Below are 53,635 nucleotides of genomic sequence, written 5' to 3'. Positions count from 1 at the left end.
GCGAGCTGCACCAGGGCGACCAGGTCGGCGCGCGTGAGCCGGGCCAGCAGCGAGCGCGCCGTCGGCAGCGCCACCAGCGCCGAAACCAGCCCGTACATGGTGTAGCGCCCGGCGCTGAGCACCAGCGGCGAGATATCGGCCAGCAGCCTGGGCACCAGGAACACCATGCCCCACAGGGCGCCGGCCAGAACGCCGTACAGGACTCCGCGCTGCATCATCACTTCCTTCCTTGTCTTGCCGAACCGGCTGAAAAATCAGAACGAGGCGCATCGTAGCTGCCGGGCAGGGCCTCTGTCTTGTCGAATCCTGCATACCAGGGCGGGCCGGGCGGCCAAAATCGTATGCAGATACATCAATACCCTTAGGCGACGGCGGGTTTTTCGGGCCTCGTTTCGGCCCTTTGCGGCCGACTGTTTCGGTGCCGAACCTGCGAAATGTCCTGGATTTTCGTATCCGAACATCGTGGCCCGGCGGCGAAATCCGGACGAACGCGCGGCGAAGCCGAAAGCGAACGCCCGGCCGGAAAGGCGCTAAGCCGTTGTTCGTGTTGTGAAAATTCGCCGCGTATCGCGTATAATTCGGCTTTGCGCCCATAGGATCTGCCATGCGTCTTATCCAAAAAGCACTCACGTTCGATGACGTGCTCCTCGTCCCGGCGTTCTCCGACGTCCTGCCGCGCGACACCAGCCTCAAGACCCAACTCACCCGCAACATCGCCCTGAACATGCCGCTCGTGTCCGCCGCCATGGACACGGTGACGGAAGGCCGTCTCGCCATCGCGATGGCGCAGCAGGGCGGCGTGGGCATCGTCCACAAGAACCTCACGCCCGCCGAGCAGGCGCGCGAAGTCGCCAAGGTCAAGCGTTTCGAGTCCGGCGTGGTGCGCGACCCGATCACCGTGCCGCCGTCGATGAAGGTTCGCGACGTGATCGCGCTGTCGCGCCAGCATGGCATTTCCGGTTTCCCGGTGGTGGAAGGCGCGCAACTGGTGGGCATCGTCACCAACCGCGACCTGCGTTTCGAAAGCCGTCTCGACGAGCCGGTCAAGTCGATCATGACGCCGCGCGAGCGCCTGGTCACCGTCAAGGAAGGCACGCCGCTGGCCGAGGCCAAGGCGCTGATGCACAGCCACCGCCTGGAGCGCGTGCTGGTCGTCAACGATACCTTCGAGCTGCGCGGCCTGATGACGGTGAAGGACATCACCAAGCAGACCGAGCACCCGGATGCCTGCAAGGACGAGCACGGCAAGCTGCGCGTGGGCGCGGCCGTCGGCGTCGGCGCCGACAACGAAGAGCGCGTCGAGCTGCTGGTGCAGGCCGGCGTCGACGTGATCGTGGTCGACACGGCGCACGGCCACAGCAAGGGCGTGCTCGAGCGCGTGCGCTGGGTCAAGCAGAACTTCCCGCAGGTCGAGGTGATCGGCGGCAATATCGCTACCGCCGCCGCCGCCAAGGCGCTGGTCGAGTACGGCGCGGACGCGGTCAAGGTCGGCATCGGCCCGGGTTCGATCTGCACCACGCGGATCGTGGCCGGCGTGGGCGTGCCGCAGATCAGCGCGATCGCCAATGTCTCGGAAGCGCTGCGCGGCTCGGGCGTGCCTTGCATCGCCGACGGCGGCGTGCGCTTCTCGGGCGACGTGTCGAAGGCCCTGGCCGCCGGCGCGAATGCCGTGATGATGGGCAGCATGCTGGCCGGCACCGAGGAAGCGCCGGGCGACGTGTTCCTGTACCAGGGCCGCCAGTACAAGTCGTATCGCGGCATGGGCTCGGTCGGCGCGATGAAGGACGGCGCCGCCGATCGCTACTTCCAGGACAACTCCGCGAACATCGACAAGCTGGTGCCGGAAGGCATCGAAGGCCGTGTCGCCTACAAGGGTTCGGTCAACGCGATCCTGTTCCAGCTGGTGGGCGGCGTGCGCGCCAGCATGGGCTATTGCGGTTGCCGCACCATCGCCGAGCTGCACGACAAGGCCGAGTTCGTCCAGATCACGGCGGCCGGCATGCGCGAATCGCACGTCCATGACGTGCAGATCACCAAGGAAGCCCCCAACTACCACGTGGACTGATCGCCGATGAAGCCATTGCTGCGCGTCGTACTCGTCATCGATGCCCTGCTGCTGCTCGCAGGTGGCCTGCTGTTCGTGCTGACGCCCTGGAAGGGGCTGTACGACGCGCTGCAACTGGTGCCGGTCGATCCGGCGATGGTCGGCCAGGCGTTCGGCATCGCGCTGCTCGGGCTGGCCTGGCTGTCCTTCCACGCGTCCGTCAACGGCGGCATGACCTCCGGCGTCGCGCGCGCCGTCGGCCATGTGAACTGGCTGATCGGCGTGCTGATGGTGGTCTGGCTGATCGGCCTGCACCGGCCCGAGCTGACCGCCTTCGGGCAGCTCGTGTCGGTGGTCACCGCGGTGGTGCTGTTCGTGATCGGGCTGGGCGGCGTGAGGCTGTCCTCGGCGGTGCGTCGGCGCGAGCGGGTGCAAGTGGTCGAAGCCAAGGCTTCGGCGGTGCAGCCCGCGCCGGTGGTGGTGCCGCCGCAGCCGCATCCGGCGCCGCTCGAACCCGCCGCCACGCGCGTGGAGCCGGGCATCGGCGCCAAGCCGGTGGTCCAGTCCGGCAGCATCGACGCGGCGCCTTCGTATGCGCCGCCGGCCGCGCCTGGCGCCGCCACGGATTCACGCCTGCAAGGCTCGTCCGGCAGCTCGACGAGCCGCGGCGATCCGCCGGTTCACGGTTGATCTCGCGGCGCGGCGCGGCGGCGTTCGCCGGGCCATTCGGGCCATCCGGGCACATTGCCCGGCCCGTCCCTGATTCAGATGCAGCGCTTCGCGCGCTGTTTTTCTTACCTGTTTGTTTTTCATCCCGTCCGCAGCCATGCACGACAAAATCCTGATTCTCGACTTCGGTTCGCAAGTCACCCAACTGATCGCGCGGCGCGTTCGCGAAGCCCACGTCTACTGCGAAATCCATCCGAACGACGTCACTGACGAATTCGTACGCTCGTTCGCGCCGAAGGCCGTGATCCTGTCCGGCAGCCATGCCAGCACCTACGAGGATCAGCAACTGCGCGCGCCGCAGGCGGTCTGGGATCTCGGCGTGCCGGTGCTCGGCATCTGCTACGGGATGCAGACCATGGCGGTCCAGCTCGGCGGCAAGGTCGAGTGGAGCGACCACCGCGAATTCGGTTACGCGGAAGTGCGCGCGCACGGCCATACGCGCCTGCTGAACGGCATCGAGGACTTCGCCACGGCCGAAGGCCACGGCATGCTGAAGGTCTGGATGAGCCATGGCGACAAGGTCGGCGAACTGCCGCCGGGCTTCAAGCTGATGGCCTCGACGCCGAGCTGCCCGATCGCGGCGATGGCCGACGAGGAGCGCGGTTATTACGCCGTGCAGTTCCACCCGGAAGTCACGCACACCGTGAAGGGCCGCCAGATCCTCGAACGCTTCGTGCTCGAGATCGCCGGCGCGCAGCCCGACTGGGTGATGCGCGATCACATCGAGGAAGCCGTCGCGCTGATCCGCGAGCAGGTGGGCGACGAGGAAGTGATCCTCGGCCTGTCGGGCGGCGTCGATTCGAGCGTGGCCGCGGCGCTGATCCATCGTGCGATCGGCGACCAACTGACCTGCGTGTTCGTCGACCACGGCCTGCTGCGCCTGAACGAAGGGCAGATGGTGCTCGACATGTTCCAGGGGCGCCTGCATGCGAAGGTGGTGCACGTCGATGCCTCGGAGCAGTTTCTCGGCCACCTGGCCGGCGTGACCGATCCGGAAGCGAAGCGCAAGATCATCGGCCGCGAGTTCGTCGAGGTGTTCCAGGCCGAGGCGAAGAAGCTGTCGAACGCGAAGTGGCTGGCGCAGGGCACGATCTATCCGGACGTGATCGAATCGGGCGGCGCGAAGACCAAGAAGGCGACCACCATCAAGAGCCACCACAACGTGGGCGGCCTGCCGGAGACGCTGGGGCTGAAGCTGCTGGAGCCGCTGCGCGACCTGTTCAAGGACGAGGTGCGCGAGCTGGGCGTGGCGCTGGGGCTGCCGCCGGAGATGGTCTATCGCCATCCGTTCCCGGGCCCGGGCCTGGGCGTGCGGATCCTGGGCGAGGTGAAGCGCGAGTACGCGGAGCTGCTGCGTCGCGCCGATGCGATCTTCATCGAGGAACTGCGTTCGACGATCGCCAACGAGCAGGACGTGGCGGCGGGGATCTGCGAGGCTTCGCAGGTGGGCAAGTCCTGGTACGACCTCACGAGCCAGGCGTTCGCGGTGTTCCTGCCGGTGAAGTCGGTGGGGGTGATGGGTGATGGGCGTACCTACGATTACGTTGCCGCGCTGCGCGCGGTGCAGACCACCGACTTCATGACGGCGCATTGGGCGCATCTGCCTTATGCGCTGCTGGGGCGGGCTTCGAATCGCATCATCAATGAAGTGCGCGGGATCAATCGCGTGGTGTATGACGTGTCGGGGAAGCCGCCGGCGACGATTGAGTGGGAGTGAGCCCCAAGCTGAGACTGGCATCGTTCCATCACTAAAAAGTAGTGGAAGACATAAAAGCCCGCATCGATGCGGGCTTTTTATTTTTATACGGCATGACTAACCATTTGTAGCCGCCGGAAGTTTCCATCCAAGTGGGCGACTCCCTCGCATGCTAGTCTGACCACCTCACGCGTCAATCCAGCCGATGCGCTCCCAACCCCATGACCTCCAGCCCGCGCTCCGCGACTCATTCGAACGCATATCCGATCCATATAGGATGTGCCGGATGGGCGCTGTCATCGCGGCTAGCCGAGCTATTTCCCACGCAAGGCAGCCATCTGGAGCGTTACGCCCGAGTCTTCTCCTCGGTGGAGATCAACTCCTCGTTCTATCGTCCTCATCAGCCGAAGACCTATGCGCGGTGGGCCGCGAGCGTACCCGACGAATTCCGGTTTTCGGTCAAGCTGCCGCGCAGCATCTCGCACGAACTGAGATTGCGCGACACCGACGCCGCCGTGCGCGAATTCCTGGCTCAGGTCGAGCCCCTGAAGGAAAAATTGGGCTGCCTGTTGCTCCAACTGCCGCCCAGTCTGGCCTTGGACGAGGCTGCGGCCCAAGGCTTTTTCTCGCTGCTGCGAAGCCGCACGGCAACCCCCATCGTTTGCGAACCACGCCATGCGAGCTGGTTTAGCGAGGCGGGCGCGGCGATCATGAAACGTGCCGGGATCGGCTGCGTGCGGGCGGACCCACCGCCCGTCGCCGATATCGAGCCAAGGGGCGATTCACGCACCCTGTACATCCGTTTGCACGGTTCGCCGGAAATTTATTATTCGGCATACGACGAGCCCTTCCTCGACGCGGTGGCGGCTCGGGCGGTCGAGGCCAGCCGCTCCGGCTCCGAGGTCTGGTGCATTTTCGACAATACCGCGCGCGGCGAGGCCATTCCCAATGCGTTGACGCTGACGGAGAAATTAGCGAAGGCAAACCGCTAAGCGGAATCGTTCCGGGCGCGACCATGGAGCGGCGCATCGGCATCCGCCATTTCGCGCGCAAGAACGAGTGCCCGGGTCATGTCGTCGAGCACCTTGTCGCGCGAGTTGTCATCCTGCTGGCGTAATGCGAACGACGGGTGATAGGTGGCGATGGCCCATCCACCATCAATCTCGAAAGGCGCATTCACATAATCGCGAAGCTTGGTTTTCCTGCGCAACAGCGCGGTGAGCGCCGTGGCACCGAGCGCCACGATCACGGCAGGTCGAACCGTGTCCAGTTCATGCTCGAGCCAGTGATGGCAGGCTTCGATTTCACGTTGCATCGGCGTTTTGTGCAAACGGCGCTTGCCGCGCGGCTCCCACTTGAAATGCTTCACTGCATTGGTCAGATAAACCTGATCGCGCAACAGGCCCGCGCGCTCGATGGCAAGGTCGAGCAGTTGCCCCGCCGGCCCGACGAACGGTTGTCCGCTCAGGTCTTCCTGATCTCCCGGTTGCTCGCCGATCAACATGATTCGAGCGCTGCTCGGCCCCGCGCTGCCTACCGCCTGCGTGGCGTTACGCCACAAGTCGCAACGTCGGCAAGCATCCAGCGAAGAGGCTTGCTCTCGAACCGGTTGCGCCACCTCGGCTTCGACAGCAATCGCCTTGCCGTTCAGCGTGCCGATACCGCTGGCTTGAGCGAGCCGCCGCGCGCCGCTCCTGGCCTCGCTGATCATGCCGGGAATCAAACGGGCCTCGGGCAAGCCCTTCCAGAAACGTACCGGCATATGCTGCTTCAGCGCGTTTTCATTCAGTCGCGCCGGGTTGAACGTGCTCCGGTAATACGCGATCCACAATGCCTCGGCTTCATCCTCGGTGTCATGACGATGATCGCCCGGCAACGCGCGACGCGCGTCCAGATGCAACTGGCTGCCGTCCCAGAAGGCCGCGCCGCGAGGGGTGGTGATGAGCCATGAGGATCGGCCCATGCGCTGCGCGAAATGTTCCGCCGCCCACTCGAGCACGTCGTGCTCGGGTTCGTACCATGCGAGGTATTCGGGAACGGCCTGGGCATCCGGCTGCTTGCGAAATCGCACATAGGCGATCATGTCGTGCTGCGCGCGGCGCACGCTCTTGGCCATGCGGTAAAGCCGTGAGCCGTCGATATCGGCGGGCGATGCCGCCGAGCGATCGCCGTGATACCAGCGCCACAGCACCTTGTACAAGAACGCCCAGCGCTGGGGGTCGCGAAACGATGCGGCGTCTCTCAGCAGCGCCGCGAACGCCTTCGACACCTGAACCTCGGCCAGGCGGGGCGAAGCCGCGGCCGTGCCTGGCGATGCCGGCGCGTAGTCGATCGAGGCTTGCTGCTGCGGCATCTCGATAGCCTCCGCGAGACGCCAGTGGATCGACGCCGGCGGAAGGTCTTCCGCGAGCGCCGCGAGCGAGGCCGCGCGCCACGCGGCAAAGCGATCCTCGATCACGATGGTGCGCATCGGCCGTCCTCACAACAGCGCGAGTTGCACCGGCGGTGGCGCGAGTACGCGGCGCAGCGCCTCGGACGACGCATCATGCAGGGCGGCGCGATAATCCTGCGTCACCACGAACGGCCGGATCTTCTCCATCGGACAGCGCAGCCGCACCAGATCCTCGTAACGGACGCGACGCGTGCGCCGCAACTCCACGATGCGTTTTGCGTTACGCATGCCGATGCCGGGCACGCGCGCGATCGCGCGAAGCGGCGCGCGGTTGAGGTCGACAGGAAAATGTTCGCGATGAGCGAGCGCCCAGGCGAGCTTCGGATCGATGTCAAGCGCCAGGTCCGCGCTGCTCCCGAACAGCTCGTCCGCATGGAAGCCGTAGCCGCGCAGCAGAAAGTCGGCTTGATAAAGCCGATGTTCGCGCAGCAGAGGCGGCGCCTGCGCGGGCAAGGCGGACGGGCTGTCTGGAATGGGACTGAAGGCCGAGTAGTAAACGCGCTTGAGCTTGAACGAGCCGTAGAGCGATTCGGCCGTCTGCAGGATGGTGCGATCGTTCGTCTGGTCGGCCCCGACGATCATTTGCGTGCTTTGCCCGGCCGGCGTGAACGGCGGCGCTTTGGTCTCGGCCTGCGCCTCTTCCTGCGCAAGCCGGATCGATCCCATCGCCAGCTTGATGGTTCGCACGTTCTTTTCCGGCGCGAGGCGCGCGAGACTGCCGTCTGTCGGCAATTCGATATTCACGCTCAGACGATCCGCATAGCGACCGGCTTTCGCGATGAGTTCCGGGTCCGCGTCGGGAATGGTCTTGAGATGCAGATAACCGCGGAACTGGTGGTCCTCCCGCAGCGACTGCGCCACGCGCACCAATTGTTCCATCGTGTAGTTGGACGAGCGGATGATGCCCGAACTCAGGAACAGGCCGTCGATATAGTTGCGCCGGTAAAAATCGAGCGTGAGATCGACGACTTCCTCGGGCGTGAAGCGCGCGCGCGGCACGTTGCTGGAGCGGCGGTTCACACAGTACTGGCAGTCGTACAGGCAAAAGTTGGTGAGCAGGATCTTGAGGAGCGACACACAGCGCCCGTCCGGCGTGAAGCTGTGACAGATGCCCGCTCCGGTGCTGGCACCGAGCCCGGAAATACCGCGCGAGCCGCGCTTGGGCGCGCCGCTGCTGGCGCAGGAGGCGTCGTACTTCGCCGCGTCGGCCAACACCTCGAGCTTCTTTTGCAGTTCCACGTCGCCACCGATACTGTATATGCGTACAGTATTCTACGTGGGTGGATGATGAGCGCAAGCGGAAAATGAAAGAGCTTTTGGGGCGGAACCATTGCCGTCGCGCAGCGCAAACAGGACGGGGAAATGTGGCTGCATGACCGCAAACCTCGTATGACTTTCCGGCCTGCACAGCCGGAAAACGCGCCCTCTTGATTTCACGATTCCCCACACGATGCGTCCCTGCAACGGTCCCGCCGATTCCCGGCGCGGCCCTCGCACGTCCATTTCCGGGAGAACACCATGCGACACCCACTGCAGCAAGCCGACCAGGACACGCCAGCCCAGCAAACGCACATCGGGGAGGCCTGACCCATGACCACCGAAGCCCTCGACCCCTTGCTGCGCCAGTTCGCCGAGAAGCGCCTGGGCCGCCCCCTTCAGCCGGGCGAAGAACACGCGCTGCTGGAGCTGCTGCCGAGCCGCCAGGGCAAGCCGGCAGCACCCGCCACCACACCCGCCACACAAGCCCCCACCGCCCACCCACCCTTGCAGCAACTGAAAACCCGCAAGGAAGCCCGCGAGCAGATCAAGCACTTCCTTCAACTGAACCAGCAGAAAGCCTACGAGAAGATGCAGGGCATCCTGCAGACGATCGACACGCAGAACGAGACGACGCTCGGCATGCTGGCCTCGGAACAGCAAAAGGTCTCCGGCGTGCTCGACGAGCACGAGCCGCCGGGCGATGCCCAGGCATCCGCCACGGGCGAGATCCAGGACAGCACCCGCCAGGCACTGGCGATGATCGGCGAACAACTGACGGGCCTGATCCGCCAGGAAATCGAATCGTGCTTCCGGCAATACGTCGATCCGCTCGCCAGACGGCTCGACGCGATAGGCGAGCTGCTGCAGGACATCGCCGCCATCCCATCCGAACCCGCCACGCCGGAAGCCGCCGCAACCATTCCGATTCACGACACCCCCGGCCCGGCGTCCATGGAGTAGCACACGGGCCACGCGGCTGACCTCAACCGCTCCCGCGGTGCGATTCCTCAACTACGCGACTCAAGGAGCAAAAAATGGCTGATACGTGTCAAGTGTGCCAGGTCAATCCTGCGATCACCGATGCCGTCACGCAGGTCAACGTCAAGGTGGTCGGCGAAGCGCCGGCCATGGCGATGGGCTCGCTGTACCAGGCCCAGAGCCATTCGCTGAGCATCCTGTTCGAGAACGCGGTGCAGCAGCAATCGCAGGCCGCGATCCAGTCGCAAACCTCGACCAACGTGGGGACGATGCAGCTCTACACGATCGGGCCGGAAAGCGCGGGCGCGGCCGCCACGGAAATCGGCGCGAACGGGATCATCTCCGTGCTGGCCGACGTGATCGCGATCGGCAAGGCGGTGGGCGGCCCGTAAGGCGTCGTCGCGGGGCCGTGGCCGGGCGGCGGCGAAAGCGGCGCGAGCCGCCGTCGCCTCCGCCGCGCCGCGGATTGGCAGCATGGCCGCCGGCGCCTGAACGGCGGGGCCGCGCGGTGTTCCGGAGCAAGCGACAGGACGGGCAGGGCCGATTCGATGCGGCGCCTGTTCGCGAACCAGGAGAAATACGATGGCAGCAAACGATGCAGGGACGGGCACCAACGACCCGAAGGACGCATGCAACTGCAAGGCGTGCTCGGTCAATTCCGCGATCACCGACGCGGTCACGCAGACCAACGTCAAGGTGGTGGGCGAAGCGCCCGCGATGGCCACGGGCTCGCTGTACCAGGCCCAGAGCCATTCGCTCAGCGTGTTGTTCGAGAACGCCGTGCAGCAGCAGTCGCAATCCGCGGTGCAACTGCCGACCTCGACGAACGTGGGCATCATGCAGCTCTACACGCTGGGGCCGGCGAGCGCCGGCGCCGCGGCGACCGAAATCGGCTCGAACGGCGTGCTTTCCGTCCTGGCTGATGTGCTGGCGCTCGGCAAGGCGCTGGCCTGACGCGTGATGCGGCGTCGGCGCCGGGCGGCGGCTCGAGCTTCGCTGCTTGCCGCCCGGCGCGCGACGCCGCCTCGACGTCCACGCCGCATCGACGAGGCCGCGCACCGCGTGTCGTGGCCCGATCCACTCATGCCTTCGCCGTGACCGCGCCACCGCGGCGAGCAATCCAGGAGCAACACTATGACGGAGCAGGTTTCCCCCGCGATCACCGATGCAGTCACGCAAGCCAACGTCAAGGTAGTGGGCGAGGCGCCCGCCGTGGCCTTGGGCACGCTGATGCAGTCCAACAGCCATGCCTCGGCGATCCTGCTTCACAACGCGGTCCAGATGCAGGCCAACCAGGCCGCCTCCAACATGGCCGCCACGACGGTCGGCATCATGCAGCTGTACGCCAACTCCCCGGTCGCGGCGGCCAACGCGGCGCGCGCGGCCGACAACAATTTCGTCTCGCAACTGTCCGCGATCGCCCAGCTGATGAACGCCATCGGCCACTGGCGCGGCTGAGCCTCCTCACGCGTCGCGCCAGGCGGCGCGCGCCATCCTTGCCTGCCGCGGCACGGCACGCCCTGCGTGCTTGCCGAGGCCTCAATTGGCGTCGGCGATATTGCGCAGCCGTTCCGGCTTCTCGATCGTCACGCCGTGCTCGTGAAGCCGGATCAGGCCGTCGCGCTGCATCTTCTGCAGGCTGCTGTTCAGCCGCGGCCGGCTCACGTTGAGCATCGCGGCCAGGATGCTCTGGCTTTCCGGCAGCGCCACCTCGAGATCCTTTCCCTGCACGCGATTCAGCAGATGGCGCGCGAGCCTCGCCTCGAGCCGGTACAGGCACGCCGATTCGGTGAAATCGCTCAGTTGCTGGATGTGCCGGCACAGCTGCTCGTAGATGCGCTCCATGAAATCCGCGTTGGCGCGCAAGGGCGCGAAGTGCTGGCGATGCAGCAGCGAAATGCGGCAGTCGTGGCTCAATTGGGCGGTGAAGCTGCGCCGATGGGCGCGCAGCAGCGTGCTCTCGCCGAGCAATTCGCCCGGCAGGGTGTGGCCGAGGATGACCTCGCGTCCGCCGGGTTCGTGCAAGGTCTTGTAGACGCGGCCGCGGTGCACGAAGGCAATGAAATTCTCCGGATCTCCCTTGAAGAACAACAGGCGATGGCCGCGCTCGGGCCAGGGCGCGAGATGCCGCTCGATATGCGCGAGCAGGCTTTCCGGGAGATTCGCGAGTATCGGAATATTACGCAGTATTTCAGCGTCGGCAAGGACAGGCATGTTTTCCGTGCGAGGTAGTTTGACGATGCGCCCACCTAGCGGAAAACGCTGCCTTTGGCATTGCGTGAATAACGAAATAATGAAAGGCGCGGAATGATCGGCAAGCAATCCGGATAGGGCGGCCTTCGGCGGCAAGGATGCTTGCTGGATCGACTCGGGAGCAGCGTGCCGGCGCACGAACAGATCGCGGCGGTAGTCGTTCTTGTTCATCGCAAATGCCGTTGTTCAAGCCCGGCGGCGCGCCTGAAACAAGGGTTCGGTCCATGCCGGGGAATTAGAAATTTGCGTTCATAATAATCAGGAAAATTTACTGAGCTGATTATCCAAATTCGGTGTTACGCAGGTAACAGCGCCATTCGCGGCATCGAATCGATTCTGTGTTTTCCATAAAAAAGGAACGCACGGGATGACACACTCAAATCAACACGCGGCCCCCACGCCAGCGTCACCGGCGCAACAACTCGATCAGACCTGGCGCGAAATGCAGGGGAAATTGCGGCGCCGCGCGCGAATGCTGTGCAAGGGCGATATTCATCGTGCCGACGAACTGCTGTCCGATACCGCGCTCAAGGTCCACATCTACCTGCAGCGCTCTCCCGATCGCGTCCGCAACCTGGCCGGCTTCCTGTTCCTGGCGATGAACCACGCCTTCCTCTCCGGCGCCCGTCATCGCCAGCGCGAAAACGGCCTGCTCGAATTCGATCCGGGCTGGGACGACGACCACATCGTCGAGTTGGCCGGCCACGCGCCGTCGGTGGAGCAGCAGTTGTTGTTGCGGCAGCAACTGTCGCGCCTCGAACAGGTGCTGGCCGCGCTTCCCCGGCAACAGCAGGTGCTGTTCACGCTGAAGTTCGAGGAGGAGCAGCCCTATCCGCACATCGCGGCGATGCTCGGGATCAACGAGCCGCTGGCCAGGAAACGCGTCGAGCTGCTGCGCAAGAAATTGCGCGCGGACCTCGCCTGAATGCGTTCACGAACGCGCTCACGCAGCGTTCCTAAGCGCATACGCGGCGTCGATGGCCTGCCGGCCCGCCGTTCCTTCAATCGCATGCCGGAGCCGAGATCCGAGGAGGCCTCGTGGCAGACAAAGTCAATGAGCAGGTCACCGACGCGCTGACGCAGAACAATGTGAGCGTCGTGGCGGTTTCTCCAGCCCAGGCGCTGGGCACGCTTTACCAGATGTTCAGCCAGGCCGTCGGCATCTCGGCGCAGAACATGACGCAGCAGCAGGCGGCACTCAACCAGATTTCGAATGCCGTCGTGTCGAAGGCGGTGGCGATGATCCTGTCGGTCGAAGCCTCGCCGAAGGGCGGATCGGGCGGGCTGACGGGCGGCGCATCGAGTGGCGGGGCGGGCGGCGGATCGGGCGGCGCGTCCCATGTCACGACGAGCGGGCCGCAGATGGAGTCCACGCATTGAAACGTGCCGATTCTCGGGATACCTGAACCATGAACATGAAAGGCTTTTTGGGTGGACGCGGCGACGGCGCATTGCAGACGCCGCGCGATGTTGCGGATGCAGCGGCAGCGGGCGCAACGCCGCCGCCCGCCGCCGAGCCGCAGGTCGCGCCTTCGACGGGCGTCGCGCGTACCTGGCCGGTGAACCGGCTGCGCCGGCTCACCGATGCGCTGAAGGCACCGAACCGGATCGCCGATGCGCCCGGGGCGGGCGGCTCGGCGCTGCAGACCGTGCAGGCGATCAACGCGGAGGCGGCATCCTACGCGACCACGCAGATCGCCGTCGGCCCGAACATGATGATCACGCAGGCGGGCGGCATGGTCGCGCAGGCCGCGGCCAATTACTTCGAGGCATCGACCTCGCTGGCGATCGCGGGCAAGAGCGTGCTGATGAAGGATCTGGCGCAGAAGACCGTCGACGAGAACGTGCCCGGGATGGCGATGGATGCGATGGGCCTGCTGTTGACGGACCTGTTCGTCGCCACCGCGGCGCTCGTCGCGGGCGCCGCCGAGGCGATCGAAGGGGAGGCCGCTAGTATCGCGCTCGACAAGATCGACGAGAGCCTGCAGAAGTACCAGGCGCTGCTGGACAAGAAGGGCACGTAGGGCGCGCCGTCCTCGGCATCCTCGGTTCGCCGAATCCCGACCACGAAGCGGGAATGGCTTTTTTTGAGGGTTATAAGTCCTTTGAGCCATCTTCCACGGATTCCATAATCTGCTCACGAAATCAGGCCGGAGCCGGCGCAACGATGCGCCGGACTTCAGCCCGATCCATGGCGAAGCAGATAGAGGAACACGAAGATGAGACTCAGCAACAAGACGGCGCTGATCACCGGCGGAACCAGCGGCATTGGCCTCGCGACGGCCAGGCTCTTCATTGCGCAAGGCGCGCGCGTGGCGGTCACGGGCCGTGACGAAGCCGTATTCGAGCGGGTGAGGGCCGAGCTCGGCGAACATGCACTGGTCCTGAAGGGCGACGTCCGCTCGATCGAGGACATGCGCGCGATCGCGGCCGAGGTGCAGGAGCGGTTCGGCGGCCTCGATATCGTGTTCGCCAACGCGGGCTGGGCCTTTCCCTCCGCGATCGGCGACATCGACGAAAGGCTCTATGACGAGATCATGGACATCAACGTCAAGGGCGTGGTGTTCACGCTGCAAGCCGTGCTGTCTTTATTGCGCGAAGGTTCGTCAGTCATCCTCAATACCTCCTTTGTCGCTCAGACCGGCAAGCACGGCATCTCGCTGACCGCCGCGGCGAAAGCCGCCGTGCGATCGCTGGCCCGCAGCTGGTCCTACGAGTTCCTCGATCGCAGGATCCGTTTCAACGCGATCGCGCCTGGCGCGATCGACACGCCGCTGATCGGCAGGTGGGGCAGGCCGCACGAGTGGGTTCGCGACCGCAAGGCCGAGTTGGCGCAAGCCATCCCGGTCGGCCACATGGGCCGGGCCGAGGACATCGCCCACGCGGCGCTCTACCTCGCCAGCGACGAATCCGCTTACGTCGTCGGCACCGAGTTGGTGGTCGACGGCGGCGCCTCGCAGCTTTGACTCCCGGCTGCGCGATTTCCCTCTTCATCAAACGCCCGCCCGGCTGTCCGCGTGGCGGTGCTTCAATCCGGCCCGAGCCGGCTGCGCTCGCAAACGGGCCGCGGTACAAGGAGAAATGATCGTGACCGATCGCAACGACAAGTATATCGCCGACGAGACACTCGACCGGGCAGGCCACGCCCGGCGCGAGCTCCTCAGGTTCGGCGGCGCCGCCACGCTCGGCGCCGTCCTGGGTGGGGGCGTCCTGCTCGGCCACGCCAGCCCCGCTCGGGCCGAAGCAGCGAGCCAGGGCGAACTCGCGCCGAACGAGCCGCTCGATATCCTGATCGTGAACTACGACGGCGGGACCCTGCTCGATTTCGCCGGCCCCAGCGAGATCTTCCACCGGCTGCCGAACACCAAGGTCCGTTATGCCAGCCTGAACGGGGGCAACGTGACGCTCGAATTCGGCGTCGTGTATGGCAACACCGAGCGACTGGCCGATATCGAAAGCACGGACCTGATCCTGGTGCCGGGCGGATCGGATCTGTCGGTGCCGATGGGCCCGGAATATCAAGCCCAGATCCGTCGCCTGGCCGAGGGCGCCAAGTACGTGACCTCGGTCTGCAACGGGTCGCTGGTGCTGGCCGCCACCGGCGTTCTCAAGGGCAAGCGCAGCGCCTGCCACTGGGCCTTCGTCAACAAGCTGGCCGAATACGGCGCGATCCCCGTTCCCGATCGCTTCGTCGAGGACGACCATGGCCGCTTCATGAGCGGCGGCGGCGTGACCGCGGGCATCGATTTCGCGCTGCGCGTTGCCGAGAAGCTGCGTGGACGACAGGCCGCCGAATTCACGCAGCTCGTCATCGAATACGATCCCGCGCCGCCGTTCCATTCCGGCCATCCCAGGGACGCGCGGCCGGAAGTGGTCGCGATGGTCGACAAGCGGCTGCCCGGTGCCTCCAAGGGCCTCGCGCGCATCCCGGGCGTTCGCTGAGCTGCCGCCTGCGCGCCGTCTTTCCCGATCCACACCTTGTTCGGAAATCATTCGATGCAACCGATTCGTTTTTATGCCGCCGTCCTGGCGGCCTGTCTTCCCGTTCTCGCGTTCGCCTCGCCGGCAGCCGACGGCAGCCCGCAGCCCGAAATCCAGGCGGCCATCAAGGCCGAGAACGCACGTTGGGCGCAAGCCTTCGCGCGGGGCGATTACGAGGCGATCGGCCGGCTCTACACGAGCGACGGCACGCTCCTGCCGCCCGGCGGCGACAAGGTCACGGGTGCCAGCGCGATCACCGACTACTTCAACAAGGGCTACGCCGGAACGAAGCCGGGCACCGTGTCGTTCAGCCACTACGAGTTCTATGGCGACGAGCGGATCGTGACCGAAGTGTCGGACGCGGAGGTTCGCGATCACGAGGGAAGGCTCAAGATCCGCGGCAAGCAGATCCTCGTCTTCCTGAAGCAGGACGGCGCCTGGAAACTGCATCGCGACATGTGGAACGACTACCCGCGCTGATCGTCCCCCGATCAGCGCTTGCCGAGCAATCGGCTCTCGCGCCGGATCGATTGCGGAGGATGCCCGTGCAGCTTGACGAAGGCCCGGCGCATTCGCTCCGGATCGACGAAGCCCACCGCCAGCGCGATCTGCTCGATCGGCTCGCTGCCGTCCTGCAGGCGCAATCGCGCCGCTTCCACGCGCAGGCGTTCCACCGCCTTGGCGGGCGTCTCGCCCGTCTCGCGACGGAATGCCCGCGCGAATTGGCGAGGACTCAATCTTGCTGCATCCGCGAGCCGCTCGACCGGCAGCGCCTCCGCCAGATGCTCCCTGGCGAAGTTCAGGGCGATGCGGATGCGATCCGATTCCGGCTCCATCCGCGACATGGCCGAGAACTGGGATTGCCCGCCCGGCCGGCGATAGGGAACCACCAGCAGCCTCGACACCGTGCGCGCGACGTCCGCGCCCATGTCCTGCTCGATCATCGCCAGGGCCAGGTCGATGCCGGAGGCGATGCCCGCCGAGGTCCAGATGCGCCCGTCCGCGATGTAGATGCTGTCGCTCTCGACCCTGACGCGAGGAAAGCGGGATTGCAGCTGGGCGGCATACCGCCAGTGCGTGGTCGCTCTCAGCTCGTTGAGCAGATCGGTTTCCGCCAGCAGGAAGGCGCCCGTGCACACGCTCGCCACCCGCGAGGCCCTCGCGCTCAATTTCCTGGCGGCGGCGATGTTGTCCGCCTCCTCCATCGGGGCGATATCGCCGCCAACGAAGATCACGGTGTCGAACGCGCGCCTGCCGATCGGCCGGGTCTCGATCGGCAGGCCGGTGTTGCCGTGAACCGGCCCGCCCGCCTGCGAAAGCACGTGAAGCTCGTAGGGGCTGTGGCCGGCGGCCGTGGCGACCTGGTTGAAGCTCGACAGCGGCCCGGCGAGATCGAGCGCATCATAACCGCGACAAACGTAGAACCCGATTCGATGCATGATGAGGTGGCCGGCTGAAAACTCTGGTGAAGTCGCATTCTAAGGAGAAAAGAAGTGATCTCCGCATCTGTCCTGAAATGAGGGAAATACGTCTCTTGCGCCGTTTGGGGGTGGCCCGATGCGAAGCGCCGAAACCGATACGCCCCAACTGGCCCTGCCGGGATTCGATACCGGACCATGGATTCCGAAACATCGCCTGTTCTTTGCCGTGATGCCCGATCCCGGCACGGCCGAGCGCATCGCGCGCCGCGGCAGCCGGCTGGCGGCCGAGGCGGGCATCGGCGGCAAGCCGCATGAGGCGGCGCGCCTGCACGTCACGCTGCAGCTCCTGGGCGATTACCTGCATGTCCCGGAGGTCGAGCTTGCCCGCGCGTGCATCGCGGCGGCCAGCGTCGAGATGCCGGTCTTCGAACTGGGCTTCGATCAGGTCCTCAGCTTCAAGGGGCGGCCCGGGCACTGGCCGCTGGTGTTGATGCCGGGTGCCGGCCTGGCAGCCTTGGCCGAGCTTCAGCGCCGGCTCGCGGGCTCGCTCAGGGGAGCCGGCCTGCGGATGTCGATGCGGCGCTTCACCCCCCATCTCACCTTGATGTATGGCACCGGCAGGCTCGATCGACGCGCCATCGAGCCGATCGCCTGGACCGTGGGTGAATTCCTGCTGATCCACAGCTGGCTCGGCCAGCATCGCTACGATGTCCTTCGGCGCTGGCAACTGGCGGGCGAGCCGCCGTGGCGTGCCGGAACTCAAACATAATAGGCATCCCCATTCGCCAACGAATCCGCCATGGACTGGAACGACCTGCGATATTTCCTCTCGGTGGCCCGCAGCGGCAGCCTCACCCAGGCCGCGGGCGAGCTGAAGGCCAGCCAGTCCACCGTCAGCCGCCGGATCGGCGAGCTGGAGGCCAGCCTGGGCATGAGCCTGTTCGCGAGAAGCCAGACCGGTTATGTCCTGACCGACGAAGGCCGCGAAGTGCTCAGGCATGCCGAACAGGTCGAGGACAGCATCCTGGCCCTGGAGCGCGGCGCGGCCGGCATCGAGAAATCGCCGGTCGGCACGGTTCGGCTGGCGACCTCGGAGAACCTCGCCACCGATCTCGTGATCCCGGCCATGCCGGCCTTTCGCGAGCGATTCCCCGGTATCTGCCTGGAGATCATCACCAGCACCGTCGCGGCGGAACTGGGCCGCCGCGAGGCCGATATCGCGTTGCGCGTGGTGCGGCCGACGCGGGGCAACCTGAAGGTCCGGCGGATCGGCCACATGCGGTACTCGGTCTATGGCAGCAGGGATTACCTCGCGCGACATCCGGCGGTGGACGGCGAGCCCCTGGGCGGCCGGCACTTCATCGCCTGGGACGACAACCACGCGCATCTGCCGGCCGCCGCCTGGCTCGCACGAGAGCATCCGGAGGCGAAGGTCGCGCTGGTGACGAGCAGTCTGCCCACCCAGATCGCTGCCGTGCGGGCCGGCCTCGGCCTGGCGGTGATCCCCGATTTCCTCGCCGTCGACGAGGCTTTCGAGCGGGTCGTGCCCGCCGAACGGATGTTCAGCAACGAGCTGTGGCTGGTGACGCACGCGGACCTGGTTGCCTCGGCGCGCGTGCGCGCGGTCGCCGATTTCCTCGCCGACCAGGTGGTGAGGACGAGCCCCGAACTTGCCGGCGACGCTTGATCGACGCGTCGATCCTGCTGCTTGCCAGGCGACGTTTCTTCGCGCGGCATCGATCGGCCTCGGCGCCGGGGCCGGCGCGTCATCGCAGCGCGAGGCGCGCGAGGCTCGCGATGCCGCCCACCACGGCAAAACCGGCGCCGAGCAGCAGCGCCACGAGCGTGCCATGGGCTCCCGCCAGGCCGAAACTCAGCGCAACCAGCGAGGCGCCGCTGGCCTGGCCGATCAGCCTCGCCATCGCGACGATGCCGCTGGCGCCGCTCGACCGATCCGCCGGCGCGGCGGACATGATCGCCTTCTGGTTCGGTGACTGGAACAGGCCGAAGCCGAGGCCGACGACGATCATGCCGCCGAGCAGGGCCGCCAGCGGCGCCGCGTGGGGCAGGGCGGCGAGCAGCAGCATGCCGAGCGCCAGGCACAGCAGGCCCAGTGCGCCGAGGATGCCGGGCGCGAAGCGGTCCGAGAGCCGCCCGGCCAGCGGCGCCATCAAGGCCACCACCACCGACCACGGCGTCATCACATAGCCGGTCTGCTGGGCGCTCATGCCCATCGCGTGCTCGAGATGGAACGGCAGGGCGACGAAGGCCAGGCCCTGGGCCGCGAACGCGCAGAAGCTGGTCAGCACCGAGAGCGTGAACAAGGGCCGTTTCAGCAGGTCCAGCGGCAGCATGGGCGCGAGCTTGTCGCGTTCGTGAGCCGTCAAGGCCGCCAGCGCCACCACGAACAGCAGCAGCGCGCCGAGCGTGTGGGTCCAGGGCTCGCCCTGTGCCGTCGCGGCGAGCCCGTAGATCAGGGCCGCGAAGGCGATCGTGGTCAACGTCGCGGCCTTCGCGTCGAAGCCGGCGGCGCTCGCCGGCGAGCGCGGCAGGCTGGACAGCGAGAAGGCGATGGCGACCAGGCCGATCGGCAGGTTGACGGCGAACAGCCACGGCCAGTTGCCGAGCGAGAGAATCGCCGAGGCGGCGGTCGGGCCGAGCGCGAACGAGGCGCCGACCACCAGGGCATTGAGCCCCAGCCCGCGCCCGAGCATCGCGCGCGGATAGAGCATGGCGATCAGCGCGGTGTTCACGCTCATGATCGCGCTGGCGCCGATGCCCTGGCACACGCGGGCGGCGATCAGGGCCGCCAGGCTGCCCGACAGCGCGCAGGCCGCCGAGGCGAGGGTGAACACCACCAGGCCGCCGATGTAGACGCGCCGATGGCCGACCGCCGCGCCCAGGGCGGCGAAGGGCAGCAGCGTCGCGACGGCCGCCAGTTGGTAGGCGTTGATGATCCATACCGAGGTGCCGGCCGCGGTATGGAGGCTGGCGGCGATGCTGGGCAGCGCCGTGTTGGCGATCGCGGTGTCGAGGATCGCGAGCGCGATCGACACCATCAGCGCGGCCATCGCGAGGCGGGACTGGCGCGACAGTCGCGGGCTGTCCTGGCGGGATGCCGATTCGGAAAAACTCGAGGGTGTCATGGCCTGAAGTGAATGCGGGTGGAGCATGCCCGCGCGAAGCGGGCCGGACGCGCTCGACGTCCGGCCCTTGCGCGATCGGCTGGTGGTTCAGCGGGTGGCGACGGTCTTGTCGGCCCACAGATCGACCGGGCCGAGGCGATCCGCGCCCTGGGTCGCCAGCATCCAGCCCGGATATTCCGGCGGCAGTTCGCTGACGGCGTCGAGCCGGCGGATTTCCTCCTCGTCCAGCACGATGTCGATGGCCGCGAGGTTGTCCTGCAACTGGTCCAGGCGCCGGGCGCCCACCAGCACCGAGGTCACCACCGGCTTCGACAGCAGCCAGGCCAGCGCGATGCGCGCGGGGCTGCAGGCATGCGCCTCGGCGATCGGCCGCATCGCGTCGATCACGTTCCAGGCGCGCGCCTTGTCGACGATGGGGAAGTCGAATCCGGAGCGGCGCGAGCCCTCGCTGGCTTGCTGCTCCCGGCTGAACTTGCCCGACAGCAGGCCGCCCGCCAGCGGGCTCCAGACCAGCAGCCCCATCTTCTCCGCCTCCAGCAGCGGCACCAGTTCGCGCTCCAGGTCGCGGCCGGCGATCGAGTAATAGGCCTGCAGGGTATTGAAGCGCGCCAGATCGAGCCGCGCCGAGATGCCGAGCGCGGTCGCGATGCGCCAGGCCTGCCAGTTCGATACGCCGATATAGCGCACCTTGCCCTGGCGGACCAGGTCGTCCAGCGCGCGCAGCGTCTCCTCGGTCGGCGTCAGCGCGTCGGTCGCGTGGATCTGGTAAAGGTCGATATGGTCGGTCTTCAGCCGCGCGAGACTCGCCTCGACCGCATCCATGATGTGGCCGCGCGAGGCGCCGACGTCGTTGCGGCCCTGGCCCATGCGGCTGGCCACCTTGGTCGCCAGCACGTAGTCGTGGCGCGCGATGCCGAGGTTGCGGAACGACTGGCCGAGCGTGCGCTCGCTCTCGCCGTCGGAATACACGTCGGCCGTGTCGAAGAAGTTGATGCCGGCCTCGAGGCTTTCCCTGACCAGCGCGTCGGCGCCGGCCTGGTCCAGTTCGCCGATGTGCTGGTAGACGCCGGTGCCGCTGCTGAAGGTCATGGTGCCGAGACAGAGCTGCGAAACCAGCAGGCCGGTGTTGCCGAGGGTCTTGTATTTCATGGCGGGCTCCTTTGCCTTGGGGATGACGGCTATTCTGGGTTTCTCCTTGGCGAAAAAGAACGGCTGAAAGTCGAAGGTGGTTTTCTGTTTTTGGAAAGCGCGGGCGAACTTCGACGAAATCAGGCCAGCCGTGCCGCTTTATTTCCTGCCTCGGACCGGACCCTCAAGCCGCCCCGAAGCCCGCCGATAACCCAGACGTAGCGCCCGCTGAATACGCAGCCTCTCCAGCCGGCCAGCCCCTCGCTGGCCAACGCAACCCAACCCGCGACCCCACCATGTCCATCGCCCCCGTTTCCAGCTCGACATCGTCCTATTCCAGCGCCTACGACACGAGCGCGACCGACCCGAACCCGCTCGACCCCAACAACCTCGACCCGAACGATCCCGCCAACCAGGATCCGACCGACACGAGCAACCAGGCCAAGGCCGCGCCGAACACGGCGCCCGAGATCGCCGACCTGCGCAAGGTCCAGCAGCAGTTGGCGAAGCAATTGAAGGAAGCGGAGAAGGGCGCCGGTTCGAATCCCGCCGGCCAGGCGCTGATCGTCAACCTGACCACGCAGATCACGGCGATCGAATCCACCATCGACAACATCCAGGGTCTGGGCGGCATGGTGGCGCAAAAGAAGCTGGCGGCCAGCTCGAAGGCGGAGGCGAACTCGACGCGCGCCCTGCAACAGCAGATCACGCAGCAGAGCCTGCGCGGCAACGACGCGTCGAAAAGCACGCAGATCACGGCCGCAGCCGTCACCGACGCGAGCAAGAGCAATGCCGTCCGGCTGGACATGAAGGGAACCGTCCTCAACACGGTGGCGTGAAGCGCCAGCCTCGCCAACCCATCGACAGATCCCCGTCAGCGATCAGGCGGCCTTCACATCCAGGCCGCCCGGTCCACTCCTGCGACGCAGCTCCGAAGGCGCATGCCCGCCGATGCGCCGCATCGCATGCGCCAGCGCCGCGCCGCTGCCGAAGCCCACGCGAAACGCCACCTCGCCGATCGGCAAGTCCGTTTCCGCCAGCAACTGGCAGGCATTCCGGTAGCGCACGCGTTGCTGGAATTCGCCGATCGACAGCCCCGTGCCCTCCCGGAACAGTCGCGTGATATGACGCCGCGAAATGCCGAAACGCGCCTCCAGCGCATCGAGCGGAATCTCCTGGTCGGCATTCGAGGTGATGAACGCCTCCAGGTCGGCGACCAGCGCCATGCCGTGCTCGCCGGGCGAGGTGGCGGGCTCGGTATTGCCCGCGATCACCTCGCTGATGCATTGCATCAGCAGGGCCGAGGCCAGGGCCTGGCGCGTCGCCGCGCTGCCATAGGCGCCCGTCTCGCCGCGCAGCGAAAGATCCTGCAGGCTGCGGATCGCCGCCGAGCGGCGCACCAGCAGCGGGGCACTCGTGCGTCGACGGAATTCGCCGAGCGAACCCACGCCGCTGTCGAGCTTGCGCAGCGCGTCCGCGGTGACATAGACGGCCACATGCGTATGCGGCGCGCAGCCGGCGCGCGTCTGGTGGAATTGTCCCGACGGCACCACGGCGAAGCGGTCCTGCGACAGCCAGATTCCCGCGCGATGATCCTCGTGGCGGATCTCGACGGCGCCGTGGCTGGGCAGGATGAACATCAGGCAGTCGTGCCAGTGCCAGGGCATGGCGTAGCTGCCGCTGCTGGTCAGCGTGGCGGAGCCGTCGTCGGCGGCGACCAGCTGGTTCTTGTTGGCCGGCTGGCACAGTTGATGAAACGAGCGCAGCATGGCGCGGCTCCCATCCGATCGGTAAACAGTGACGCCCCGGCTTCGGGCGGCGCGATCCGGCATGCGCCTGCCCGTCCATGAACGGCTCCCGGGCAGCATAGCAATTCAAAATATCCCCCGGACATCGCGTCCAACCCGGATTCGCCCGGCCAGCCCCGGGGAAATATCCGGGTTCACCCGCATGTCCGGGCTCGCGCGGCACCGCCGCCGGCATGGCCCGTTCGATCAAAAACCAGGGCCCGCTCGCGCGCGCGGCGCGGGAGCGATCCTCGTAAGCTGAGTGGAACGAAACGCGTCCTTCAGCCTGCGAGGTCCCCAGCGCAATGCCCTCAGCTCATCGAGTCGAAATCCTCAGCGTGTTCGCCGCCGGCCCCGGCGGCGGCAATCCCGCTCCCATCGTGATCGACGCGGCCGGCATGTCCGACGCGCAGATGCAGGAGGTCGCGCAGCGTCATGGGCACGAGAGCGGCTTCGTGCTGCCGGCGCCGCCCGGATCCGATTGCGACTACGAATTCCGTTTCTGGGTGCCCCGGCACGAGATGTCGATGTGCGGCCACGCCACGGTCGGCGCGGTCTGGCTGCTGCACCAGGCCGGGCGGCTGCGGGGCGATCGCCTGGACATCCTGACCCGCAGCGGCCGCGTGCAGGCCAGGATCACCGGGCAGTCGGCCGAAGGCGCCGCCGTCGAGATCTCGCAGCCGCTGGGGCGCGTCGAGCCGCTGCCGCAGGCGCGGGAGAGCCGCGCGGCGATCCTCGAGGTGCTCGGCATCGACGAGACGCAAATGGCGCCGCTGCCGATCCAGAACGCCAGCACCAGCCGCGTCAAGACGCTGATTCCGCTGGCCAGCCCCGCCGTGCTCGATGCCCTCGCGCCGCGCTTCGACCAAGTCGAGGCGCTCTGCGATCGCATCGGCTCCACGGGCCTCTATCCCTACGCGAGCCTCGATGCCGATCGGCAGATCTTCGATGCGCGGCAGTTCCCGCGCAGCTCGGGTTATCCGGAGGATGCCGCCACCGGCATCGCGGCCGCCGCGCTGTCGTTCGGCCTGCTGGCCAACGGCCTGGTCGAGCCCTCGGCGCGAACCATCACGATCCGCCAGGGGCGCGCCATGCGGCGGCCCTCGCAGATCTCGGTCAGCTTCAGCCTGGCGCCGGGCATCGAGCCGGGCTGTCCCGACGGCTGCTGGCTGGGCGGCCCGGTCCGCTTCGAGTCGCAATGACGCCCCAAGCGGCCCCGTGACGCCCGGCGCCAAGCCTTTACACCAAGCCGGCCGCCTCGCGAAGAGACAGGCCCGGCATGCACAACCACTCGTGGAGAGCACCATGAACCGCCGTCAATTGCTGCAACTCGGCCTCGCGGCCGGTCCCGCCATCCTGCTGTCCCGTTCGGTGCTGGCCGACGAGCCCGAGCTCGTGATCGGCTCCAACGTGGGCAGCCCGCCGTTCGCGTTCAAGCAGGGCAACGGCTATTCCGGCTTCGACGTCGAGGTCTGGGCCGAGGTGGCCAAGGGCATGAACCGCAAGTGGCGCCTGCAGCCGATGGAGTTCGGCGCGCTGATCCCGGCGCTGCAGACGCACAACCTCGATGCGATCGTCTCCCAGCTCTTCATCAAGCCGGAGCGCCAGCAGGTGATCGACTTCTCCACGCCCTACTACAAGAGCGGCCTGATCGCGGTCACGCGGGCCGACAACACCAGCATCCACGACACGGCCGATCTCGACGGCAAGCGCATCGGCACCGAAACCGGCACCGTCGCGGTGGCGTACATCAAGGAACACCTCAAGGGCGTCACGCTCGACCAGTTGCCCAGCATCAACAACGCGCTGCTGGCACTCGAGGCCGGCCGCACCGACGCGGTCGTCTACGACAAGCCGCAGTTGCTCTACTACGCGAACACCGCCGGCAAGGGCAGGATCCGCGTGGTGCAGCCGCCGCTGGAAGGGCTCGATGTCGGCATCGGCTTCCAGAAGGGCAGCCCGCTGGTGGCGGCCGCGAATGCCCAACTGGCCGCCATGCGCGCCGACGGGCGGCTGCAGGCGCTCAATCGCAAATGGTTCGGCGAGGCGGCGTCATGAGTTTCGACTGGGCGGCCGTCTGGGCCGCATTGCCCGATCTCTTGCAAGGCCTGCGCCTGACCTTGCTGATCGCGCTGGCGGGGCTGGGCGGCGGCGTCGTGCTCGGCGTGCTGGCCGGCGTCGCGCTGACCTACGGCGGGCGCGTCGTCTCGATCCCGGCGCAGGTCTATGTCGCGCTGATTCGCGGCACGCCGATCGTGGTGCAGGTGATGTTCGTCTACTTCGCCCTGCCGATCATGATGGACATCCGCATCAGCGCCACCCATGCCGCCATCATCACGCTGATCGTCAATTCGGGTGCCTACAACGCGGAGATCATCCGCGGCGCGCTCGACGCGGTGCCCATCGGCCTGCGCGAGGCGGGGCTGGCGATGGGGCTGCCGTTCCCCACCGTGCTGGCCCACGTGATCGCGCCGATCGCCTACCGGCGCGCGCTGCCGGCGATGGGCAACCAGTTCGTCAACCTGGTCAAGGACACCTCGATCTTCCTCGTCATCGGCGTGGGCGAGATGACCCGGCGCGGCCAGGAAATCATGGCCGAGAATTTCCGCGCGGTGGAGATCTGGAGCGCGGTGGCCGTCATCTATCTGCTCGTGATCAGCGTGCTGGCGCTGGGCCTGCGAGTGCTCGAACGGAAGGTACGCCTGAAATGAGCATGATCGAATTCCGCCAGGCGTCGAAGCGCTTCGGCGACCATGTGGTGCTGCAGCCGCTCGACCTGTCGATCGAGCGCGGTGAGGTGGCGGTGATCGTCGGCCCCTCGGGCTCCGGCAAGTCGACCATGCTGCGCTGTATCAACGGCCTGGAGACACTGAGCGCCGGCGACCTGCGCGTGGACGGCATCAGCGTGCTGGGCAGCGCGCGCGACGTCAGGCGCATCCGGCTCGAGGCCGGCATGGTGTTCCAGCAGTTCAACCTGTTCCCGAACCTGACGGCGATGCAGAACGTGATGTTCGGGCCGATCCGCGCGCGCGGCAAATCGAAGGCGCAGGCGCGCGAGATCGCCGCGGCGCTGCTCCACAAGGTGGGCCTGGCCGAGCGCATGAACCACTATCCCTCGCAGTTGTCCGGCGGCCAGCAGCAGCGCGTGGCGATCGCACGCGCGCTGGCGATCCAGCCCAAGCTGATGCTGTTCGACGAGCCGACCTCCGCGCTCGATCCCGAGCTGCGCCAGGAAGTGCTCAAGGTGATGCAGACGCTCGCCGGCGAGGGCATGACCATGATCGTGGTCACGCACGAGATGGGCTTCGCCCAGCGGGTGGGCACGCGTTTGCTGTTCATGGAAGGCGGGCGCCTGGTGCACGATGGCGATCCGGCCGCGATGCTCGCGTCGCCGCCGGGCGAGCGGTTCCGCGAGTTCCTCCAGCATGTTCATTGATCGGGAGCCCTGAGCAAGATGATCCCTGCACGCTTCGAAAGCGACTATGGATTCCGGCGCGACAGCGTCCGGCACGAGAACTGGCGCGACGCGCCCTGGAACGTCTGGGCGTTTCGCCACGTCCACGAGCTGATCCCGAGCGCGCGCATCGCGGCCACGCCGGGCCTGGCGGAACCGCCCCTGGTCGATGCCGAGGCCCTGACGCGGCACGAGCTGGAGATCGGCGGCGAGCGGCGCACCGTGGCCTCGATCCTGCGCGAGACCTGGACCGACGCGATCACGGTGATGCGGGGCGGGCGCATCGTCGCCGATTTCCACGCGCCGAACTTCACGCTGCAGAGCCGCCATATCCTGTTCTCGGCGAGCAAGTCGGTGGCGGGGCTGCTGGCCGGCATGCTCTACGGCGACGGCCTGCTCGATCCCGAGGCGCCGGTCGCCCACTACGTGCCGGAACTGGCGCGTTCGGCGTTCGGCGACGCGCGTGTCAGGCATGTGCTGGACATGCGCACCAGCCTCGCCTTCAACGAGGACTATCTCGATCCGAACGGCATCTACGCGCGCTACCGGCGCGCCGGGCTGCTCGATCCGCGTCGCGACGGCGAGCCGAGGGAAACCGTGCTCGAGCTGCTGGCCGCCTTGCCCAAGGGCGAGGGCGAGCACGGCGGCCCGTTCCATTACTGCTCGCCCAATTCCGACGTGCTGGGCCTGGTGATCGAGCGCGCCTCGGGCGAGCGCTACGCGGATTTCGCCTCGCGACGTCTCTGGCAGGCGCTGGACTTGCGGCAGGACGGCTGCGTGACCGTGGACATCGCCGGCACGGCGCGCTCGGGCGGCGGCCTCTGCATGGGCGTGCGCGACCTGGCGCGGGTCGGCGAGCTGGTGCGCCTGGGCGGCAACCACCAAGGGCGCCGCCTGATCCCCGCCGACTGGATGGAGGACACGCTCACGGGCGGCAGCGCCGAGGCCTGGCGGCAAGGCGATTTCTCCGACTGGCTGCCGAACGGCAAGTACCGCAACAAGTGGTATCAGCTCGGCAATGCCAGCGGCGCCTGTTTCGCGATCGGCATCCATGGCCAGTGGCTGTATGTCGACCGGGCCAACGAGACGGTGATCGCCAAGTTCTCCTCGCAGCCCTGGCCGACCAACAACGACGTCAAGCACCTCAACCTCGCCTTGTTCGAGGCGCTCGCGTCGATGCGTTGAAGCCGGGGCCGAGGCGGTATGGCTCAGGCCGCCTGTCGCACGGGCCGGAACACGATCTCGTTGACGCCCATCTCCTCCGGCTGGCCGATCGCGAACGCCACGGCCCGCGCAAACGACTCGGCGGGCAGGGCGATCTCATAGGCACCGCGTATCGCCTGCGCGATGACCGGATCCGATACGCCCTCCGGTAGCTCGGACGTCACGGCGCCGGGCGAGACGATGGTGGTGCGAATGCCGTGTGCCAGCGCTTCCTGGCGCAAGCCTTCCGAGATCGCCCGTACCGCCTGCTTGGTCGCCGAATAGACGGCGGTGCCCGGGCCGATGCTGAAGGCGGCGATCGACGAGACATTGACGATGTGGCCCGCGCGCTGCCGCTGCATCAGCGGCAGCGCCGCGGCGATGCCGTTGAGCACGCCCTTCACGTTCACGTCGATCATCCTGTTCCATTCCTCGGTGTTGCCGCTGTCGAGCATCGATAGCGGCGCGATGCCGGCATTGTTGACGAGCACGTCCACTCGCCCGTGTTTCGCGACGGCGGCATCCATCACCTGCCGCATGTCGGCGGCGCGGGTGACATCCGCGCGCACGGGCAGCGCCTCGCCGCCACGCTCGGCGATCTCCGCTGCCAATTGCTCGATGCGTTCGGCGCGCCGCGCCGCGAGCACGACGCGCGCGCCCAGGGCGGCGAGATGACGTGCGGCGGCTTCGCCCAATCCGCTGCTTGCGCCGGTGATCACGACGATTTTGCCGGCGATGCCGTTGGCCTTGATGTCGGTGGCGTCGATGGTTTTGGTACGGGAGGTATTCATTGCTCGGGAACTCCTTCGCTCAGGCCGGGTGGGTGGCCGGGGTAGTGGATGACGTCGCTGCGTCCATGCCCTCGATTGAACGACGAAGCCGGGAGCCGACGATAGACACGAACTGCCATCCAAATGCACAATCCTTCCAATTTCAAGATTTTCGAGTCAAGGCAAGATGCCACGCGGCACTCATCGATTGGACGAATTGCGAAGCCTGATCCGTCGCCACGCCGAGACAGGCGACAGGCATGGCGCGCTGCCAGGGCTGGTGCTGTCGGCCTACACCTTGCCCACCTCCGCCGAGCCGGTGTGGGCGGAACCGGCGCTGGCCATCATCGCCCAGGGCGCGAAGGACGTGGTGCTCGGCGACGAGGTTTATCGCTACGCCGCCGGCCAATACCTGATCTATTCGGTGGACCTGCCGCTCAGCTCGCGCGTGGCGCAGGCGAGCGACCGAGCGCCCTTGCTCGGACTCGGGATCCGGCTGAACCCCGAGCGGATCGCCGGCCTGCTGCTTGACGCGGGCGGGCACGCCACGGGCCGGGGTGCACCTGGTGGACGAACTGGACAACGCGGCATCGCCGTCGGCACGATCGACGACGACTTGCTCGATGCTGTCATTCGTCTGCTGCGCCTGCTCGACCGGACGCAGGACATCCCGGTGCTGGCGGCGTCGATCGAGCGCGAGATTCTCTGGCGCCTGATCAACGGCGAGCAGGGCGCGCTGGTCCGGCAACTGGGGATCGCCGACGGGCACACGATGCAGATCGGCCGTGCGATCCGGGCGATCCGGGCCCAGTACGCCGAGGCGATCCGGGTCGAGGAACTGGCCGAGCTGGCGAACATGAGCCTGACTTCCTTCCATCGTCATTTCGTGGCGCTCACTTCCCTCAGCCCGATCCAGTTCCAGAAGCAGATCCGCCTGCAGGCCGCTCGGGCCATGCTGCTTTCGTCCTCTCGCGAAGTCGCCGAGATCGGTTTCGAGGTGGGTTACGACAGTCCTTCGCAGTTCAGCCGCGAATATCGGCGACAGTTCGGTCGCCCGCCGCGCGCCGACGGCGATGCGATGAAACAGGGCCGGGCAGGCTGATACGGGCGCCAGGTTCAGCCATCGCGGCACAATCCATTAGCTTTCCTGATACTCCCGTCCTTCATGCTGATTTCCTGAATCTGGCCGCCTACACTGATCTCCATGGCGCGAACATCCACGCGCGGACAATCGAAAAGATCAGAGGAGACAGACGGTGAGCACGAAGGTATTGCTGGAAGACCTGCCGCTACGGCCCTTCCACCTGGGCGTGGCCCTGAGCGGCACGGGAGGGCAGTTCAGCGATGGTTTCGTGCTGGGCATCATCGGCATCGCCGTAAGCATGGCCGCCGGCGCGCTGCACCTGGACGCGGTCTGGATGGGCCTGCTCGGCGCGGCCTCGCTGGCGGGGCTGTTTCTCGGCAGCCTGCTGGCTGGCCCGCTGGCCGATCGCTCAGGACGCCGCATCATCTTCGCCTTCGACATGCTGCTGTTCGCGGCGCTGTCCGCCGCCCAGTATTTCGTCACCTCGCCCTCGCAACTGCTGGTGCTGCGCCTGCTGCTGGGCCTGATCCTCGGCGCCGACTACGTCGTCAGCAAGTCGCTCGTCACCGAATACGCGCCGCGTCGTTATCGCGGCCGGCTGCTCAGCATCCTCGCGGCGGCCTGGGCGGCCGGTTATGTGGGCGCCTATCTGGCCGGCTTCGCGCTGCGCGATATCGGCCCGGATGCCTGGCGCATCATGCTCGCCGCCAGCGGCGTGCCGGCGCTGCTGATCCTGCCGTTCCGCCTGACGGTGCCGGAATCGCCGATGTGGCTGATGAAGCGCGGGCGCGGCGAGGAGGCGCTGGCCATCGTGCGCCGCAAGTTCGGCCCCGACGTCACGCTGGCCCCGCCTTCCCCGTCCCCGTCCCCGTCCCCGTCCTTGGTCGCGCGCCGCGCCGGTGCCTGGGCCGAGCTGTTCTCCCCGCGCTGGCGCCGCAACACCTGGGTGGGCTGCGTGTTCTACACGGCCCAGGTGATCCCGTATTTCGCGCTGGGCACCTTCGCGCCCAAGGTGCTCCAGGCGCTGCAGGTCAAGGACAGCTTCGTGGGCGGCCTGGTCTACAACCTGCTGCTGCTGGCCGGCGCGATCGTCGGCCTGCTGCTGGTCGACCGCGTCTCGCGCCGGGCCTTCCTGATCGGCACCTTCTACCTGGCGGCGCTGGGTCTGGCCGTGCTCGCCTATGCCGGATTCGGGCCGGTCGGCACCATGCTGGCCTTCGGGCTGTTCGCCTGCGTGCTGTCGGCGGCGGCCAACCTGGAATTCGTCTATCCGCCCGAGCTGTTCCCGACCCACCTGCGTGCCTCGGGCGTCGGCCTGGCGGTCGCCTCGAGCCGCTTCGGCTCGGCCATCAGCACCTTCCTGCTGCCGCTGGCGGTGCAGCGGGTGGGCGTCCACGCGACGCTGGGCGTGTGCGTGGCGGTGCTGCTGGCGGGCGGCGTGTTCTGCCATGCGTTCGCGCCGGAAACCGGCGGCGAGAAGCTCGCCGACATGGAAGCGCCCGATGGCGACGAGCCGGCTGCCTACGCCGGCCCGGTCGGCGACCGGCGCGCCTGAGCCGGCAGGCACGCATGGACGCATCGCGGCGGCTGGCGGAAGATGGGCGCGATCAAGTTTTCCCGAGGTCCTGATGCCATCGAACAAACCCATCGACATGCACGCCGTCCAGGTCTTCGTCGCGGTCGCGGAAGCGGGAAGCATGTCGGCCGCGGCCGCCCGGCTCGGCATTTCCCAGTCGGGCGTGTCGCAGATCGTCCGGCAGCTCGAGGAGGAACTGGGCGTGGTGCTGGTCAACCGCAGCACGCGGCCGCTGGCGCTGACGCCGTTCGGCATCGCGCTGCGCAACCGCGGCGCGGTGCTCGGCGAGGAAATCGCCAACCTGAAGGCGCAGGTGGTGGAAGCCGGCCGCGGCATCAAGCCGGACCTGCGGATCGGCCTGGTCGATTCGTTCGCGGCCACCTGCGGCTCGGTGTTCACCAAGCGCCTGCTGGGCAAGGTCTCGCAGTTGTCGATCCGCACCGGCCTGAGCCCGCAGCAGGGCGAGGCGCTGCTGCGGCGCGACCTGGACCTGATCGTCACCAGCGATGCGCTGATGGACGCGAACGACGTGGTGCGCTATCGGCTGCTCTCGGAGCGCTACTTCGTGATCACGCCGCGCGAGCATCGCCAGGCGGTGCGCCACCTCGACGAGCTGCGCGCGCTGGCGAACGCGCTGCCGATCGTGCGCTTCAACCGCGGCTCGCAGGTGGGCATGCAGATCGAGCGCTATCTGCGGCGCATCGAGCTGCGCATGCCGAACCGGCTGGAGCTGGACAACGCCGACGCGCTGGCCTCGATGGTGGCCGAGGGCATCGGCTGGGCGATCACCTCGCCGATGTGCCTGCTGCAGGGCGCGGCCCACGCTGGCCGGCTGAAGGTGCACGCGGTCGAGGGCATGGGGCTGGAACGCTCGCTCTACCTGGTCGCGCGGCGCGACGAGTACCGGGCCTTCTTCGAGGATGCCTGCGAGACCGCGCGCGAGGTGATCGAAACGTCTTTCCTGCCGAGGCTGAAGGCGCTCGGCAAAAACATGGACCAATGGATTGTGATGGGTGACAGGAACTCCTATGAATGAGCATCAACAGGACGGCGCGCGCGTCGAACGCGACTACGTCGGCGAGGTATCGATCCCGGGCGACCGCCTCTATGGCGTCAACACGGTACGCGGCGTGGAGAACCTGACGGTTTCTCCGCTCGACATCGCCCATTACCCGGCCTTTCGCAGCGCCTTCGCGCAGTGCAAGTGGGCGGCGGCGCTGGCCAATCGCGACAATGGCGTGCTCGAGGCGGCGCGTTGCGAGGCGATCGTCGAGGCTTGCCGGGAGGTGATCGCGGGACGTCTCGATGCCTCGCTGGTGGTCGACCTGATGGAGGGCTCGGGCGGCACCTCGACCAACATGAACTTCAACGAGGTGATCGCCAATCGCGCGCAGCAGCACCTGGGGCATGCGCCGGGCGCCTACGAGGTGGTGCATCCGAACGATCACGTCAACCGCTCGCAATCGACCAACGACGTCTACCCGGGCGCGCTGAAGATGGCCACCTACGCGATGATGGGGCCGCTGATCGAGGCGGCGCGGGCGCTGGCCGCGCTGTTCGAGGCCAAGGCCGCGGCCTTCGCGGACATCCTCCATCTCGGCCGCACCTGCCTGCAGGATGCGCAGCCGATGCGGCTCGGCCAGTTGTTCGGCGGTTATGCCTCGCTCACGCAGCGGCTGGCCGACGAACTGGCCGCCGTGCGCGACAAGCTGCGGACCCTGCCGCTCGGCGGCACGGCGATCGGCACCGGCTTCGGCGCGCCGGCCGGCTATCGCGAGGCGCTCTACCGGCACCTGGGCGAGATCACGGGCGTGGCCTACCTGCCGCCCGCGAATTCGTTCGACGCGATGCAGAACATGGACGTGTTCTCGCGCGTCTCCGCCGAGCTGCGCACCTGCGCCGTGTCGCTCGGCAAGATCGCCTCGGACCTGACGCTGCTGTCCTCGGGGCCGGTGGGCGGCATCGGCGAACTGCGCTTGCCGGAAGCGCAGGCCGGTTCCTCGATCATGCCGGGCAAGGTCAACCCGGTGCTGCCGATGGCGATGATTCAGCTCGGTTTCGCGATCACCGGCAACGACGTCGCGGTCGCCCAGGCGGTGCAATACGGCGAGCTGGAGATCAACCATTTCGAGCCGCTGGTGGCCTCGCGCGTGCTCGACAGCATCGCCATGCTCGACCAGGGCATCCGGCGCTTCGCCAGCCGCTGCGTGGCCGGCATCGAGGCCGATGCCGAGCGCAACGAGCGGCACCTGATGGATTCGATGGCGGTGGCCACGGCGCTGGTGCCGACGCTCGGTTATGCTCGCGTCAGCAAGCTGGCGCGGCAGTCGGTGGCGCAGGGGCGGCCGCTGCTGGCGATCCTCGACGAATCGGGGCTGCTCGCGCCCGAGGCGGCCAAGGCCGCGATCCTCGCGGCGTCGCGCCCGGTGTTCGAGGCCTGAGCGCGCGCCGTCAACGAATCGAGCGAGGTAAGCGAGGCGATGAAAGGAAAAGACGAGGTATTGGCGCTGCTGGCGCAGGCGGGCATTGCGTTCGACTGCGAGCATCACGAGCCGGTGTTCAACATGATGGAATCCGACACGCTGGTGCTGTCGCTGCAGGGCGCGCGCTGCAAGAACCTGGTGCTGAAGGACAAGGGCGGCCGGTTCTTCCTGGTGATGACCACCGGCGGCAAGTCGCTCGATCTCGCCGAGGCGGCCGTCGCGCTCGGCAGCAAGCGCCTGTCCTTCGCCTCGGCCGAGAACCTGCAGGCGCTGCTCGGCGTGGTGCCGGGCTCGGTCAGCCCGCTGGCGCTGGTCAACGATCCCGCCGGGCAGGTGAGCCTCGTGATCGACGCGGAACTGGCCGGCGAGGCCGTGTTCCTGCTGCATCCGCTCGACAACTCGGCGACGGTGGCGCTGTCGCGGGCGAATCTCGAAGCCTTCCTGCGCTCGATCGATCACGCGCCGGCCTGGCTCGCGCTGAAGGCGAGGGCGGCGGCCTGAACGCCGCCGGCGCGGCTGGCGGTTTCCTGCGCGGCGAGGCGCGTCGCGCCGGCGGGCCTCCCGGCCCGCCCGATGCGGCGCGCGTCGCTTCCTTCCTCTATTTCGGCAACAGCCCGGCGGCGCGATATCCCTCCACCAGGGTGTCGTAGACCGCGACATCGCCACGGCTGCGCGCGATCAACTGCGCCCCGGCGATCGCCGCGAAGATCGCGCGTGCGCGTGCCGCATTGTCGGCCGGCTTGGTCAATTTGGCCGCTTTCAACATGCGCTCCAGCCAGGCCACGTTCACGTCGGCGAAAGTCCGCACCTCGACCAGCACCGGCTCCGGCAGGTCCTCGCTTTCCGCCGCCATGAAGCTGCACAGGCAGATCCGGTTGCCGGTCACCAGCGCCTTGCGGAACATCTCCGGATAACGCCGCAGTGCCTCGGCCGGGCTGCCGGCCTCGTCGAGCAGCGCGTCCAGCCCGACGGCCGTGTCTTCCCAATACCGGCGCGCCACCGCCGCGCCCAGCTCGGCCTTGTTCGCGAAGTGGTGATAGAGGCTGGCCGCCTTGATGCCGACCTGGTCGGCCAGATCGCGCAGGTTCAGGCCGCCGTAGCCGTGCGCCTGCGCGATCAGCGTGGCGGCTTCCAGGATCCGCTCCTTCGAATTCGTACCCGCTTCCTTTGCCACTGCGTCTGCTCCCACAAAAATTCGTTGACGGGCTCGATTGTACGCCTTACCGTAAACCTAACAATCGTTAGATAGCTTATTGGCCTGCCGCGCCAGACGAGCGTCGATCCCGGCGGCGGCCCCCAACCTGGAGAGGCAAGGCATGCATTCCGACATCGTCGATTTCGATCCCGAAACGATTCCCCTCATGACGATCCACGATTTCCCGACCGGGCCCTACCCGACGCGCGTGCGCATCGCCCTGGCCGAGAAGGGGCTGCAGTCGCGCGCGCGCTTCGAGACGGTCGATCTGTACAAGGGCGAGCACAAGCGGCCCGGCTTCATCGCGGACAAGAACTACTCGGGCACGCTGCCGGTGCTCGAACTCGAGGACGGCACCTGCATCGCCGAATGCACGGCCATCACCGAGTATCTCGATGCGCTGGACGGCGCGCCGATCCTGACCGGCAGGACGCCTCGCGAGAAGGGGCTGATCCACATGATGAACAGGCGCGCCGAGATCGAGCTGCTGGATACGATCAGCGTCTATTTCCACCATGGCACGCCGGGCCTGGGGCCCGAGGTCGAGTTGTACCAGAACGCCGAATGGGGTTTTCGCCAGCGCGACAAGGGCCTGCGGGCCATGCGCTACTTCGACGAGCTGCTGCGGCGGCAGCCCTTCGTCGCCGGCGATGCCTTCTCGATGGCCGACATCACCGTGATCGGCGGCCTGGTGTTCGCGGCGATCGTGAAGCTGCCGGTGCCGCGCGAGTACGAGGCCCTGCATGCCTGGTACGCGAGGATGCGCGAACGGCCGAGCGTGAAGCGGCAGCCGGGGATCGTCGCGCATGCGGGCTGAGGCCGGGCTGTCTCAGGCCGGCGCGGCGTCGCCCTCGAAGAAGCCGAGATAGGCGAGCTCGGGCCGGCTCGCCGAGGCTGCCGCGTCGAGCTGCGCGAGCGCGTCGATCGACTGCAGCGTGGCCAGCGTCGCGGCGCGATTGGTGAGCAGGGTCCAGGGCGTCGGCGAGGTCGGTTCGGCATGCTGGCCCTGCCCGGCCGCCTGCTTCGCGGCTTCGAGCGCCGCGGCCAGGCGCGCGGGTTCCGGCGTGTAGATCGCGAAGCCTTCGTTGGCGAGCGCGGCGATGTCGTAGCCGAGCAGGGCGCAGGCGCCGGCCTTGGCGAGCCGGTCGCGCTGGTCGGCCTCGCGCGATTGCGTGATCAGCTCGGCGGTCTGCGCGTCGACCAACTGGCCCCCGGTGATCAACGCGGGTTTGTCCTCCGTCCAGGCTTCGGGCGGGCAGGCCTTCGCGGCCGGATCGAGCACCAGCGCCGGATTGACCTCGGCCGGGTAGATCCGGCACACGCGTGGGCGCTGCTCGTAGGCACCGCAGGCCATGTCGGCGCGCAGGTGCGGGCAGGGCCCGGCGAACGACGCCACCAGCGTGACCGACACGCGCACCGGCAGCGCGCCGCAGGCGGCGGCGAACGAACGGCGCCGCCGATGCTGCGCGAGCAGGTTGTCGAGCGGCGGCTCCTCGGGCCAGGGGATCGCGTCGCAGAACAACTGGACCTCGCCGCCGCGTGCCAGCCAGGCGAGGGCTTCGTCGACGGACAGCGGCAGGCGCAGGTCGTGGCAGCAGCGGCCGCACATCGTGCAGGAGAAATGGACGGTCATGGTGGGCGGGTTCGTGAGTGGAGGGGACCGCCCAAGTTCGTCGCCGGTCTCGCCTCGGTTACAGTTGCGTGTGCCGAATTCCGGAGTCGGCCGCGCCAACGTGGCTCGCCGGCCATCGCCAGGTTCCAGTATGCTGATTCGCACGATACGCCGCCGGCCCTCATCGACCTCCGAATCCATGCACACCCCCATCCGCCACGAAACCGAATCCGACATCGCCGCCATCGAGGCCCTGATCCTGGCCGCCTTCGACAACCATCCGCATCACGCGCCGGGGCAGGGCGTGACCGAGCACCGGATCGTCGCCGCCTTGCGCGCGGCCGGGGCGCTGAGCCTGTCGCTGGTGGCCGAGCGGGACGGCGCGATGGTCGGCCATCTGGCCTTTTCGCCGATCCGCATCGAGGGCGCCGAGGCGGCGGACGGCTGGTTCGTGCTCGCGCCGGTTTCGGTGAGCCCGGCGTGCCAGCGCCAGGGCATCGGCGCGAGCCTGATCGAGGCGGCGCTGCCCATGATGCGCGAGCTCGGTGCGGCCGGCGCGGTGGTGCTGGGCGACCCTGCCTACTACACGCGTTTCGGCTTCCACCACGCGCATCGCCTGTCGGTGCCGGACGTGCCGGCCGAGTATTTCATGGCGCAATCCTTCCAGGGCGAGACCGCGGCGATCCCGGCCGGCGTGGTGCATTTTCATCCGGCCTTCGATTGACGGAACCCGGCGATGCGTCGTCCAGGTTGACTATTCAAATTTGGCCGGTTGAGATGACGAACCGGATCGCGGCCTCGCGTGAACCGGGAGCGCTGCCGGCAGCTTGGCGGGCGGGCTCCCGTTCCCCAGGCGGGCGCGCCGGGTAATTCCCTATTTTTGCCGACCTGTCTATACAAGAAGATTCGAGCGCGGGTGCCTTGCGCCAGGCCGAGGCCCTTGCCCGAATCCCCATCGACGACATCACCCGGAGCGCAGCACGTGGCGAACCAGAGAGAGGGCCGTGCGAGCGGCGAGCTGATCGAATCGCGATCGATCGACTACATCCCCGATGCGGAGCGCCACGGCAGCCTCGCCAGCCAGTTCACGCTGTGGTTGTCGGCCAACCTGCAGATCACCGCGATCGTCACCGGGGCGCTGGCCGTGGTGCTGGGCGGCGACGTGTTCTGGTCGCTGGTCGCGCTGCTGCTGGGGCAGTTGATCGGCGGCGCGGTGATGGCGCTGCACGGCGCGCAGGGGCCGCAGCTCGGCCTGCCGCAGATGATCTCCAGCCGCGTGCAGTTCGGCGTCTACGGCGCGACGATCCCGCTGGTGCTGGTCTGCCTGATGTACATCGGCTTCTCGGCGAGCGGCTCGGTGCTGGCCGGCGCAGCCGTCGCGCAATTGCTCGGCGTCGACGAGGTGGCCGGCATCGCATTGTTCGCGATCTGCATCGTGGTCCTGACCATCCTCGGTTATCGCACCATCCACCTGATCGGCCGCGTGGGCAGCGTGATCGGCGTGATCGCCTTCCTGTTCATGTTCGCGCGGCTGTTCTCGAACCACGATCTCGGCGCGCTGCTGGCCAACCGTCATTTCTCGATCGCCAGCTTCCTGCTGTCGATGTCGCTGTCGGCGTCCTGGCAGATCGCCTTCGGCCCTTACGTGGCCGATTATTCGCGCTACCTGCCGCGCGGCACCTCGTCGGCGCGCACCTTCCTCGCGGTCGGCCTGGGCTCGGTGATCGGCGCGCAGGCCGCGATGGTGTTCGGCGTGTTCGCCGCCGCGCTGGCCGGCTCGCGCTTCGCGCACCACGAGGTGGCCTTCATCGTCGGGCTCGGTTCGAGCGGGGCGGTGGCCGCGCTGCTCTATTTCAGCATCGCCTTCGGCAAGCTCACCGTCACCACGCTCAATGCCTACGGCAGTTTCATGTCGATGGCCACCATCGTCAGCGGCTTTCGCGGCCAGCGCGCGATCTCGCACCGGCGCCGGCTGGTCTACATCCTGGCGATGGTGACGGTGTCCACGGCGCTGGCGATCGCGGGCCGCCACTCGTTCCTGAAGGAGTTCACGGCCTTCATCCTGTTCCTGCTGGCCTTCTTCACGCCCTGGAGCGCGATCAACCTGGTCGACTACTACTGGTTCACGCGCTCGCGCTACGACGTGCCGGCGCTGTCGGATCCCGCGGGCCGCTACGGGCGCTGGAACCTCATGGCGATCGCCGTCTACGTGATCGGCATCCTGGTGCAGATGCCCTTCATCTCGACCAGCTTCTATACCGGCGCGCTGGTCGACCGGCTCGGCGGCACCGACATCTCCTGGATCCTCGGCCTGCTGGTGCCGGCGCTGCTGTACTACGCCTGCGCGCGCGCCTCGTCGCGCCGCATCCCCGAGCGCCTGATCCTGCCGGGCGAGGCCGCGCGCTCGGGCGAGTGAGCCCGCGCATGTCGCGGCCGAGGCTACAAAGACGTACAAAATTCCCCGGCCGAGATTCTTGACTGCTTAATCCAGAATCCGTATTCTCCGTCCATGGTCAGACCCAGGGAATTCGATCGAGACGAGGTGCTGGACCGCGCGCTGCGCGTGTTCTGGGAGCAGGGTTACGCGGCGACGTCGACCGACGACCTGCTGGACGCGATGCAGATCGGCCGGCAGAGCCTGTACAACGCCTTCGGCGACAAGCGCAAGCTCTACCTCGAGGCGCTGCTGCGTTATTCGCAGCGCAATGTCTCCACGCATCTGACGCGCCTGAAGAGCGCGGCGTCGCCGCTCGCCGGTATCGAGGCGGTGCTCGCCGGGCTGATCGACGACGGCTGCGATCAGCAGGTGCCAGGCTGCATGGGCGTGAACGCGATCTGCGAATTCGGCGGGCGCGATCCCGAGCTGAATGCCATGCGCGAGCAGCTCGGGCCGGTGCTCGACGCGGCCCTGGTCGAGCGTATCCGCGAGGGGCAGCGAGGCGGCGAGATCGATGCGGAACTCGATGCCGGCCAGGCCGCGAGCTACGTCCAGGTCACCATGCAGGGGATCCAGGTGGCGGCGCGCGCGGGCATCGCGGCGGACAGCCTGCGCGGGATCGCGCGTTTCGCGGTGGAGCGCCTGCGAGCCTGAAGGTCTGACCAAGCGGCTTGAAACCAGCCGGCCGACGCGGCCGGCATTTTTTTGGTCAGTTTTTGACTAAATAATCCAGAAAGGAGCGCAGCATGAATACCAGTCCCTTGCAGCAACGCCGTGCCATCGTGTTCGGCGGTTCGCGCGGTATCGGCGCGGCGATCGCGCGTCGGCTCGCGCGCCACGGCGCCGACGTCGCGCTGACCTATGTGTCGGCGCCCGACAAGGCGGCCGAGGTGGTTGCCGAGATCGAGTCGATGGGGCGTCGCGCGCTGGCGATCCGCGCCGACAGCGCCCGTGCCGAGGAGATCCGCGCCGCGGCCGACCAGGCGGCGGCTGCCTTCGGCGGGCTCGACATCGTGGTGGTCAACGCGGGCATCCTGCGGATCGCCGACGTGGCGGCATTTTCCGTCGAGGACCTGGACCAGATGCTGGCCGTCAACGTGCGCGGCGTGTTCCTCTCGATCCAGGCCGCGCTCGGGCATCTGCAGCAGGGCGGCCGGATCGTCACGATCGGCAGCAACACGGCGGAGCGCACCAACTATCCCGGCTCGAGCGTCTATTCGATGACCAAGGCCGCGGTGGCGGTGATGGTCAAGGGCATCGCGGTCGATCTCGCGCCGCGCGGCATCACCATCAACAACGTGCAGCCGGGGCCGACCGTCACCGACATGACGGCCGAGCACATCGAGGCGATCCGCTCGCGGATCCCGCTGCAGCGCGCCGCCGACGCCGACGAGATCGCCGCGCTGGTGGCCTGGCTGGCCAGCGCCGAATCGAGCTACATGACGGGTTCGAGCCTGACGATCGACGGCGGGATGGCGATCTAGGCGGCGCGCGTGCGCGACCTGGCGCGGCTTGCCGCACACGATTGGCGATCCTAAACGAACGACGACGTAAAAAAGCCGGCCGCGACGGGCCGGCTGGTCGATCGACGCAGCGGATCGGGCGGCGGCCTTCGGCGGCCGCCGATGCTCAGGCCTCCTCGGCCCAGGACATGTTGTCCCGCGCGAGCAAGGCCGACGAGGCGGCCGGCCCGTAGGTGCCCGCCGTGTAGAGGCGCGGCCGGTCGCCCGGCTGCTGCCAGCCGTCGAGGATCGGCTCGATCCAGGCCCAGGCGGCTTCCAGCTCGTCGCGGCGCATGAAGTGCGTGAGGCGGCCGCGGATCACGTCGATCAGCAGGCGCTCGTAGGCTTCGGCGCGGCGTTCCGGGATCGCCTGCTGCAGGTCGAGGTTCAGGCTCACGGGCACCATGTTCATGCCGCTGCCCGGCTCCTTGGCCAGCATCTGCAACTGGATCGACTCTTCCGGCTGGAGCTGGATCACCAGGCGGTTGCTGTAGTGGCGCGGGCCGTCGGGGATGATCGAGAAGGGCAGGTCGGCGAACTCGATGACGATCTCCGACTGGCGCTTCTGCAGCCGCTTGCCGGTACGCAGGAAGAACGGCACGTTGGCCCAGCGCCAGTTGTTGATGTAGGCGCGCAGCGCGACGAAGGTCTCGTTGCGGCTGTCGGGCGGCACGTTGTCCTCCTCGAGGTAGCCCTTCACCGGCTGGCCGTCCACCGCGCCCGCCGCGTACTGGCCGCGCACCGTGTCGCGCGCGATGTCGGCCGGCGTCATCGGCCGCAGCGAGCGCAGCACCTTCAGCTTCTCGTCGCGCACCGCGTCCGGGTCCAGCGAGACCGGGGGCTCCATCGCGACGATGCACAGCAGCTGCAGCAGGTGGTTCTGCACCATGTCGCGCAGCGCGCCGGTGTGGTCGTAGAAGCCGGCGCGGCTGCCCACGCCCACCGTCTCGGCCACCGTGATCTGCACGCTGCGGATGTACGGCGCCTGCCACAGCGGCCCGAAGATCGGGTTGCCGAAGCGCAGCACCATCAGGTTCTGCACCGTTTCCTTGCCGAGGTAGTGGTCGATCCGGTAGATCTGCGATTCCGCGAAATGGCGGCCGACGTCGTTGTTGATCGCCTGGGCCGAGGCCAGGTCGTGACCGAGCGGCTTCTCCAGCACCACGCGCGAGCGCTCGTTGAGCACGCCCGCGCTCGAGAGGTTGTCGCAGATGGTGGTGAACAGCTCCGGCGAGGTCGACAGGTAGAACACGCGGATCGCTTCCTTGCGGGAGGCTTCGGCCAGGCGCTGGTAGTCGCCGGCCTCGTTGACGTCGATCAGCACGTACTGGAACAGGTCCAGGAAGCGGTCCCAGGCCTGCTGGTCGAAGGCCTTGCCGTCGATGAAGGGCCGCGATTGCTCCTCCATGAACTTGCGGTAGCCGTCGATGCCCCAGTCGCGACGGCCGACCGCGATGATGCGCGTCTCGGCCGGCAGGTTGCGGTGCAGGTGCGCCATGTAGAGCGCGGGCAGCAGCTTGCGTGCTGCGAGGTCGCCGCCGCCGCCGAAGATGATCATGTCGACGGGTTGGTCTTGTGCGGGCTGGTTGTGCTGATTCGTCATGGGTGGTTCGCGGTCAAAGTCGATGAGCGTTGAACGAACGGCTGATGCACCGGTGCCGCGGTGCAGCGGAAAGTGCTAAGTGTGCACGGTTTTGGCGGGTTCCGTGCATTCGCGTTGCGCAATGGGGCAGCGCAAATGCCGAAACACGCCGTTCAGCGGCTTGTTGCGCGGCTGGCGGCTAAACATGCCCGGCTTCGGTGCAGGGCTGCGGGTCGGGCCGGCTTTCGGGCCACCTTTCCGGCCGGCTTTCGGGCGGCTGTCGGCGCGAGGGTGCCGCGCGCGTCACCGTGCGTCCCTCGATGGTGACGGCCTCCACGCGCAGTTCCGGATCGAGGCGCACCGTGTCGGCCCAGGCGCCGGGCGCGAGCCGGCCGCGCTCGGGCAGGCCGAGGAAGTCGGCCGGAAAGCGCGAGACGCGGTCCGAGGCGTCGGCGATCGACAGCCCGAGCTTCACCAGGTTGCGCAGCGCCGCGTCCAGGGTCAGCGTGCTGGCGGCCAGCCGGCCGTCGGCGAGCCGCGCGCCGGCCTGGCCCGGGCGCCGGAACACGCGCTGCGCGCCCAGCCGGTAGGCGCCATCGGGCATGCCGGTGGCCGCGCAGGCGTCGCTCACGCAATAGAGCCGGGGGATCGCGCGCAGCGCGGCGCGCATCGCGCCGGCGTGAAGATGGGCGAGGTCGGGGATCATCTCGGCGTATTCGGCATGGGCAAGCGCCGCGCCCACCAGGCCCGGGGCGCGATGATGCAGCCCGCTCATGGCGTTGAACAGGTGGGCGAAGCCGCTCGCGCCGCATTGCAGCGCGGCCACGCCCTGCTCGTAGCTGCCGGTCGAATGGCCGAGCTGGACGCGGATGCCGCGCCGGACCAGCCGGCGGATCGTGTCGAGCTGCCCCTCCAGCTCGGGCGCGAGCGTCACCAGGCGCACGCTGGCGAGCGCGAGCAGCGTGTCGATCTCGCCGTCCCGTGCCCGGCGCGCATGCGGTGGCTGCGCGCCGAGCTGCCCGGGGTTGAGGAACGGGCCTTCGAGATGGACGCCGAGCAGGCGCGCGCAATGCGCCGGGCGCTCGCGGCGCTCGACGCGGCCGATCGCGGCGGTGGCCTCGCGCAGCTCGGCTTCCGGCGCCGTCATGGTGGTCGCCAGGAAGGCCGTGGTGCCGCTGGCCGCGAGCGAGGCGGCCACCTGTTGCGCGGCCTCGCCGCCGTCCATCAGGTCGACCCCGCCCGCGCCGTGCACGTGCAGGTCGACGAAACCCGGCAGCAGGTAGCCGTAGCCGGGCAGGGGCGCGCCGACCGGCCTGGCGCGGATCGCGGCGATCCGGCCGTCGGCGCCGGTTTCGAGCAGGCCGAAGGCCCAGCCGGAGGCGGTGAGGATATTGTTCATCGGGCGAGCGGCAAGCGGGGCGCGGAAGTGGAGGAGCGCTCATTACACGGCTTGCCGATCGATGCGTCCAATGACATTTATGGCGCACCGTGATACGTTTCGCGCATGGAAATCAACCTGCTCCGCGCCTTCCTGGCCCTGGTCGAGACGCCGAATTTCGGCCGCGCCTCGTCGCTGCTGAACCTGTCCCAGCCGGCGTTGAGCCGCCAGCTCGGCAAGCTCGAGGCGCAGCTCGGCGGCAGCCTGTTCTCGCGCGGCCGGCACGGCGCGCAACTGACCGAGCTGGGCCGCCTGTTCGCCCAGGAAGCGCGCCGGCTGGTGGAGCACGCCGATGCGGTGCTGGAGCGCGGGCGCCGCATCGCGGCCGGCGAGCTGGGCGAGCTGCGGATCGGCTTCGGTTCCTGGGCGATCGACCTGGTCGCCACCACCGTGCCGGCGTTTCGCGAGCGTTATCCCGAGGTGCGCGTGCAGGTGAGCGACATGCCGTCGATCGAGCAGGCCAAAGCGCTCGCCGACGGCTCGCTCGACATCGCCTTCATGCGCCTGACGCGAGACCGCCGGCTGCGCCAGCATCGGCTCGCCAGCGACTATCCCGCCTTCGTGCTGCCGCGGGATTTCCCGCTGGCCGATCGGGCGGTGTCGATGAAGAGCGTGGGCGAGCGGCCGCTGGTGCTGATCGCGCGCGATCGCGCGCCCGGTTTCCATGCGGCCGTGATGGCCTTGTACGAACATCACGGGATCCGGCCGAGGATCGTGCAGGAAGCCGGCGAGTTCCATGCGGTGCAGGCGCTGGTGGCCGCGGGGCAGGGCATCTCGCTGGTGCCGGCTTCGGTCGCGCGTTTCTCGATCGAGGGCGTGACCTTGCGCTACGTGCCGGCCAGCCGCCGCAAGTGGGAGCTCGGCATCGCGCACCGGCTCGGCGAGGTGCCGCTGCCGGCGCAGCGCTTCGTCGAGATGGTGCTGGGCTGAGCGGGCCGCTCAGGCGGCCACGCGCGCCAGGTGCTCGCGCAGGCGCGCGATGTCCTCGTCCACGCGCGGCGCCTTGATCACGTCGAAGCAGGAGAAGGCCGGCAGGATCTCGGCACCGCAGAAGCGGTAATTGGTGGTGTTGGCGATGAACACGTCGTCGACCGAGCGGCCGGTGAACAGGTACTGGTCGGGATCGTCGAAGGCGGCGCGCGGCGCGTTCCAGGTCAGCGACAGCATGTAGCGCTTGCCCTGCATGCGCCCGCCGGTGCCGTATTGCTTCGACGGGTCGCTGCGGGTGCGGCCGTCGTCGGCCAGCAGGCGCTGGTCGGCGAGGCCGGCGTTGAACACCTCGTCGGCGTATTTCTTGTAGATCCACGGCGCGCCGAACCAGTAGACCGGCGTCTGCAGCACGATCAGGTCCGCGCGCAGGTGCTTTTCCACTTCCTCCCCGGCGTCGTAGCCGTTTTCGATCACGGTCTGTTCGACCTCGTGACCGTGTCGCGTCATTTCCTCGCGGATGGTGTCGGCCATGGTGCGGTTCAGCGTGCCGTTGGCCCAGCCCGGGTAGTGCTGGGATGCGTTGATGATCAGGGTGTGTTTCATGATGTCGATGGCGGTTTCTGCGGATCGGCTGGCGGGATGCCGGCTGCCCGTTGCCGGGGCGCCCAGGCGCGCCGGGCCGGCGGGCGGCGTGTCGATGCAGGGCCATTATTCGGCGGGGCTCACGGACGCGGCTGCAGGATTCGCCGAGCCTGCTGCACAAAAATCCAGGGCGGGGCGAACCGGCGATCAGGCTCGTGAAAGCGGGGGAGACGGCGCGCCGGCGGGCGCGGCGCGCGCATGCGATGGTTCCGGCCGCCGGGGCCGGCAGCGGCTCAGTCGGCCGCGTGCTGCTCCGCGGCCGACAGTTCGTCGCCGCTGATCACCAGCAGCACCTGCGCTGTCCTCGCGCCCAGCGAGCGGATCCGATGCGGCACCTGCGCATTGAAATACACCGCGTCGCCGGTGCCGAGCGTGACCTTCTGCGAGGCGAAATCGATCTCGATCCTGCCGCTGTGCACGAACAGGAATTCCTCGCCCGCGTGCTCGCGAAACTCCGAGGACGAGAAATCATGCCGGGGTTGCAGCATGAAGGGCAGCAGGCGCTTGCGTCCCGCCTCGGCGGCGATCACCTCGTAGCCGGCCGAGGCGCCGTCCTCGCTGCCGCCGCCCATGCGGATCCGCTCGCCGGCGCGCACCACCGTGATCGCCTTCTCGTCCTCGTCGGACGCGAACAACTGGCCGACCTCCACATGCAGGGCGGTGGCCAGCTGCATCGCGACCGCCACCGAGGGCGTGCTCAGGCCGCGCTCGACCTTCGACAGGTAACTCTTGGTCAGGCCGGCGCGCTCGGCCAGGTCCTGCAGGCTCAAACCAAGCTGCTTGCGCAACAACTTCAGGCGAATGGCGCCCACGCGTATCTCTCCAAAAAATTCGGCATCAAATGACACGATGTGTCATATACTACCCGTCGTGTACTCGGCGACTTGTCCTTTTCCTTGTCCTTGCTCTCGATCACCCGATGTCCGCCGCTGCCACGGCCGCTCAACCAGGAGAACCGGAATGCCTGAAACCCTGCACTTGTCGAAATCCGAGCTGGTCGCCCGCTCGCACCAGCAACTCGATACCGCGCTGTCGTCGCGCGACTGGTCGCCTCGACAGAAACTGGCACTGACCTGCCGCATTCTATTTGATGGCGGCCACGATTCGGGGCTCGCGGGCCAGATCACCGCGCGCGCCGAGGATCGCGACACCTATTACACCCAGCCCTTCGGGCAGGGCTTCGACGAGATCACCGAGCAGAACCTGCTGCTGGTCGACCAGGACCTGAAGACGATCGGCGGCGAGGGCATCCCGAACCCGGCCAACCGCTTCCATACCTGGATCTATCGCGCGCGGCCCGATGTCAACTGCATCATCCACACCCATCCCGTGCACGTGTCGGCGCTGTCGATGCTGGAGCTGCCGCTGGCGGTCTCGCACATGGACATGTGCCCGCTGCACGACGATTGCGCCTTCCTCGAGACCTGGCCCGGCGTGCCGGTCGGCAACGAGGAAGGCGAGATCATCTCGGCCGCGCTCGGCGACAAGCGCGCCGTGCTGCTGGCCCATCACGGCATGCTGGTGACCGGCAAGACCATCGAGGAGGCCTGCGTGCTGGCGCTGCTGATGGAGCGCGCGGCGCGCCTGCAATTGCTGGCGCAGGCCGCCGGAACGATCCGGCCGATTCCCGAGGCGCTGGCCAGGGAGGCGCACGACTGGATCACCACGCCCAAGCGCCATGCCGTCACCTTCGACTATTACGCGCGCCGCGCCCTGCGCGCGCATCGCGACTGCCTGGCCTGAGCCGGGACGCTGGATCGCATTTTTCGCACTTCATTAGATAGCACTCCCAACGAGGAACCCGCAGATGGCATCGCAATCGTTCAAGGGCATCATCGCGTACCCGGTCACGCCGTTCGACCGGCAGACCGGCGGCATCGACAGCGCCGCCTTGCGCGCCGGCATCGAACGGCTGATCGCGGCCGGCGTGCACGCGATCGCGCCGCTCGGCAGCACCGGCGAAAGCGCCTATCTCGACGACGAGGAATGGGACCAGGCCGCCGAGGCCTCGATCGCCCAGGTGGCGCGGCGCGTGCCGGTGGTGGTCGGCATCTCCGACCTGACCACGCGCAACGCGGTGCGGCGCGCGCGCTTCGCCGAGCAGGCCGGCGCCGACGCGGTGATGGTGCTGCCGATCTCGTACTGGAAGCTCGGCGAGGCCGAGATCTTCCGCCACTACGCGAGCATCGCCGAGGCGATCGGCATTCCGGTGATGGTCTACAACAACCCGGCCACGAGCGGCATCGACATGCAGCCGGCCTTCATCGCGCGGCTGGTGCGCGAGATCGGCAACGTGACGATGGTCAAGGAGAGCAGCGGCGACATCCAGCGCATGCATGCGCTGCGCCAGATCTCGGACGACGCCATCCCGTTCTACAACGGCAGCAATCCGCTCGCGCTGGAGGCGTTCTGCGCCGGCGCGACGGGCTGGTGCACGGCCGCGCCGAACCTGATCCCGCAACTGACGCTGGCGCTCTACCAGGCCGTGGTGGCGGGGGAGCTCGCGCGGGCCCGTGAGTTGTTCTATCGCCAGCTGCCGCTGCTCGACTTCATCCTGAAGGGCGGCCTGCCGACCACCATCAAGGCAGGGCTGCGCGTGCAGGGCTTCGAGGCGGGTGAGCCGCGCCTGCCGCTGCAACCGTTGGCGGAGATCGGCACCAGGCAACTCGGCGAACTGCTCGCGCGGCTCGCCGCCTGAGCGAACCGACGCCGCGCGAGCCGTCATGGCGAGCGCGGCGCCGGCGTATCCGGCCTGATTGTTCCGATGAATGAAGGGGAGAATTTTCGCTTGCGCGCGAAAGCGCCGATCTCTATGATTGAGCAATCACTCATTTAAAGGCGGCAAGGTTTTGGCACGTCCCCGCAGTCTCGACAAACACGAAGCGATCCTCGACGCCGCGGCGCGCGCGCTGGCCGAACATGGCGCGAGCGCCACCACGGCGCGTATCGCGCGACTCGCGGGCGTGGCCGAGGGCACCGTGTTCACCTATTTCGAGAGCAAGGACGCGCTGCTCAATGCCTTGTACCTGCATCTGAAAGACGGGCTGCGCACCGCGATGATGGGCGAGTTCCCGTTCGAGGGCAGTGCCGAGCAACGTGCCCGGCATGCCTGGAACGCCTATGTGTCGTGGGGCGTCGCCGATCCCGATGGAAGGCGCGCGATGCGCCAGCTCGATATCAGCGGGCGCATCGAGGAGGCCAATCGCGTGGCCGGCGCGCAGGGCTTCTGCGCCGTGCGCGACATCTTCCGCGAGCAACTGGCGAACGCTGATGGGCTGCCGCAGGAGCAGCGGCTCGCGTTCTGCGGCGCGCTGTTCTCGTCGATGGCGGAAACCACCATGGATTTCATCGCCCAGGAGCCGGGGCGGCACGAAGCCTATCGCGAGGCCGGCTTCCAGGCGGTCTGGGCGGCCTTGCAGGCGCATTGAGGGCAGCGGGGCGGCGCGATGGATGCTTGCGCCGCCGGTCACGGAATCTGGCGGGATACGAAGGTCGATCGGGCCTCGTATCCCGCATATTAATGAGTGAGTAATCATTCATTTCATTGAAAGGAGTCAGGCATGTCGAAAGTCTGGTTGGTGACGGGGGCCGCGCGAGGGCTTGGGCGCGCGATTTCGGAAGCGGTGCTGGCGGCGGGGGACCGGCTGGTGGCCGGGGCGCGAGATCCCTCGCGGCTCGCGGATCTGCAGCGCCGGCATGGCGATCATCTGCTGCCGGTCGAGCTCGACGTGACCGACGAGGCCGCCGCCGCGCGGGCGGTCGAGCTTGCGCGCAGCGCCTTCGGCCGCCTCGACGTGCTGGTCAACAACGCCGGCTATGGCCACACCGCGCCGTTCGAGCAGATGGCGCCGGCCGATTTTCGCGACCAGGTCGAGACCAACCTGTTCGGCGTCGTCAATCTGACGCGCGCGGCCCTGCCGGTGATGCGTGCGCAGCGCGCGGGCCATGTGTTCCAGGTGTCGTCGGTCGGCGGGCGCAGCTCGACGGCCGGCCTGTCCGCCTACCAGGCCGCCAAGTGGGCGGTGGGCGGCTTCAGCGACGTGCTGGGCAAGGAAGTCGCGCCGTTCGGCGTGCGCGTGTGCACGCTCGAACCCGGCGGCATGCGCACCGACTGGGCCGCGCAGGCCAGGCAGGGTATCGACGGCCTGCTGCCCGACTACGCGCCCTCGGTGGGCCAGGTGCTGTCCCTGCTCGACGCCTACGCGGGGCACGAGGTCGGCGATCCGGCGCGGATCGCGGCGCTGATCGTCGAGCTGTCGCGGCGCGAGGACGTACCGGCGCGCCTGCTGCTCGGCGGCGATGCGCTGTATGTCGCCGAGCAGGCCGAGGCGGAGCGCGCCGAGGAGGCCGCGCGCTGGCGCGCGACCACGCTGTCCACGCAATTCGACGACGCGAAGCTGCCCGAAGGGCTCGACGCGCTGCGGAGGCGGCAATGAGCTGGCGCGTTTCCGACATCCCCGACCAGCGCGGCCGTTTTGCGCTGGTGACGGGCGCGACCGGCGGGATCGGCCTGGAAACCGCGCTGGCCCTGGCCGGTGCCGGTGCTCGCGTGTTGCTGGCCGGGCGCGACGACGCGAAGGGTGCCGAGGCCTTGCGCCGGATTCGCGCCGCGCATCCGCGCGCCGAGGTCGAATACCGGCGCGTGGATCTCGCCAGTCTCGATCAGGTCCGCCGCTTTGCCGAACCGTTCGAATCCGGCGACGCGGCGATCGACCTGCTGATCGACAATGCCGGCGTGATGACACCGCCGACGCGGCACACCACGGCGGACGGTTTCGAGCTGCAGTTCGGCACCAACTACCTTTCCCATTTCGCGCTGAGCGCGCGGCTGCTGCCGGCCTTGCGCCGTGCCGCGGCGCCACGCGTGGTGGTGGTCGGCAGCCTCGCGCATCGCCTGCGCGCGGCGATCCACTTCGACGACCTGCAATGGACGCGCCGCTACGATCCTTGGCAGGCCTATGCGCAATCGAAGCTGGCGATGCAGTTGTTCGCCTTCGAGTTGCAGCGGCGCAGCGAGGCGCGAGGCTGGGGGCTGACGGTGACCTCGGCGCATCCCGGCTTCGCGCGCACCGGCCTGCAGAGTGCCGGGCCGAACCTGGGCGGGGTGCGCCGCGCGGTGATCGCGCGGGCGCTGATGGCCGGCGTGCGACCCTTGATCTCGCATTCGGCAGCCGGCGGCGCCTTGCCCACCCTGTTCGCGGCGACCTCGCCCGATGCGCGGCCCGGCGCGTATTACGGACCACGGCATGTGTTCGAGCTGCGCGGGCCGGTCGGGCCGGCCAGGATCGGCGCGGCCGCGCTCGATCGCGAGGTGGCGGCGAGGCTGTGGGCCGAGTCGGAGCGCCTGACCGGCGTGAGCTGGCCGCCGGCGTGATCGTCGAGCCCCGGATTTTTGAGTTGACGTGACAACCTGGTGTTTCTATATTTCAGGTTGTCGTATCAACTTGAAGGGGGAGCATCATGTCGATTGATATCGAAGCGGCCTGTGTCCTGATCACCGGTGGCGGCGCCGGCATCGGTCTCGGTCTTGCGCGGCGCTTTCTCGAAGGCGGCGCGCGCGTCACGATCACCGGCCGCGATCGCGCCCGCCTCGAACGCGTGGCGGCCGACCATCCGGGGCTGGATATCGTGGCCAGCGACATCGCCGATCCTTGCGCGCGCGAGGCGCTTGCCGCGCAAGTGCGCGAGTCGATGCCCGCGCTGAACGTGCTGATCAACAACGCCGGCATCCAGCGCCGGGTAGGCCTGGCCGAGGACGACGCGCCCTGGGCGCAGCGCCAGGCCGAGATCGACACGCTGCTGTCGGGGCCGATCCACCTGAACCATCTGCTGCTGCCCTTGCTGTTGAGCGAGCGCCGTGCCGCGACGATCGTCAATGTCAGCTCGGGCGGTGCCTACGTGCCGCAACCGTTCGCGCCTGTCTACAGCGCCAGCAAGGCCGCCTTGCACAGCTACACGATGAACCTGCGCTTCGCCTTGCGGCACACCGCCTGCTCGGTGGTCGAGCTGATTCCGCCTGCCGTGCGCACCTCGCTGGCGGGTGACGGTGCCGCGCATGGCGTGGACCTCGAGGTCTACTGCGATGCCGTGTTCGCTGCCCTGGTGGCGGGAGACGCCGACGAGATCGGTTACGGCCCGACCGCGAGCGCGGCGTTCGAGGCGGCGAAAGCCGGCTATCGTGCGATGTTCGACACCATCGCGGGACGTTTTCCCGTGAAGCACTATGAGTAAGAAAACGACGGCACGCCTGCAGGCGGACGAACTGGCGGTCTGGAGCGCGGTGAAGCATCTGAGCGAACAGGCGCTGGCGCGCGTGGGCGCCGAGATCGAGCGCGAGACGGGCTTGTCGGGCGCCGACTTCGGCATCCTGTCGCGGCTCGAGGATCTCGGCGGCGGCGAACTCGCGCAACGTGATCTCGCCCTCTCGCTGGGCTGGCACAAGAGCCGGCTCTCGCATCAACTCACGCGCATGGAGGCGCGGGAACTGGTGGTCCGCCGGCAGGCCGACGAGGCGCGCGGCGTGCTGGTGCTCATCACCGTGGACGGGCGCGAGCGGATCGCGGCGGCGCGGCCCGTGCATGCGGGCGCGGTGCGCCGCCATCTGCTCGATCATCTCGATGCGCATGAACGGGCCGTGATCGTCGCCGTGGCGGCGCGGCTGGCGGGCGAGGGCGAGCCGTCGGCCTGATCCGGACGAGGCGGTGCAGCAGGCCTGCCCGATCACCCGCTGCCGGGCAACTTGCGCTAGCCGTCCACGCAAGCCTGGATCGCCGCCCCCAGTTTGGCGGCGATCAGCTCGGCTTGCGCCGCCTCCAGCGCCGGCGAACCCAGCCCCGCGCGCAGCACCGCGAAGCCGAGCACGTAGGCCGTGATCAGCGCGGCGCGCGCCTCGGCATCGGCACCGCCGAGCCTCGCCGACAATGCCGCGACGAAGTCCCGATGAAGCGCGGCCGACAGGATCGGCGCGGCGGCCGGGCTGCCGACCGAGCGCAGCAGGAAGGCGAATTCGTCGAAACCTTCCGGCTCGGCTGTATCGAGCGGCCCGAGCAGGTGCCGGGCGACCCGCTCGCCGAGCCCGTCGGGCGGCCCTTCGAATGCGGGCTCGAGCCCGAACGCCTGGTCGGCGATCAGCGCGAACAAATTCTCCTTCGAACCGAACAGCCTCGGCACCATGGCCGGGTCGACCCCGGCTTCGGCCGCGATCTCGCGCACGCCGACCGTGTCGTAGCCGGCGCGCGTGAAGGCCAGGCGCGCGGCGTCGAGAATGCGTTCGCGACTTTGCGCGGCCGATAAACGAGGCGCACGGGGCGCGCTGGATTTTTTATCAACAGTCGTTGACATTTATCTTGGGATGGTTAGGATATCAACGCCTGTTGATAACATGAGTCCGACCATGACGCCAGCCTTTTCCTTAGCAGCATCCGAATCTTCCGATCTTTCCCGAAGGGTCATCCTGGTGACCGGCGCCTCCAGCGGCATCGGCCGCGCCGTGGCGCTGCGCCTTGCCGATGCCGGCGCCCAGGTGCTCGCGACCGGTCGCGACGCCGCCAGGTTGTCGGCCGTCGAGGCCGAACTGGCCGGGCGCGGTGAATGCCTGCCGGTCGACGTGTCGCGTCCCGACGCGATTGCCGGCCTGATGCGCGAGCTGGGCGCACGCCACGGCCGCCTGGATGGCCTGGTGATCAATGCCGGCGTGTCCCCCGGCATCGAGATCAGCGAACTGGATCCGGCCGGCTACGACGCGCTGATGGATGTCAACGTGAAGGGCGCGGTCTTCAGCTTCGTGCATGCGCTGCCCTGGCTCGCCGACGGAGCGTCGGTGGTGTTCGTCGGCTCGGTGGCGGGGCGTGCCGGTCAACCGGGCGATCCGCTGTATGCCGGCAGCAAGGGCTTCATCCGCGCCTTCGCGCGCAACGCCGGCACCTCGCCTGAACTGATGGCGCGGCGCATCCGCGTCAACGTGGTGTCGCCGGGGCCGATCGAGACGCCGCTGACCGAAACGGCGAGCGCCAATCCCGAGATCCGTGCCTATGTCGAGCGGCTGATTCCGATGGGCCGGTGGGGCCGGGCCGAGGAAGTCGCCTCGGCGGTGCTGTTCCTGCTCTCGCCCGCGGCGAGCTTCACCACCGGCGCCGACCTGACCGTCGACGGAGGGATGGCGCATGTCTGAGGCGAATCGACGGGTTGCGCCTTCCGGCGTGCCGCCCTTGCTGCACGGCCGACGCATCGCGATCGTCGGTGCCGGCCCGGCCGGCCTGACCCTGGCCCGGCTGCTGCAGATGCGCGGCGCGGATGTGCGCGTCTATGAGCGCGACGCTTCGCGGCGGATGCGAGGGCAGGGCGGGTCGCTCGACCTGCACGAGGATTCGGGGCAGCTCGCCTTGCGGCAGGCAGGCCTGGGCGATGCCTTCCGGGCGCGGGCGAGGCCCGATGGACAGTGCTCGCGGATTCTCGACCGGCATGCTGTCGTGCAGGTCGAAACCCTTGCCGAGCACGAGGCACAGTCGCAGCCCGAGATAGACCGGGGCGCGCTGCGCGACTTGCTGCTTGATTCGCTCGCGCCCGGGACGGTGATCTGGGATGCGCGGCTCGACGGCGTCGAACGCGCCGAAGGGGGCGGCTGGCGCTTGGCGTTCGCGCCAGGCGAGGCGGTGCAGGGCGGGACGGCGCATGCCGATCTGCTGTTCGGCTGCGATGGCGGCTGGTCGCGCGTGCGCCCGCTGCGCAGCGCCGCGGTGCCGGTCTACAGCGGCGTGACCTTCGTGCAGGCCCGGCTCGTCGACGCCGATCTGCGGCATCCCGAGATCGCTGGCCTGGTGGGCAGCGGCAGCCTGATGGCGCTTGGCGACGAT

The 53,635-nt window shown here is 68.0% G+C and carries 58 protein-coding genes (2 of these 58 cut by a window edge); 42 read left to right on the top strand and 16 right to left on the bottom strand.

Features of this window, described 5'->3' with window-relative positions; translation table 11 throughout:
• Positions 1-215: the 5' portion of a DMT family transporter gene (locus F3J18_RS02640; protein WP_166911232.1), read on the bottom strand. Its footprint begins 778 nt before the window's first position; 215 of the gene's 993 nt are visible here — the first part of the coding sequence; its start codon is at positions 213-215; the stop codon falls past the left edge of the window.
• A gap of 389 nt (positions 216-604) precedes the next feature.
• Here F3J18_RS02640 and guaB point away from each other — a divergent pair, with 389 nt between their 5' ends.
• From guaB to F3J18_RS02620, 4 genes are all read left to right on the top strand, one after another.
• On the top strand, positions 605-2,065 hold the full coding sequence (gene guaB, locus F3J18_RS02635) for an IMP dehydrogenase (protein ID WP_025096645.1): 1,461 nt from the start codon (positions 605-607) through the stop codon (positions 2,063-2,065).
• Positions 2,066-2,071: 6 nt separating this feature from the next.
• The gene (locus tag F3J18_RS02630) at positions 2,072-2,734 is read left to right on the top strand and encodes a hypothetical protein (RefSeq protein WP_166911196.1); all 663 of its coding nucleotides are present in this window, start codon (positions 2,072-2,074) and stop codon (positions 2,732-2,734) included.
• 136 nt (positions 2,735-2,870) lie between these two features.
• The gene (gene guaA / locus F3J18_RS02625; RefSeq protein WP_017919223.1) at positions 2,871-4,490 is read left to right on the top strand and encodes a glutamine-hydrolyzing GMP synthase; all 1,620 of its coding nucleotides are present in this window, start codon (positions 2,871-2,873) and stop codon (positions 4,488-4,490) included.
• Positions 4,491-4,690: 200 nt separating this feature from the next.
• Positions 4,691-5,461, top strand: a complete 771-nt coding sequence (locus tag F3J18_RS02620; protein ID WP_166911194.1) for a DUF72 domain-containing protein — start codon at positions 4,691-4,693, stop codon at positions 5,459-5,461.
• On the opposite strand, the gene F3J18_RS02615 is transcribed toward F3J18_RS02620, so the two are convergent.
• Together F3J18_RS02615 and F3J18_RS02610 are read right to left on the bottom strand one after the other, a co-directional pair.
• Positions 5,458-6,939 (bottom strand): UdgX family uracil-DNA binding protein, encoded by a 1,482-nt coding sequence (locus F3J18_RS02615; RefSeq protein ID WP_166911192.1) that lies wholly within the window; start codon positions 6,937-6,939, stop codon positions 5,458-5,460. The genes F3J18_RS02620 and F3J18_RS02615 overlap by 4 nt on opposite strands.
• 9 nt (positions 6,940-6,948) lie before the next feature.
• Complete coding sequence (locus F3J18_RS02610) at positions 6,949-8,160, bottom strand: putative DNA modification/repair radical SAM protein (RefSeq protein ID WP_036051046.1); 1,212 nt, start codon at positions 8,158-8,160, stop codon at positions 6,949-6,951.
• A gap of 351 nt (positions 8,161-8,511) precedes the next feature.
• Here F3J18_RS02610 and F3J18_RS02605 point away from each other — a divergent pair, with 351 nt between their 5' ends.
• The 4 genes from F3J18_RS02605 (at position 8,512) to F3J18_RS02590 (ending at position 10,617) form a co-directional block, all read left to right on the top strand.
• On the top strand, positions 8,512-9,141 hold the full coding sequence (locus tag F3J18_RS02605; RefSeq protein WP_166911190.1) for a hypothetical protein: 630 nt from the start codon (positions 8,512-8,514) through the stop codon (positions 9,139-9,141).
• 74 nt (positions 9,142-9,215) lie between these two features.
• Positions 9,216-9,551 carry a RebB family R body protein gene (locus tag F3J18_RS02600; RefSeq protein WP_025096650.1) on the top strand — a complete coding sequence of 112 codons (336 nt, stop codon included), beginning with the start codon at positions 9,216-9,218 and terminating at the stop codon, positions 9,549-9,551.
• A gap of 190 nt (positions 9,552-9,741) precedes the next feature.
• Entirely contained in the window at positions 9,742-10,113 is a 372-nt protein-coding gene (locus tag F3J18_RS02595; RefSeq protein ID WP_025096651.1) for a RebB family R body protein, read from the top strand.
• A gap of 180 nt (positions 10,114-10,293) precedes the next feature.
• Positions 10,294-10,617, top strand: coding sequence for a RebB family R body protein (locus tag F3J18_RS02590; RefSeq protein ID WP_025096652.1), 324 nt, complete (start codon positions 10,294-10,296; stop codon positions 10,615-10,617).
• An 81-nt stretch (positions 10,618-10,698) separates the two neighbouring features.
• Here the strand turns inward: F3J18_RS02590 and F3J18_RS02585 are convergent, their stop codons facing one another.
• Positions 10,699-11,583 (bottom strand): Crp/Fnr family transcriptional regulator, encoded by an 885-nt coding sequence (locus F3J18_RS02585; protein WP_240154480.1) that lies wholly within the window; start codon positions 11,581-11,583, stop codon positions 10,699-10,701.
• A gap of 196 nt (positions 11,584-11,779) precedes the next feature.
• Between F3J18_RS02585 and F3J18_RS02580 the strand changes: the two genes are divergently transcribed.
• The 6 genes from F3J18_RS02580 (at position 11,780) to F3J18_RS02555 (ending at position 15,873) form a co-directional block, all read left to right on the top strand.
• Positions 11,780-12,337, top strand: coding sequence for a sigma-70 family RNA polymerase sigma factor (locus F3J18_RS02580; RefSeq protein ID WP_025096654.1), 558 nt, complete (start codon positions 11,780-11,782; stop codon positions 12,335-12,337).
• Positions 12,338-12,450: 113 nt separating this feature from the next.
• A complete protein-coding gene (locus tag F3J18_RS02575; RefSeq protein WP_166911188.1) occupies positions 12,451-12,792 on the top strand; it encodes a RebB family R body protein in 342 nt (113 codons plus the stop codon).
• A 35-nt stretch (positions 12,793-12,827) separates the two neighbouring features.
• Positions 12,828-13,436 carry a hypothetical protein gene (locus F3J18_RS02570; protein ID WP_240154479.1) on the top strand — a complete coding sequence of 203 codons (609 nt, stop codon included), beginning with the start codon at positions 12,828-12,830 and terminating at the stop codon, positions 13,434-13,436.
• A gap of 195 nt (positions 13,437-13,631) precedes the next feature.
• On the top strand, positions 13,632-14,378 hold the full coding sequence (locus F3J18_RS02565) for an SDR family oxidoreductase (protein ID WP_166911184.1): 747 nt from the start codon (positions 13,632-13,634) through the stop codon (positions 14,376-14,378).
• Between the two features lie 115 nt (positions 14,379-14,493).
• A complete protein-coding gene (locus F3J18_RS02560) occupies positions 14,494-15,354 on the top strand; it encodes a DJ-1/PfpI family protein (protein WP_166911182.1) in 861 nt (286 codons plus the stop codon).
• A gap of 54 nt (positions 15,355-15,408) precedes the next feature.
• Positions 15,409-15,873, top strand: a complete 465-nt coding sequence (locus tag F3J18_RS02555) for a nuclear transport factor 2 family protein (RefSeq protein WP_166911180.1) — start codon at positions 15,409-15,411, stop codon at positions 15,871-15,873.
• Positions 15,874-15,884: 11 nt separating this feature from the next.
• Here F3J18_RS02555 and F3J18_RS02550 read toward each other — a convergent pair whose 3' ends face one another.
• Positions 15,885-16,832 carry a helix-turn-helix domain-containing protein gene (locus F3J18_RS02550; protein WP_166911178.1) on the bottom strand — a complete coding sequence of 316 codons (948 nt, stop codon included), beginning with the start codon at positions 16,830-16,832 and terminating at the stop codon, positions 15,885-15,887.
• A gap of 118 nt (positions 16,833-16,950) precedes the next feature.
• Between F3J18_RS02550 and F3J18_RS02545 the strand changes: the two genes are divergently transcribed.
• Complete coding sequence (locus F3J18_RS02545; protein WP_166911176.1) at positions 16,951-17,583, top strand: 2'-5' RNA ligase family protein; 633 nt, start codon at positions 16,951-16,953, stop codon at positions 17,581-17,583.
• A 30-nt stretch (positions 17,584-17,613) separates the two neighbouring features.
• On the top strand, positions 17,614-18,501 hold the full coding sequence (locus F3J18_RS02540) for a LysR family transcriptional regulator (protein ID WP_166911174.1): 888 nt from the start codon (positions 17,614-17,616) through the stop codon (positions 18,499-18,501).
• 79 nt (positions 18,502-18,580) lie between these two features.
• On the opposite strand, the gene F3J18_RS02535 is transcribed toward F3J18_RS02540, so the two are convergent.
• Together F3J18_RS02535 and F3J18_RS02530 are read right to left on the bottom strand one after the other, a co-directional pair.
• Positions 18,581-19,960, bottom strand: a complete 1,380-nt coding sequence (locus F3J18_RS02535; protein WP_166911172.1) for an MFS transporter — start codon at positions 19,958-19,960, stop codon at positions 18,581-18,583.
• An 87-nt stretch (positions 19,961-20,047) separates the two neighbouring features.
• Entirely contained in the window at positions 20,048-21,109 is a 1,062-nt protein-coding gene (locus F3J18_RS02530; protein WP_025096664.1) for an aldo/keto reductase, read from the bottom strand.
• Positions 21,110-21,384: 275 nt separating this feature from the next.
• On the opposite strand from F3J18_RS02530, the gene F3J18_RS02525 reads away from it, so the two are divergent.
• On the top strand, positions 21,385-21,927 hold the full coding sequence (locus tag F3J18_RS02525; protein ID WP_166911170.1) for a hypothetical protein: 543 nt from the start codon (positions 21,385-21,387) through the stop codon (positions 21,925-21,927).
• A gap of 42 nt (positions 21,928-21,969) precedes the next feature.
• Here F3J18_RS02525 and F3J18_RS02520 read toward each other — a convergent pair whose 3' ends face one another.
• Positions 21,970-22,857, bottom strand: a complete 888-nt coding sequence (locus F3J18_RS02520) for an AraC family transcriptional regulator (protein WP_166911168.1) — start codon at positions 22,855-22,857, stop codon at positions 21,970-21,972.
• 323 nt (positions 22,858-23,180) lie between these two features.
• On the opposite strand from F3J18_RS02520, the gene F3J18_RS02515 reads away from it, so the two are divergent.
• The 5 genes from F3J18_RS02515 (at position 23,181) to F3J18_RS02495 (ending at position 27,514) form a co-directional block, all read left to right on the top strand.
• Complete coding sequence (locus F3J18_RS02515; RefSeq protein WP_166911166.1) at positions 23,181-24,077, top strand: PhzF family phenazine biosynthesis isomerase; 897 nt, start codon at positions 23,181-23,183, stop codon at positions 24,075-24,077.
• 103 nt (positions 24,078-24,180) lie between these two features.
• A complete protein-coding gene (locus tag F3J18_RS02510) occupies positions 24,181-24,933 on the top strand; it encodes a transporter substrate-binding domain-containing protein (RefSeq protein WP_025096672.1) in 753 nt (250 codons plus the stop codon).
• Positions 24,930-25,586 (top strand): glutamine ABC transporter permease GlnP, encoded by a 657-nt coding sequence (glnP, locus tag F3J18_RS02505; RefSeq protein ID WP_036051073.1) that lies wholly within the window; start codon positions 24,930-24,932, stop codon positions 25,584-25,586. Before F3J18_RS02510 ends, glnP begins: the two co-directional genes overlap by 4 nt.
• A complete protein-coding gene (gene glnQ / locus F3J18_RS02500; RefSeq protein ID WP_166911164.1) occupies positions 25,583-26,311 on the top strand; it encodes a glutamine ABC transporter ATP-binding protein GlnQ in 729 nt (242 codons plus the stop codon). The genes glnP and glnQ overlap by 4 nt, the downstream gene beginning before the upstream one ends.
• 18 nt (positions 26,312-26,329) lie before the next feature.
• Positions 26,330-27,514: a serine hydrolase gene (locus F3J18_RS02495; protein WP_025096675.1), complete on the top strand. Its 1,185-nt coding sequence runs from the start codon at positions 26,330-26,332 to the stop codon at positions 27,512-27,514.
• Positions 27,515-27,537: 23 nt separating this feature from the next.
• Here F3J18_RS02495 and F3J18_RS02490 read toward each other — a convergent pair whose 3' ends face one another.
• On the bottom strand, positions 27,538-28,323 hold the full coding sequence (locus F3J18_RS02490; RefSeq protein ID WP_166911162.1) for an SDR family oxidoreductase: 786 nt from the start codon (positions 28,321-28,323) through the stop codon (positions 27,538-27,540).
• Between the two features lie 187 nt (positions 28,324-28,510).
• On the opposite strand from F3J18_RS02490, the gene F3J18_RS02485 reads away from it, so the two are divergent.
• The 5 genes from F3J18_RS02485 (at position 28,511) to F3J18_RS02465 (ending at position 33,946) form a co-directional block, all read left to right on the top strand.
• Positions 28,511-29,404: an AraC family transcriptional regulator gene (locus F3J18_RS02485; protein WP_205195262.1), complete on the top strand. Its 894-nt coding sequence runs from the start codon at positions 28,511-28,513 to the stop codon at positions 29,402-29,404.
• 154 nt (positions 29,405-29,558) lie between these two features.
• On the top strand, positions 29,559-30,941 hold the full coding sequence (locus F3J18_RS02480) for an MFS transporter (RefSeq protein WP_166911158.1): 1,383 nt from the start codon (positions 29,559-29,561) through the stop codon (positions 30,939-30,941).
• A 73-nt stretch (positions 30,942-31,014) separates the two neighbouring features.
• Positions 31,015-31,998, top strand: coding sequence for a LysR family transcriptional regulator (locus F3J18_RS02475; protein ID WP_025096677.1), 984 nt, complete (start codon positions 31,015-31,017; stop codon positions 31,996-31,998).
• Positions 31,991-33,403, top strand: coding sequence for an aspartate ammonia-lyase (locus F3J18_RS02470; protein WP_166911156.1), 1,413 nt, complete (start codon positions 31,991-31,993; stop codon positions 33,401-33,403). The genes F3J18_RS02475 and F3J18_RS02470 overlap by 8 nt, the downstream gene beginning before the upstream one ends.
• 39 nt (positions 33,404-33,442) lie before the next feature.
• Positions 33,443-33,946, top strand: coding sequence for a prolyl-tRNA synthetase associated domain-containing protein (locus F3J18_RS02465; RefSeq protein WP_166911154.1), 504 nt, complete (start codon positions 33,443-33,445; stop codon positions 33,944-33,946).
• Between the two features lie 97 nt (positions 33,947-34,043).
• On the opposite strand, the gene F3J18_RS02460 is transcribed toward F3J18_RS02465, so the two are convergent.
• Positions 34,044-34,619: a TetR/AcrR family transcriptional regulator gene (locus tag F3J18_RS02460; protein WP_164466875.1), complete on the bottom strand. Its 576-nt coding sequence runs from the start codon at positions 34,617-34,619 to the stop codon at positions 34,044-34,046.
• Positions 34,620-34,761: 142 nt separating this feature from the next.
• Between F3J18_RS02460 and F3J18_RS02455 the strand changes: the two genes are divergently transcribed.
• Positions 34,762-35,457 (top strand): glutathione S-transferase, encoded by a 696-nt coding sequence (locus F3J18_RS02455; protein WP_105829049.1) that lies wholly within the window; start codon positions 34,762-34,764, stop codon positions 35,455-35,457.
• Between the two features lie 12 nt (positions 35,458-35,469).
• Here the strand turns inward: F3J18_RS02455 and F3J18_RS02450 are convergent, their stop codons facing one another.
• On the bottom strand, positions 35,470-36,273 hold the full coding sequence (locus F3J18_RS02450) for a YkgJ family cysteine cluster protein (RefSeq protein WP_166911152.1): 804 nt from the start codon (positions 36,271-36,273) through the stop codon (positions 35,470-35,472).
• A 178-nt stretch (positions 36,274-36,451) separates the two neighbouring features.
• Here F3J18_RS02450 and F3J18_RS02445 point away from each other — a divergent pair, with 178 nt between their 5' ends.
• The 4 genes from F3J18_RS02445 (at position 36,452) to F3J18_RS02430 (ending at position 40,173) form a co-directional block, all read left to right on the top strand.
• Entirely contained in the window at positions 36,452-36,976 is a 525-nt protein-coding gene (locus tag F3J18_RS02445; RefSeq protein WP_166911150.1) for an N-acetyltransferase, read from the top strand.
• 258 nt (positions 36,977-37,234) lie between these two features.
• Positions 37,235-38,668: a cytosine permease gene (locus F3J18_RS02440; RefSeq protein WP_345891678.1), complete on the top strand. Its 1,434-nt coding sequence runs from the start codon at positions 37,235-37,237 to the stop codon at positions 38,666-38,668.
• A 93-nt stretch (positions 38,669-38,761) separates the two neighbouring features.
• Positions 38,762-39,343: a TetR/AcrR family transcriptional regulator gene (locus F3J18_RS02435; RefSeq protein ID WP_166911148.1), complete on the top strand. Its 582-nt coding sequence runs from the start codon at positions 38,762-38,764 to the stop codon at positions 39,341-39,343.
• A 92-nt stretch (positions 39,344-39,435) separates the two neighbouring features.
• Entirely contained in the window at positions 39,436-40,173 is a 738-nt protein-coding gene (locus tag F3J18_RS02430) for an SDR family oxidoreductase (protein WP_205195260.1), read from the top strand.
• A gap of 145 nt (positions 40,174-40,318) precedes the next feature.
• On the opposite strand, the gene zwf is transcribed toward F3J18_RS02430, so the two are convergent.
• Complete coding sequence (gene zwf, locus F3J18_RS02425) at positions 40,319-41,794, bottom strand: glucose-6-phosphate dehydrogenase (RefSeq protein ID WP_025096687.1); 1,476 nt, start codon at positions 41,792-41,794, stop codon at positions 40,319-40,321.
• Positions 41,795-41,972: 178 nt separating this feature from the next.
• The gene (locus tag F3J18_RS02420; RefSeq protein WP_166911147.1) at positions 41,973-43,172 is read right to left on the bottom strand and encodes an N-acetylglucosamine-6-phosphate deacetylase; all 1,200 of its coding nucleotides are present in this window, start codon (positions 43,170-43,172) and stop codon (positions 41,973-41,975) included.
• 105 nt (positions 43,173-43,277) lie between these two features.
• Between F3J18_RS02420 and F3J18_RS02415 the strand changes: the two genes are divergently transcribed.
• Entirely contained in the window at positions 43,278-44,141 is an 864-nt protein-coding gene (locus F3J18_RS02415) for a LysR family transcriptional regulator (RefSeq protein WP_166911145.1), read from the top strand.
• Positions 44,142-44,150: 9 nt separating this feature from the next.
• On the opposite strand, the gene F3J18_RS02410 is transcribed toward F3J18_RS02415, so the two are convergent.
• Complete coding sequence (locus F3J18_RS02410) at positions 44,151-44,744, bottom strand: NAD(P)H-dependent oxidoreductase (protein WP_025096690.1); 594 nt, start codon at positions 44,742-44,744, stop codon at positions 44,151-44,153.
• 272 nt (positions 44,745-45,016) lie between these two features.
• Entirely contained in the window at positions 45,017-45,595 is a 579-nt protein-coding gene (locus F3J18_RS02405; protein ID WP_025096691.1) for an XRE family transcriptional regulator, read from the bottom strand.
• Positions 45,596-45,743: 148 nt separating this feature from the next.
• Between F3J18_RS02405 and F3J18_RS02400 the strand changes: the two genes are divergently transcribed.
• The 7 genes from F3J18_RS02400 to F3J18_RS02370 all read left to right on the top strand — a co-directional run bounded on the left by F3J18_RS02400 (position 45,744) and on the right by F3J18_RS02370 (position 51,471).
• Positions 45,744-46,526, top strand: a complete 783-nt coding sequence (locus F3J18_RS02400; protein ID WP_013698406.1) for an aldolase — start codon at positions 45,744-45,746, stop codon at positions 46,524-46,526.
• 64 nt (positions 46,527-46,590) lie between these two features.
• Positions 46,591-47,481: a dihydrodipicolinate synthase family protein gene (locus F3J18_RS02395; RefSeq protein WP_025096692.1), complete on the top strand. Its 891-nt coding sequence runs from the start codon at positions 46,591-46,593 to the stop codon at positions 47,479-47,481.
• A gap of 151 nt (positions 47,482-47,632) precedes the next feature.
• On the top strand, positions 47,633-48,211 hold the full coding sequence (locus tag F3J18_RS02390; RefSeq protein WP_013698404.1) for a TetR/AcrR family transcriptional regulator: 579 nt from the start codon (positions 47,633-47,635) through the stop codon (positions 48,209-48,211).
• Positions 48,212-48,343: 132 nt separating this feature from the next.
• Entirely contained in the window at positions 48,344-49,219 is an 876-nt protein-coding gene (locus F3J18_RS02385) for an SDR family NAD(P)-dependent oxidoreductase (RefSeq protein ID WP_166911143.1), read from the top strand.
• Positions 49,216-50,157, top strand: coding sequence for an SDR family oxidoreductase (locus F3J18_RS02380; RefSeq protein WP_036040109.1), 942 nt, complete (start codon positions 49,216-49,218; stop codon positions 50,155-50,157). Before F3J18_RS02385 ends, F3J18_RS02380 begins: the two co-directional genes overlap by 4 nt.
• Positions 50,158-50,243: 86 nt before the next feature.
• Positions 50,244-51,014, top strand: a complete 771-nt coding sequence (locus tag F3J18_RS02375) for an SDR family NAD(P)-dependent oxidoreductase (protein WP_166911141.1) — start codon at positions 50,244-50,246, stop codon at positions 51,012-51,014.
• Positions 51,007-51,471 (top strand): MarR family transcriptional regulator, encoded by a 465-nt coding sequence (locus F3J18_RS02370; RefSeq protein ID WP_166911139.1) that lies wholly within the window; start codon positions 51,007-51,009, stop codon positions 51,469-51,471. The genes F3J18_RS02375 and F3J18_RS02370 overlap by 8 nt, the downstream gene beginning before the upstream one ends.
• Before the next feature lie 56 nt (positions 51,472-51,527).
• Here the strand turns inward: F3J18_RS02370 and F3J18_RS02365 are convergent, their stop codons facing one another.
• Positions 51,528-52,124 (bottom strand): TetR family transcriptional regulator, encoded by a 597-nt coding sequence (locus F3J18_RS02365; RefSeq protein WP_166911137.1) that lies wholly within the window; start codon positions 52,122-52,124, stop codon positions 51,528-51,530.
• Between the two features lie 115 nt (positions 52,125-52,239).
• Here F3J18_RS02365 and F3J18_RS02360 point away from each other — a divergent pair, with 115 nt between their 5' ends.
• Together F3J18_RS02360 and F3J18_RS02355 are read left to right on the top strand one after the other, a co-directional pair.
• The gene (locus F3J18_RS02360; protein WP_166911135.1) at positions 52,240-52,953 is read left to right on the top strand and encodes an SDR family oxidoreductase; all 714 of its coding nucleotides are present in this window, start codon (positions 52,240-52,242) and stop codon (positions 52,951-52,953) included.
• Positions 52,946-53,635: the 5' portion of an NAD(P)/FAD-dependent oxidoreductase gene (locus F3J18_RS02355; protein ID WP_166911133.1), read on the top strand. 522 nt of this gene lie beyond the right edge of the window; the window shows 690 of its 1,212 coding nt (coding positions 1-690); its start codon is at positions 52,946-52,948; its stop codon lies beyond the right edge, outside the window. Before F3J18_RS02360 ends, F3J18_RS02355 begins: the two co-directional genes overlap by 8 nt.

Origin of the sequence: Burkholderia sp. Ax-1720 (assembly GCF_011753035.1) — a bacterium.
Lineage (GTDB): Bacteria > Pseudomonadota > Gammaproteobacteria > Burkholderiales > Burkholderiaceae > Burkholderia > Burkholderia gladioli.
This window is presented reverse-complemented; position numbering and strand designations above follow the sequence as displayed.

Excerpts from the sequence above, each read along its gene's own strand:
- guaB (WP_025096645.1), top strand. The coding sequence starts at position 605 with ATGCGTCTTATCCAAAAAGCACTCACGTTCGATGACGTGCTCCTCGTC.
- F3J18_RS02630 (WP_166911196.1), top strand. The coding sequence starts at position 2,072 with ATGAAGCCATTGCTGCGCGTCGTACTCGTCATCGATGCCCTGCTGCTG.
- guaA (WP_017919223.1), top strand. The coding sequence starts at position 2,871 with ATGCACGACAAAATCCTGATTCTCGACTTCGGTTCGCAAGTCACCCAA.
- F3J18_RS02620 (WP_166911194.1), top strand. The coding sequence starts at position 4,691 with ATGACCTCCAGCCCGCGCTCCGCGACTCATTCGAACGCATATCCGATC.
- F3J18_RS02615 (WP_166911192.1), bottom strand. The coding sequence starts at position 6,939 with ATGCGCACCATCGTGATCGAGGATCGCTTTGCCGCGTGGCGCGCGGCC.
- F3J18_RS02605 (WP_166911190.1), top strand. The coding sequence starts at position 8,512 with ATGACCACCGAAGCCCTCGACCCCTTGCTGCGCCAGTTCGCCGAGAAG.
- F3J18_RS02600 (WP_025096650.1), top strand. The coding sequence starts at position 9,216 with ATGGCTGATACGTGTCAAGTGTGCCAGGTCAATCCTGCGATCACCGAT.
- F3J18_RS02595 (WP_025096651.1), top strand. The coding sequence starts at position 9,742 with ATGGCAGCAAACGATGCAGGGACGGGCACCAACGACCCGAAGGACGCA.
- F3J18_RS02590 (WP_025096652.1), top strand. The coding sequence starts at position 10,294 with ATGACGGAGCAGGTTTCCCCCGCGATCACCGATGCAGTCACGCAAGCC.
- F3J18_RS02585 (WP_240154480.1), bottom strand. The coding sequence starts at position 11,583 with ATGAACAAGAACGACTACCGCCGCGATCTGTTCGTGCGCCGGCACGCT.
- F3J18_RS02580 (WP_025096654.1), top strand. The coding sequence starts at position 11,780 with ATGACACACTCAAATCAACACGCGGCCCCCACGCCAGCGTCACCGGCG.
- F3J18_RS02570 (WP_240154479.1), top strand. The coding sequence starts at position 12,828 with ATGAAAGGCTTTTTGGGTGGACGCGGCGACGGCGCATTGCAGACGCCG.
- F3J18_RS02565 (WP_166911184.1), top strand. The coding sequence starts at position 13,632 with ATGAGACTCAGCAACAAGACGGCGCTGATCACCGGCGGAACCAGCGGC.
- F3J18_RS02560 (WP_166911182.1), top strand. The coding sequence starts at position 14,494 with ATGATCGTGACCGATCGCAACGACAAGTATATCGCCGACGAGACACTC.
- F3J18_RS02555 (WP_166911180.1), top strand. The coding sequence starts at position 15,409 with ATGCAACCGATTCGTTTTTATGCCGCCGTCCTGGCGGCCTGTCTTCCC.
- F3J18_RS02550 (WP_166911178.1), bottom strand. The coding sequence starts at position 16,832 with ATGCATCGAATCGGGTTCTACGTTTGTCGCGGTTATGATGCGCTCGAT.
- F3J18_RS02545 (WP_166911176.1), top strand. The coding sequence starts at position 16,951 with ATGCGAAGCGCCGAAACCGATACGCCCCAACTGGCCCTGCCGGGATTC.
- F3J18_RS02540 (WP_166911174.1), top strand. The coding sequence starts at position 17,614 with ATGGACTGGAACGACCTGCGATATTTCCTCTCGGTGGCCCGCAGCGGC.
- F3J18_RS02535 (WP_166911172.1), bottom strand. The coding sequence starts at position 19,960 with ATGACACCCTCGAGTTTTTCCGAATCGGCATCCCGCCAGGACAGCCCG.
- F3J18_RS02530 (WP_025096664.1), bottom strand. The coding sequence starts at position 21,109 with ATGAAATACAAGACCCTCGGCAACACCGGCCTGCTGGTTTCGCAGCTC.
- F3J18_RS02525 (WP_166911170.1), top strand. The coding sequence starts at position 21,385 with ATGTCCATCGCCCCCGTTTCCAGCTCGACATCGTCCTATTCCAGCGCC.
- F3J18_RS02520 (WP_166911168.1), bottom strand. The coding sequence starts at position 22,857 with ATGCTGCGCTCGTTTCATCAACTGTGCCAGCCGGCCAACAAGAACCAG.
- F3J18_RS02515 (WP_166911166.1), top strand. The coding sequence starts at position 23,181 with ATGCCCTCAGCTCATCGAGTCGAAATCCTCAGCGTGTTCGCCGCCGGC.
- F3J18_RS02510 (WP_025096672.1), top strand. The coding sequence starts at position 24,181 with ATGAACCGCCGTCAATTGCTGCAACTCGGCCTCGCGGCCGGTCCCGCC.
- glnP (WP_036051073.1), top strand. The coding sequence starts at position 24,930 with ATGAGTTTCGACTGGGCGGCCGTCTGGGCCGCATTGCCCGATCTCTTG.
- glnQ (WP_166911164.1), top strand. The coding sequence starts at position 25,583 with ATGAGCATGATCGAATTCCGCCAGGCGTCGAAGCGCTTCGGCGACCAT.
- F3J18_RS02495 (WP_025096675.1), top strand. The coding sequence starts at position 26,330 with ATGATCCCTGCACGCTTCGAAAGCGACTATGGATTCCGGCGCGACAGC.
- F3J18_RS02490 (WP_166911162.1), bottom strand. The coding sequence starts at position 28,323 with ATGAATACCTCCCGTACCAAAACCATCGACGCCACCGACATCAAGGCC.
- F3J18_RS02475 (WP_025096677.1), top strand. The coding sequence starts at position 31,015 with ATGCCATCGAACAAACCCATCGACATGCACGCCGTCCAGGTCTTCGTC.
- F3J18_RS02470 (WP_166911156.1), top strand. The coding sequence starts at position 31,991 with ATGAATGAGCATCAACAGGACGGCGCGCGCGTCGAACGCGACTACGTC.
- F3J18_RS02465 (WP_166911154.1), top strand. The coding sequence starts at position 33,443 with ATGAAAGGAAAAGACGAGGTATTGGCGCTGCTGGCGCAGGCGGGCATT.
- F3J18_RS02455 (WP_105829049.1), top strand. The coding sequence starts at position 34,762 with ATGCATTCCGACATCGTCGATTTCGATCCCGAAACGATTCCCCTCATG.
- F3J18_RS02450 (WP_166911152.1), bottom strand. The coding sequence starts at position 36,273 with ATGACCGTCCATTTCTCCTGCACGATGTGCGGCCGCTGCTGCCACGAC.
- F3J18_RS02445 (WP_166911150.1), top strand. The coding sequence starts at position 36,452 with ATGCACACCCCCATCCGCCACGAAACCGAATCCGACATCGCCGCCATC.
- F3J18_RS02435 (WP_166911148.1), top strand. The coding sequence starts at position 38,762 with ATGGTCAGACCCAGGGAATTCGATCGAGACGAGGTGCTGGACCGCGCG.
- F3J18_RS02430 (WP_205195260.1), top strand. The coding sequence starts at position 39,436 with ATGAATACCAGTCCCTTGCAGCAACGCCGTGCCATCGTGTTCGGCGGT.
- zwf (WP_025096687.1), bottom strand. The coding sequence starts at position 41,794 with ATGACGAATCAGCACAACCAGCCCGCACAAGACCAACCCGTCGACATG.
- F3J18_RS02420 (WP_166911147.1), bottom strand. The coding sequence starts at position 43,172 with ATGAACAATATCCTCACCGCCTCCGGCTGGGCCTTCGGCCTGCTCGAA.
- F3J18_RS02415 (WP_166911145.1), top strand. The coding sequence starts at position 43,278 with ATGGAAATCAACCTGCTCCGCGCCTTCCTGGCCCTGGTCGAGACGCCG.
- F3J18_RS02410 (WP_025096690.1), bottom strand. The coding sequence starts at position 44,744 with ATGAAACACACCCTGATCATCAACGCATCCCAGCACTACCCGGGCTGG.
- F3J18_RS02400 (WP_013698406.1), top strand. The coding sequence starts at position 45,744 with ATGCCTGAAACCCTGCACTTGTCGAAATCCGAGCTGGTCGCCCGCTCG.
- F3J18_RS02395 (WP_025096692.1), top strand. The coding sequence starts at position 46,591 with ATGGCATCGCAATCGTTCAAGGGCATCATCGCGTACCCGGTCACGCCG.
- F3J18_RS02385 (WP_166911143.1), top strand. The coding sequence starts at position 48,344 with ATGTCGAAAGTCTGGTTGGTGACGGGGGCCGCGCGAGGGCTTGGGCGC.
- F3J18_RS02380 (WP_036040109.1), top strand. The coding sequence starts at position 49,216 with ATGAGCTGGCGCGTTTCCGACATCCCCGACCAGCGCGGCCGTTTTGCG.
- F3J18_RS02375 (WP_166911141.1), top strand. The coding sequence starts at position 50,244 with ATGTCGATTGATATCGAAGCGGCCTGTGTCCTGATCACCGGTGGCGGC.
- F3J18_RS02370 (WP_166911139.1), top strand. The coding sequence starts at position 51,007 with ATGAGTAAGAAAACGACGGCACGCCTGCAGGCGGACGAACTGGCGGTC.
- F3J18_RS02365 (WP_166911137.1), bottom strand. The coding sequence starts at position 52,124 with ATGTCAACGACTGTTGATAAAAAATCCAGCGCGCCCCGTGCGCCTCGT.